Below are 54645 nucleotides of genomic sequence, written 5' to 3'. Positions count from 1 at the left end.
ATGATCGTCTCCCGCGTCAACGACACATTGACAAGGAGTCGCTAATTAACTGTAAATTGTATTACTTTGATCGTTCGCCTTCGGCACAACCCCAAAAATGGTTGAAAGCTTGCATAATCGAGGCAATGGCCCTTTCAGGCCTGCCCGGCAGCCGCGATATCGCCGTCGATCACGCCCAAGGCACGCTCCAGATGTCCGTCGAAAACGAGCCGCTGTTCGTCGAGCACGACCGATATTTCCGGTGCGCCCTGAAGCCGGAGCTGGAGCGACTGGGACACGCCCTCCTCCAACCCGCCGCGCAGCAGATCGAAGTAGCGTGTGCCGGGACCAGTGACATAGATCGGCATCCGCTCGTAAAGACTGAGCATGCGCGAGATGCCGTTGCCGAGTGCCAGGCCGGCCTGGCGAAAGGCGTAGCCGGCCATTCGATGGCCCTGGCGCGCACTCGCCGCAATCTTGTCCATCTCGGCAATCGGCACGAACTTAGCCGGGATCGTGTCGGGCGGCACTTCGAAGGCTGCCCGCAGGATGCCGTAGAACCCGGCCGCCGCCTCGATGCAGCCATAGGCGCCGCATCGGCACAGTCCCGCCGACGGCGCGTGTAGCATGTGCCCGAAATTCGGCGCCGTTACGTCCATTTCGCCAAACCTGCCCTTGCGGGCAACTCCGAGGCCGATGCTGTGGCCGAGCGAGATGGCGGCGAGCGACCGGAAGCCGCCCTCCGGCGCGCGCTCCGCTTGGGCCGCCAGCGCCTGCGCCACCAGCAGCGTCTCATTGTTGAGCATCACCTCCCCCCGCCAGTCCGGCGCAAGCAGCGCGGCAAAGTCGAGTTGCTCGCTGCCGAAGACGGGAGACCAGAGCAGCCGTGCCGCGCCGGTATCCGCGTCGACCAACCCTTTGCTGCTGATGGAGACGGCGAGTACCCGATCGCGCGTCAGGCGCGAGCGTTGCAGCAAGCGCTCCAACGCATCGACGAATGTTTGCGCGAAGGCGGCCGTACCACGCTGGTCGTGATTGCGGCCTTCCTCGAAGCGGTCGAGCAACGTGCCGCCATAGTCTGTCAGCGAATACTGCACCACATCCGAAGAGATGCGCACGACGATGACATAGCCGCAGTCGCGGCGCGGTGTGAACAGCACGCGCGGACGGCCCCGCCCGCCCTGCACGTGCTGCTCGGCCTTGGCGATCACACCCGCCCGCTCGAGCTCGGCGGTGATCGCCGAAACCGTCGCCGACGCCAGCCCGGTGGCGGCGGAAATTTCGGTATGGGAGAGATTGCGGGCGCGCCTCAGCGCGGCAAGAACCAGAGTGCTGTTCTGCTGACGCACGAGCTCAGTGCTGGACTTAGTCAGCATCATACGTCCTTGCCGGTGGCGGATCCTTCGAACACATGCCCTCCCAAAGCATCTGTTGAACGGCGAGGCAAGGCGCGGACGGCCTTGTCGACAGCCTTGCCAATCTCTGCCACTGATTTTCTCGACTGTCGAGAAATAATCCACAGGCCATTTCGGGTGCCGAGGACCGGCGATACCCCTGCTCGGCGTCGGCCGGGAAGGTGGTGACCAGAGGTGAACGGCACGGCAGCCGGTCAAGATCCGTTGAGGCAGCAGGCAAAGCATCCGGCACCCGACCCAGGCTTGGTGACCGTGACCGTTGAAATGACATAACAATCCCCAATCCGACCGTGACAAGGATCGCCGACGCTCTCGTGAATCCCGATTGGAACCACGGGGAAAGGATGTGTCGCGGTGTCGAACGCTGCCGATTTGGCCATGTTGACAGCCCCCGGATTCTCTGACATTCATTTTCTCGACTGTCGAGAAAATAAAGCCGGACGATGTTACGGTGGCATTTCGACAGCGTTGCAAGGCTGGTCGAGGATGGTGCGGGAGGTTCGCACGCTCAGCCGGCCGCCACTCGGGAGGATGAAATGAAATCCGTTTTGAAGCTGATGGCAGGGGCTGCCATCATCGCGTCGATGCATTCCGCCGCCATCGCCAAGGATCTGGTGGTCGGCGTTTCCTGGTCCAACTTCCAGGAAGAGCGTTGGAAAACCGACGAAGCCGCCATCAAGGCAGCACTTGAGGCATCCGGCGACAAGTACATTTCCGCCGACGCCCAGTCTTCCGCTGCCAAGCAGCTGACCGACATCGAGGCGCTGATCGCCCAGGGCGCCAACGCTCTGATCGTGCTTGCTCAGGACAGCGACGCCATCGCCCCGGCCATCGAAAAGGCCGCCGCCGAAGGTATTCCTGTTGTCGGCTACGACCGCCTGATCGAAAATCCGGCCGCCTTCTACATCACCTTCGACAACAAGGAAGTGGGCCGCATGCAGGCTCGCGAAGTGTTCAAGGTCAAGCCGGAAGGCAACTATGTCTTCATCAAGGGCTCGTCCGCCGACCCGAACGCCGACTTCCTCTTCTCCGGACAGATGGAAGTACTGAAGGAAGCCGTCGATGCCGGCAAGATCAAGAACGTCGGGGAAGCCTACACCGACGGCTGGAAGCCGGAAAATGCCCAGAAGAACATGGAGCAGTTCCTGACCGCCAACGACAACAAGGTCGATGCGGTCGTCGCTTCCAACGACGGCACCGCCGGTGGTGCGGTTGCAGCCCTCGACGCCCAGGGGCTGGCCGGTTCTGTTCCGGTCTCCGGCCAGGACGCCGACAAGGCAGCCCTCAACCGCGTTGCACTTGGCACCCAGACCGTTTCGGTCTGGAAGGACTCGCGTGAACTCGGCAAGCGCGCGGCCGAAATCGCCGCCGAACTGGCCAGCGGCAAGAAGATGGAAGAAATCGTCGGCGTGGCGGCCTTCAATGGCGGCCCCAAGGGCGTTGCCATGCAGTCGGTCTTCCTCGCACCGCTTCCGATCACCAAGGATAACCTGAACGTCGTCATCGACGCCGGCTGGATCTCCAAGGACGAAGCCTGCCAGGGCGTCAAGGGCGACGTCGCTGCGTGCAAGTAAGCCGCCCGGACAGGGTTGAGCTCTAACCTTCGACAAGCGCCGCAACGCACTCCGTTGCGGCGCTTGCGCAAGGTGCAACCGGGGCGGACAATGCAAGGACCTTCGGGCACGCATTGGCGCCAACGAGAGAAGCGCTCGACAGCTGTCTTCATCATCAGACTTGTCGCGTCCCATTCCGGCCATTTCGCGCCGGCAGACGCGGTGACATCAACAGAAAGTGGGGGGAAGGCACGTCCATGGCCGACATCACACAGGGCAACCAGACACAGAGCACCCAGGCCAACCGTGCTCGCAATGCGGACGAGAACCCGGTGAAGCGCTTTTTCCGCGCCACCGAGATCGACACCCGCTTGCTCGGCATGGTCGGCGCGCTGGCCATCATCTGGCTCGGCTTCGAGATCATGACAGGCGGCCTGTTTCTGACGCCGCGCAACCTTTGGAACCTGACGGTTCAGACCTCCTCCGTCGCCGTGATGGCGACCGGCATGGTGCTGATCATTGTCACCCGCAACATCGACCTGTCGGTCGGCTCCGTGCTCGGCTTCTGCGGCATGATCATGGCGGTTATGCAGGTCAAGGTCCTGCCGCAATATCTGGGGCTCGAGCATCCCGCCATCTGGATCATCACGCTTGCCTGCGGCATTGCCGTTGGTGCCGCGATCGGCGCACTCCAGGGCTCGATCATCGCCTTCCTCAACGTGCCGGCCTTCATCGTCACGCTCGGCGGCCTGCTCGTCTGGCGGGGTGCCACATGGTTCGTCACCAGCGGACAGACCGTTGCACCGATGAACGCCACCTTCCGCCTGATGGGCGGCGGCACCGAGGGGTCGATCGGGGCGACGGCCAGCTGGATCGTCGGCATCATCGCCTGTATCGCCATCGTCGGGGCCATCCTCAACTCGCGCAAGCAGCGCAAGCGTTTCGGCTTTCCGCTGCGGCCGGTCTGGGCCGAGTATTTCCTCGGCATTCTCGGCTGCATCCTGGTAATGGGCGCGATCGCGATCGCCAACCTTTATTACTGGCCGATCAACATCGCCCGCAAATACGCCGACGCCAACGGCATCGCCTGGCCGGACGGCGGCCTGCTGATCTCGCACGGCATCGCCATTCCCGTGCTGGTGGCCGTCGCCGTCGGCATCGTCATGACCTTCATCGCCACCCGCCTGCGCTTCGGCCGTTACGTCTTTGCGCTCGGGGGCAATCCGGAGGCAGCTGAACTCGCCGGCATCAAGACCCGCTGGGTCACCGTCAAGATCTTCATGCTGATGGGCGTGCTCTGCGCCATTGCAGCCGCGATCTCGACGGCCCGCCTCAATGCCGCGACCAATGCGCAGGGCGAGCTCGACGAGCTCTACACGATCGCGGCCGCGGTCATCGGCGGCACGTCGCTTGCCGGCGGCGTCGGCACGATCGCCGGCGCGATGATCGGCGCACTCGTCATGCAATCGCTGCAGTCGGGCATGGTGCTCTTGGGGATCGACTCGCCGTTCCAGCGCATCGTCGTCGGCGTGGTTCTCGTCGTGGCCGTCTGGCTCGACACCATCTACCGCGCCCGTGCCAAGTAAGAAGGAGTCCGACCAATGAAAGACCAACGCACTCCGCTCGTGGAAATGAAGAACATTTCCATCTCCTTCGGCGGCATCCATGCGGTCGACAACGCCTCCGTCGACCTCTATCCCGGCGAGGTGGTGGCGCTTCTCGGCCATAACGGCGCCGGCAAATCGACGCTGATCAAGATCCTGTCGGGCGCCTACAAGCGCGACGCCGGCGAGATCCTGATTAATGGCGAAGCCGCCGACATCAGCAATCCGCGCGACGCCAAGAAATACGGCATCGAGACGATCTACCAGACGCTGGCCGTCGCCGACAACGTCGATGCCGCCGCCAACCTCTATCTCGGCCGCGAGCTCAGGACCCCCTGGGGCACGCTCGACGACGTGGCGATGGAGGCCAAGGCGCGCGAAGTCATGGGGCGCCTCAACCCCAACTTCCAGCGCTTCAAGGAACCGGTGAAGGCGCTTTCGGGCGGTCAGCGGCAATCGGTGGCGATCGCCCGCGCGATCCTGTTCGACGCCCGCATCCTGATCATGGACGAGCCGACGGCCGCCTTGGGCCCGCAGGAAACCGCCCAGGTCGGCGAACTGATCAAGCAGCTGAAGCGCGAAGGCATCGGCATCTTCCTGATCAGCCACGACATCCACGACGTCTTCGACCTCGCCGACCGCGTCTCGGTGATGAAGAACGGCCAGGTCGTCGGCCAGGCCCGCACCGAGGATGTGACCAAGGATGAAGTGCTCGGCATGATCATCATGGGCAAGGTACCGCCCAAGGCGATCCCCGGCCCCGGCGCCATGCAGACCGCATGATCAACGACAACGCATGGCCCGGCAGTCGCCGGGCCACGCGTTTTTGACGCCTTGGCGCAAGGCCTCGCCTTGGAAGACACGAATTCCAACCGATCCCCGTGCCGCCCCCATACGCGGCACGCACGACAAGCCTTAAGTCGCCCCGCCCGACACCTCCTCAGACATATTCCAAAGGCCCGGCCGCCGGCTGACGTGAGCATCAATTTGCAGCCGCTTGCAAATTCCCCTGCGAACTCCGTCATTTCACCATTGAAGCGACGCGCAAGCTAAGCTATGAACCGCTCACAGCCCGCTTCGGCGGCCTCGCTGCAAACGGATGCACCCGTAGCTCAGCTGGATAGAGTGTTGGATTCCGATTCCAAAGGTCACAGGTTCGAATCCTGTCGGGTGCGCCATTTTTCTTTTTCAACAAGAGAACCAATCGCGTACTGATTGCGCTCCCTTAATCTTCTTCACACCTGTCGTGGGATCATACCGCCGCAAACTCATTTCCATAGTCTGCCGGATGTTGAGCAGGAACGTCCTCAACAGGCCACTCGCGGCCTCGGGCGTCTCGGCTTTCTCACCTATCATTTATTTGAGGCGTTTACGCTCAAGCTTTGCAATCCGCTTGTCGCCATGCGCCGCCCGGACCCGCGCATTTGTATTCGGCAGCTATGCAAGCAATATGATTACCCTCAACCCGGCGATGCTTTGGCGGTTGCGCTTTCGGAACAACAGCAGATACGAATCGCTATATCGTGGGCCGCTTGAATTTCAGAACCTCACAGCGAATTCGGATCAATGAGATGTATGAAGTGAGAAAAACCAAGGACTCTCGAAGTTTTGCATTTCGGCTATTTGTCGGACTACCTTGGGTCGTCCGAGCTTTCTTGAATCTCTTTATCATTTTGCTCGTTGGAGTTCTTGTTTTCAGCACCTTGGGCAAGGTCTACCAGATTCCAGCCTTCGACAAGGTCTCGGAAGAACTTACGAGCTTCCTCAACATCGTCATCGGGGCCATCGTCGGATCGCTTTCTAGCGAGGCTAAGGAATACCTTCAAAGGAAGGAGCCCAATAAGGTCGTTGGTGACGATGGGGCCGAGGTTAGTGAAAATTAATCCCCCGGCCTTGAAATATGCTTGGAGCAGCAAGTCTGGATAACTCATCGTCAACGATGGATATTTTCTGAAATATCGAAAAGAATTTCGAACAAAGAAGCGCATGAAATAGTATAATGAGAGTATGATTGGCGTAAATACTGTTATGTAGCCACTAAAAAAATACAATGTATAGGAGATTGCAATTATGGAGCTGAAAAATTCTATAAAAAATTTAAATCTGAATCTATTAGGGTATTTTCCGTGAATTATATCCAGTCCGGCAATTACAAGCTGGATCTTCGGGGGTAATCGATGACGGGCTTTTGAGCCTGTGTCGATCCTCTTCCGTTGCGCTTCAAGCTCAAGACTAAACTTATGAAGCTCAAAGGGTCCCATTCGGACAATTATTACCCGCGCGCCCTTCGCGACTGCTCGTAAGGAATGCAGCTTACCTCCAGCCAAGGTCATATGACCGACCTTACCATCGCCTCCATAAATTGCGGCGTGATCAACATTTGATGATGCATAGTACATCAAACCCCAAGACCAAAACGAATTTAAGCGCTGTGTGAATATAAAATCGCCAATATTAAGCTGCTCGACTATATTATCGGGCACTGCATCGACGAAGCCAAGAGCCATCTCATTATTCTGACTACTGGAAAATCTTCCCTTGCGCAGGCGATATTTACAGTAATCCAGGACAGCAAGTAACAATTTAATCCCTCTATTGATTTCATCAAACTGAATTTGAGGTATGCTTCACAGAGCTAAATATTCGCAGGTATTAGATCACGGCATGAAGCCTATGCGATTCTTAAAAGGCGAGACGAAAAAACCGTGGGTCTGCGCAAAATTGCCAACTGCATCATGTTCGGCAAACATCGGCGGCATAGCGATATTGACTGTCCACTCAAGTATTTTTTGGTCGGACTGCGTTAGATCAAACCAGACTTTTTCGTCTGACCGCCAGACTACGTTGCTTGGAAGTAGGCGTTTCAAAAAATGGGCGTCCTCCGCCAGCAAACACCAAATCTTTGCACCTGCTGTAAGTGCACCATTGTTGGTTTTTGATAATCGTTCCAAGCGGCCCAACAATGCTGCAAACAAAAACCACGCCAACCGTCGCGAATTGATCTCATCGCCATGCGAAAGCTCCAATTTCTGCGCAACATCCGGGATGAAATTATCTAAAGTAAAGACACCGCCACTCTTTTTGGCTTCGGAATACATAACGGAGACCACTGGCAGCAAATTCTCGTAAGCCAAGAACATGGGCTCGTGTTGCGGAATCCATTTGGATAAAAAGCCGTTCAACGGCCTCAGCATAATTATCGGCGTCGAATTTAAGGATTGCGAGAAATTCGCTCTCTGGTTTTTTCTTCTTGAAAAGACCCCACATCGTTCCCGCCTCATCGATTCAACCACGTTGAATTTATTACATTCACTGGTTGTTTCGGCAAGGTGGCGCTGGCGACTTCCTCTTCCCGACGCTCCACGTTCGCCTTGACCGGATTCCGCATTGTTATGCCGTAGATTACGCAGTTAAGGCTTTCAGCCCGGCGACCGGAATGCGCTCTCTTTGCCGAACCGGAGCGCCGCGAACGTAGCGTATGACAACCCGCTCGCTCGCCAATTCTATAGAACCGGCCTTCGAGGACATCACTGTATCGGACCGACTTTCTCCGGGACAATCGGGCGTGACCTTGTCAGCAGACACCAGCACGGAGCAAACCGACTACCCCACCGCCGCCGCCCGCGCATATCGCCCCGGCGCCTGCCCCACGTGCCGGCTGAAGGCGGTGCTAAACGCACTGGCCGAGCCATACCCGACGCGTTCGGCGACATCGGAAATGTCGGCGTTGTGGCTGCGGAGCAGATCCTTTGCCATCGCCATGCGCCAGGCGAGCAGGTATTCCATCGGCGGCAGGCCGACGTTGCGCGTGAACCTTTCGAAGAAGGCGGAGCGGGAGAGCCCGGCCGCTTTTGCCAGTTCGGCCACTGTCCAGGATCGCGCCGGGTTGCCATGCATCGCCCTTATCGCTTCCGCCAACCGCTGATCGGCGAGCCCGCGCAGCAAGCCCGGCGCGGCGTCCGGCCGCTGGGTCAGCCGCAGCGCCTCGATCAGCAGCACCTCGACAAGACGTGCCAGCACCAGATCGCGACCGGCGCGCTGTTCGGCCGCTTCCTCTGTCAACAGCCGAACCAGGATCGAAAGCCGTTCGGCGCCGCGCACATGCACCTGTGCCGGCAGCAGCGACACCAGCAGCCCGGCATCGTCCGTTTCAAAGACGAAGTAGCCACCGAGCAACCGCACGCTTGGCGGTCCATCGGGATCACCGTGGCGAACTTCGTCTCCGGGAGCAGGCGCTGCCTTCGGATCGATGAATGTCGGCGCAACCGGTTCGAAGCCCGACATTGTGAAGCCGGGCGTTGTCGGCAGGAGGACGAAATCACCGGCCTCGAGCACCAGCGCGTCCTGACCGTCGACGGCCAGACGGCAGGCACCTTCAAGGATGGTGCAGAAGCTGGGATGGCCGAAGTCGGAATAACGCACGCCCCAGCGGCCGGCACCGCTGATGCTTTTCGTAAACACGGCGCGCGGTCGCAGCAGCGTGATGATTTCTGAGAGCGGATCAATCATTTCCGGACTATTGCAAATCAAATTCGGACTTTCAATTATATATCGTCCGGATTTCGTTCGGTAGCATGACACCATTGAAACCAACAAGGAAACCGTCATGAAAACCGTACTGATCACCGGCTGCTCGTCCGGCTACGGCCTCGAAACGGCCCGGCTTTTTCACACCAACGGCTGGAACGTGGTGGCGACCATGCGCACGCCGCGCGAGGATATTCTGCCCCGATCGGAGCGCATGCGCGTCGTGCAACTGGATGTGACCGACCCCGAAAGCATCTCGGCGGCCCTTGAGGTAAGCGGTCCGATCGATGCGCTCGTCAACAACGCCGGCATCGGCGTGGTCGGCGCCTTCGAGGCAACGTCGATGTCGCATGTGCGCAAGATCTTCGAGACCAACACGTTCGGCGTCATGGCGATGACGCAGGCGGTGATCCCGCAGTTGCGCAGCAGACGGTCGGGCGTCGTGGTCAACGTCACCTCCAGCGTGACGCTCGCCGCCATGCCGCTGGCCGCCGCCTATACCGCCAGCAAGACGGCGATCGAAGGGTTCACCGGATCGCTCGCCCACGAGCTTCGCGCCTTCGGCGTGCGCGCCAAATTGGTCGAGCCCGGCTATGCTCCGAGCACGCGGTTTTCGCAGAACACCGGCGTACGCATCGAAGACCTGATCCCTGAGCCCTATGCCGCGTTCGCGCAGCCGGTCTTCGCCGCTTTCGCAAGCCCGGCCCTGATCACTAGGGAGACGGACGTTGCGGAAGCAGTCTGGCACGCAGCCAACGATGTGTCGGAACAGTTGCATTTCCCGGCGGGGGCCGATGCGGTGGCGCTGGCGCGTGCAAGCTGAAAGCCGCTGGCGCCGTCGAGCGCAGCACGCGGTGGCACGGCGCCAAGGTTTTCGACGGATGCGAAACTGCAAAAACCCCGTTTCCCGACGGCAATTGTCAGACCAGCGGCAAGCCTGCGGCGTGCACGCTGTTGACGAGCGTTTCGGTGATCGCCCGATCCTTAAAGAACTCCTGGGTGCGGACGTAGCCGGCCGACAGTTTCGGATCGAGCGCCTGGATCTGCGCCACCAGTTGCCGTGCCCGGTCGACGTCGCCGCGCGCCATTCGCGCGGCGATGCGATAGATCAGCGTGCGCCGGGTCTGATAAGGCAGCGCCCGCGCCACGGCGAAAAGCTCGTCGTGCCGGCCGAGCACATAGAGCGCGGCGACGCGCTCCTCGACGATCCAAACCGGCAGGAACGGATCCAGCATCTCTGCCCGGTCGAGCAGCTCGAGCGCCCGCTCCGCCTCGTTCACATAGGTGTAGAAGGCCGCACAACGGCCGGCGATATAGGCATCGTTGGGCGCAAGCTCTATCGCCCGCTCGTGATGATGGCGCGATGCTACGAAGTCTCCCTCCATGCACTTGATCGCACCCATGATGCGATGGGAGTCCGGGTCGGTTGGATCGAGGTCGAGTGCGTGCGCGACCTGCCGTTCGCCGGCCGAAAGGTCGAAATCCGGCAGGTTGCTCCAGGCGCACACATGCATGGCGACCGGCCGCCCGAAGGTCGGGTCCGCATCCATGGAGCGCTTGAACCAGCGCATAGCTTCGCCGATGTGCCGATCGGCGACGCCGATCAGGCGATGGTGGTCGAGCCCCAGCAGGTAGTACTCGTAGGCCGACATATTTTCCGGCCGCTTCAGCCGCGCGGCGACCAGTTCCGCTTGCTCTATCCGCCCCGCCACCGTCGCGGCGATGCGGGCGGTTACCTCGTCGATGACGGCAAGCAGCTCCTCGAACGGCCTCTCGATCCGGTCGGACCAGACGAGATGCCCGTGGGCGGTCTCGCACAGCGACACGTCGAGGCGCACGAGGCCGCCGAGCTTGCGCACGGAGCCCGAAACGACATAACGCACGCCAAGCGCCCTGCCCACCTCGACGGGATCGCGGATGGAAAGCACCACGGAGGCCGACCGCGAACTGACGAACAGGCCCTTCAGCCGGCCGAGTTCCAATGTGAGGTCATCGGTCAACCCTTCGGTCAGGAACGACTGGTCCTCCTGTCCGGCCGCCAGGGCAACGAAGGGCGTGACGATCACCGAATTCGGCCGCATTGAGGCCGGTGGCGCCTCGCGCGTTGGCGCCGAGAGAAACCGATGCCTGTCGACCGTCGTCCCGACCCGGTAGACACGCATCGGTTCGGTGACACCCTTGAACCGACGCTCGCCGATCTCTTCGAAGGCGCAGGGCGAGACCCTGCCGACCTGTTCGTACAGCGCTTCGGACACCTCGATCTCGCCGGCGGTAGCGCTCGATTGCAGCCGGGCGGCAAGATTGACACCATTTCCCCGGAGGTCGTCGCCGACGGCAAGCACATCGGCGAGATGCAGCCCGAAGCGCATGTCGTTCGGCGTGGCATCGGGGATAGTCGCAAGCGAACTGCGCGCCTCCATGGCCGCGCGAAGAGCGTTGACCGGGCTCGTGAATTCCGCAAGCACCGCATCGCCAGCCGTGTTAAAAACCCGGCCGTCGTGGCGCGCGACCGTGTCGCCTACCGCCCTCAGGCACGCGGAGACGCATTCCACAGCCTCTTCCTCATGAGCTTCCATCGCCGCGGTCGACCCGACGAAATCCGCCACCATGATCGCAACCAGCTTGCGCTGCATCTCCGTCGCCTTCGCCGACACTCGCCCGCCAGGGCGGGAGGATAGCACAATGCAACGGGTCAGACAGCCGCCGCTATTTTAGCTATCGCATTATAGAAGAGCAAACGCCTCGTCGCGCGCCGAGATCTGGGCAACAGGCAACCGCCAGTCGATCGCAACCTTCGGATCGAGCGCATTGAGCCCGCCCTCCGCGTCCGGCGTGTAGGGCTTGTCATGCAGATAGATCAGTTCGCAGCCCTCGGTCAGCGTCTGAAACCCATGCGCAAATCCACCAGGAATCATCATCGATCGGCCGTTCTCCGCGCTCAGCACCTCTCCATGCCATCGCAGATAGGTGGGCGAACCCGGGCGTAGATCGACGGCGACATCGAAAACGGAGCCCACGAGGCAAGACACGAACTTGGTCTCATCATACGGCGCGCGCTGAAAGTGCATTCCCCTGATCGTACCCTTCAGGTGCGTCATCGTGTGGTTGATCTGGGCGATCGCGCCATTGGCGCCGAAATCGGCGAGCTCTTCGCGGCAAAAGAAGCGCGAGAAGAACCCGCGCTCGTCGCCAAAGCGCTGACGCTCTATGACCACAAGATCGGGGATCGGAGTAGCGATACGATTGAAACGCGACATCGGCTTTCTCGTGGAACGGATCGCGGGCTGAATAACGTCGTGTTCCAACCCGCAGATATTGACGACCAACGAATTCTCAGGACATAAGACGGGCGGAAATGCAAGCAGGGACTAGCGCAGCGTGACCATGCAGGGCGCGACTGGCGCAAGCCTCGTCTAGCGAATGGCTTAAACAATGATCGAGGCGCATCTCACGGCGCGAATAAGCGACCTGGCCGACCTGGAAGCCTCGGTGCGCGGTTCGAAGTACGTAATCGGCGAGAACTCGGTCATCGACAGTTTCGTCAAGTTCAAGCCGGCAGGCGGTACTGGCGACATCACGATCGGCCGCAACTGCACGATCAACAGCGGATGCGTTTTCTACAGCGGTCACGGCATTACAATTGGCGACAATGTCCTGATCGCCGCCAATTGTACGCTCGCTCCTGTCAATCACGAGTTTCGCGACAGCAGTCGCCCGATATCTAAGCAGGGCTTCCAGCCGAGCAGAGGCGGAATCGTCATCGAGGACGATGTCTGGCTCGGGGCCAACTGCGTGCTTCTTGACGGCAGCATCCTGCGTAAGGGCTGCGTAATCGCGGCAGGCAGTATCGTGCGCGGCACGGTCGAAGCCTATTCGATCAGCGGCGGAAATCCACTGCGAGTCCTGGGGCACCGCTCTTGAAATTTACCCTCCTTGGCGCCGGCGGATTTGTCGGCCAGCGGCTCCTTGCACATTTGCAGTCCCTGGGTCACGAGGTGTTGGCACCGGCGAGGAATGCTCCGTTAAATGCCGCCTGCCGGAACGCGCACGTCATCTATGCAATTGGCCTCACGGCGGACTTTCGACGCCGGCCCTTCGATACGATTGAGGCCCATGTCAGCCTGGCCTGCCGTTTGCTGCAAGAATGCGAGCTCGCTTCGTTTCTCTATCTCTCGTCGACGAGAGTCTATGCCGGCAACGCCGAAACCTACGAGACGACACCCCTAAGGGTGTCTCCGAGTAACCCCTCTGATCTCTACAATCTTTCCAAGCTCGCCGGCGAAGCGATTTGCCTCTCGTCCGGCAAGCCGAATGTCCGCATTGCACGGCTTTCCAATATCGTCGGGCCCGCAGCCACCACGTCGGAGAGCTTCATCGGCGACCTTTGCAGGGAAGCGATGGCCGGCCAGATCAAACTGCAGACCAGCGCGACATCATCCAAAGACTATATCTGGATCGACGACGCGGTGAAGTTGTTGCATCAGATCGCCGAGAACGGCCAGGAGACGATCTACAACATCGCGAGCGGGCAGCAAACGAGCAATGCCGAATGGGCGGCCCGCCTGTCGGAGCATACCGGTTGCAGCGTTGAGATCATCGCGGATGCACCGACAGTGACCTTTCCCCCCATAAACATTGATCGCATAGGACGTGAGTTTTCATTTAAACCAGAGAGCTTCCTCGACAGAGTTCCGGAGATGCTCTCTGCCGCCTCCGAAAACGAATAAGCGATCCTTTGCCACAACCGAGAGGAATTCGGATGGACCCGATTAAGCAATTTTCAATGGAGCGCCAGGCGGCGATTGTCGGCTATGCGACCGATCAGGAGTTCGAGACGCTGTCTTCGCAATGGCGGCAGATGTCGATGGACAAGCGGTACGTCTATAACTTCGATTGGCTGGGGCGTCCGATCATTCAGTATCCGCAAGATATCCAGGCCGTCCAGGAACTGATCTGGGCTACGCGTCCGGATCTGGTCATCGAAACGGGCATCGCTCACGGGGGCTCGATCATCCTCAGCGCCTCCTTGCTGGCCATGCTCGATATGTGTGACGCGATTGAAGCGGGGGTCACGCTTGACCCCCGGGCCTCTCGTCGCAAGGTGATCGGGATTGATATCGATATACGCAAACACAATAGGGAAGCCATTGAGAAACACCCAATGGCATCGCGGATCGAATTGATTGAAGGTTCTGCGGTTTCCGACGCAGTCGTTGACCAGGTGCGACAAGCGTCCCAAGGGTACCAGCGCGTCATGGTGTGCCTTGATTCGATGCACACTCACGAGCACGTCCTGGCTGAACTTGAAGCATACGCTCCATTGGTAACACCCGGGTGCTATTGTGTCGTCTTTGATACGTTCGTCGAAGACTTGCCCAAGGACTTCTTTGAGAATCGCCCGTGGAACGTCGGCGATAATCCGAAAACTGCGGTTCATCAGTATCTCAAAGACCATCCCGAATTCAGCATTGATAAAACGTTTGATACAAAACTTATGGTTACGGTAGCGCCTGACGGTTTTCTTCTTAGAAAGTAAGAAATTAAAGAGTGGAAAGGTCCATTCATCAGGTTTCGACTATTTTTCGAGAAAACTTCGACAGATATGCGCGAAGCTTGATGAATGCGGCCCTCTTGAGGTTCTTGTAGTAATTCGCAACCCTATTTTCGATGTGCGTATCAAGAGCTGATTTCAATTCGGCCCGTTCGCTTGTCGTGAAGCTCCTGTCGGCCAGAGGCCGATACGAAATCCTCTTGTAATCAGCTCTGATCTTCAGGAGTTTGTCGCGCGGCATGTGGTAGGTTGAGGGCCGCCGTATGCGTTGCACGAACAGGGACTGCCGGCTGAACGCGACGCGATCCTCAAGGATCGGCGAACATCAGCACCAGATGATCCGCGGCCCAGAGATAGGGATACTGGGCACTGACCATGTCCCAAGACCGCACAAGCGGCTCACGTCGCCACAATCCATATATCCAGCTAGGGTGGCAACCCAGAAGTAGCGATCGAATTCTGCCAACTTCAGTTTCATCCGAGAGTGACGGAGGCTCGTACATTTTCCTTTGATAGGTTGGATACTCCGTTATACGCAACACAGGCGAAACCGCCACCGCCGCAGCCGGGCTGCGATCCAAAGCATTGACCATCCTTTCGAGATGTTCGCCATCAGTGAGATCATCGTCGGCCCGCCACATGAAGTATGGCGTATTGGTCAAATCGCGTGCGCTCGTAAAATTCACGGCCGCAGGAACTGTTTCGGCGGACCGAAAATGGTGGAAACGCCTGTCGGGTTTGGCGAACGCGGCGCATACATCACTTGTGCCATCGGTCGAGCCGTTGTCGCTGATAAACACTTCGAAGTCTTCAAAAGATTGCTCTTGTAGGCAGCGAAGGCATTCAGCAATCGTCTCCACGCCGTTATAGGTCGGCACGCCGATGCTCACTCGAGCCATTCAAAACTGCCGTATTGCAAATAGCCCAGAAATGTATGAATGACTGCCGAGATAGACAGGTCGTCAGCCGCTCACAAGGCGAATAGTCCGATGTGCAATGTGCCAACGACATCCCTGCGGCGTTACGCGGTTAGCTCGTGCTATAGGAAGAAAGCATGAAAGTCGTCATCCTTGCCGGTGGTTACGGTACACGCATCTCCGAAGAGAGCCATCTGCGCCCGAAGCCGATGATCGAGATCGGCGGGCGGCCGGTCCTCTGGCACATCATGAAGATCTACAGCCACTTTGGGTTCTCCGATTTCGTCATCTGCCTCGGGTACCGCGGCTACATGATCAAGGAGTACTTCTCCAACTACATCCTCCACTCGTCGGACGTTACCTATGACATGGCGACGGGCGAAACGCTGTTCCATTCGAACAAGGCCGAGCCTTGGCGCGTGACGCTGGTGGATACGGGGACGGATTCGATGACCGGCGGACGGTTGAAGCGCGTCGCCGACCATCTTGGAGACACGTTCTGCCTCACCTATGGCGACGGCGTTGCCAATGTCGATATCAAGGCTTTGACCGATTTTCATCGTCGCCACGGCCGTGAGGCAACGGTCACCAGCGTCGTTCCACCGGGACGCTACGGCGCACTGGCGACCCGGGACGGCGAAGTGCGCAGTTTCACCGAAAAGCCGGCGGGCGACAACGGTCGTATCAACGGTGGCTTCTTTGTGCTGAACCGAAGTGTTCTCGATCGCATCGAGGGAGACAGCACGACCTTCGAGGGAAAGCCGCTGGAAGGTCTCGCCAGAGATGGTCAGCTGATGGCCTTCCCCCATGATGGCTTCTGGCGTCCGATGGATACGTTGCGCGACAAGAACCAGCTCGAAGAACTTTGGCAGCAGGGTTCGGCACCGTGGAAAATCTGGGAATGAGCCGCCTGGCAAACCGGAGCTTCTGGGCAGGCAAGCGCGTCTTTCTAACCGGGCACACCGGGTTCAAGGGAAGCTGGGCGCAGTTGTGGCTCAGGCAAATGGGTGCGGACGTCACCGGCTATGCGCTTCCACCGCTGACCGAACCGTCGTTGCACGCGCTGCTTGGACCAGCGGATACTGCCGCGGAACATCTCGGCGACATCCGCGATGCCGATGCGCTCACCGCTGCTGTGCAAAAGAGCAATCCGGAGATCGTCCTGCACATGGCGGCGCAGCCGCTGGTGCGCGAAAGTTACAAAGCCCCTGCCGAGACATTCGATGTCAATGTCATGGGCACCGTGCGCCTGCTCGAGGCGGCGCGTAGCGCTCCGGCATTGAAGGCAATCGTCGTGGTAACGACCGACAAGGTTTACCGCAACGATGAAAGCGGGCAGCATTTTCCAGAAGACGCGACGCTCGGCGGGCACGATCCCTATTCCGGTTCCAAGGCCGCGTGCGAGCTCGTCGTCTCCACCTGGCGCGATGCATTCCTGCGTGAGCGCGGCATTCGGGTGGCAACTGCGCGCGGCGGCAACGTGCTCGGCGGCGGCGACTTTTCGACGGACCGTCTGGTACCCGACATTGTCCGCGCTGCCCTGTCCGGCGCAACGCTCGATATTCGCAGCCCGATGGCGACAAGGCCCTGGCAGCATGTGCTTGACTGCCTCAACGGCTATTTCGTTTATGCCGAAGCGCTCTATGGCGGCGAGACTTCCGTAGACGCGCTGAACTTCGGCCCCTCGCCGGCCGAGCGCCAGATCCCCGTGCGCGACGTCGCGTCGGCGGTCCAGAAAGCCATGGGCCTGGTGTCGCAATGGCGCGATGCCTCCTCGGTCGACCAACCGCGGGAAATGCAGACGCTCGGGCTCGATCCGGCCCTGGCCACCAAGGCGCTCTCGTGGGCCTCCAGGCTTTCGCAGGACCAAGCGATCGCCTGGACGGCAAACTGGTACGACGGTTGGCGCAAGGGCGACAACGCCCATGTTTTGACGCTCGGCCAGATCGACGCATTCATGAAAGGCTGACGACCAAATGTCCCACAATTGCCGCTTCTGCTCGACCCCACTCAAGACCGTCGTTGCCGATCTGGGATCGACCCCTTGGTCCAATTCCTTTCTGGAACCGACCGAGGAAGCGATCGCGCGTGAACGCGCCTTTCCGCTAAAGGCGATGGTCTGCTCCGAGTGCCTGCTCGTCCAGACCACGGAAACCGTTCCGGCCGATGAAATCTTTACCGACGGCTATGCCTATCTCTCCTCCTTCTCGAGCAGTTGGCTCGATCACGCCCGGCGGTATGCCGATGCCATGACCGAGCGCTTCGAGCTCGATGGAATGTCGCAGGTGGTCGAGATCGCCTCCAATGACGGCTATCTGCTGCAGTATTTCGTCGCCAAGGATATTCCGGTGCTGGGCATCGAGCCCGCGGCCAATGCGGCCAAGATTGCCGAGGGGCGGAATGTTCCGACTAAAGTCGCCTTCTTCGGACGCAAGACGGCAACGGACCTGGCTGCCCGCGGCATCCGCGCGGACCTGACCGCCGCCAACAATGTGCTGGCACACGTGCCCGACATCGCCGATTTCGTCGGCGGCTTTGCCATTCTGCTGAAGCCGGATGGCGTCGCAACGTTCGAGTTCCCGCATCTCCTGCGCCTGATGGAAGGCATCCAGTTCGATACGATCTATCACGAACACTATTCCTATCTCTCGCTGGCGGCCGTCGAACGTATCTTTGCAGCATCCGGCCTGAAGGTCTTCGATGTGGAAGAGTTGCCAACCCACGGCGGCTCCCTGCGGGTCTTTGCCCAGCTCGAAACGGGCGCACGGCCGACGACGGAGCGCCTGGCCTCGATACGTGCGAACGAAGAGGCCGCCGGCCTCACACGGATGGACACATACGCAAAGTTCGATGCACGCATTGCCGCTGTCTGCCAGGAGTTTCGTGACTTCCTCGCTCGCGCCAAGGCCGAAGGTAAGACAGTTGCCGCTTACGGTGCGGCCGCGAAAGGCAACACCTTCCTCAATGTCTGCGGCGTGAGGCCCGGCGAAATCGCCTTCGCGGTCGATCGCAATGATCTCAAGCAGGGCAAGCTTTTGCCCGGCACCCACATCCCGGTGCATGCACCAAGCCACCTGCAAGTGGCTAAGCCGGATTACCTCGTGATCCTTCCATGGAACCTGACCGACGAGATCGTCGCCCAAAATGCAGCGATCCGCGACTGGGGCGGTCGTTTCGTCGTCGCCATACCGTTTGTCCGCATGATCTAAGCTTGTTCTTCATCAAACTCCGCGATAGCGGCGAAGGAAACGGCATCGGGCAGGAGTACAATGTCCAGGATCGACCTTTGCATCGTCGCCACCAGGCGACCGGAGTTGCTTGCGGCAACACTGGACAGCTTCCGTGAGAAAGTCCTCTGCCGTTTGGACCTGGGGATCGCCTATCTCAACCTCGATCCGGTGTTCGGCTCGCCGGAGGACCAGGTTGCCTGTGTCGATATCGTTCGCGAGCGTTTCCCCGACGCGGTGATCTCCCAGCCCGAGCATCCAGGCTTTTGCGCCGCAGTCGCAAGAGTTTGGTCGGCAACGGTGTCAGAGTATGTGTTTCATTTGGAAGACGACTGGATAGCGCTGAGGGAAATGGGCGAGGAATTGCTTCAGCCCTTTGCCGATCCGTCCATCATGCAGGTGTCGTTTCACACCGCCGACCAGAACTGGAATATCGGCAAGAAAGGGCATTTTCATCGGCGAAACGAATATGGGCGCCTGCTTGGAATCAAGATACCGCTCTTCCGCACCTTCCCGAAATTCACGACCTCGCCGTCGATCTGCGCGGCACTTTCGCCCGTCAATGCGCCGCGCTGATGGACCTGTCGCGCGACCCGGAAAAGCAGTTCTATTCCGGCGTCAATCCGGCAATGGAAGCCTACGTCGCGGGCTACCGCAACTACATCTTCTCGCCAGAAAGAAAGCCGGTCATTCGCGACATGGGACGGGAGTGGCGCGAGCAGCGCAACATCCGCAAGGTCATCACCAACGCCACATCCATCTGGGAAAAGGCAAGCTGATCGCATAATTTTCCTCCCGGATCGGAACCGGCTCGGGAGGAAATTTTGCCGCGAGAGCAAGCGCAACCGCGTCGATAAAATGATGCGCGGCGCTGCTCGCCTCAACGACGGGCCGGGCTATTTCAGCTCCATCGACCGCAGTCAGGCCCCGTCGGGCCCAACTGCCCCCCGCAATCAGGCGGCAGCGCCCTTGCGCTGGAAGCCCTTGCTCGCAACCATCAGGTTCCGGGTGTACTCCTCGGCAATGCGTCCCGCGACAAGATCTGCCGAGGATAGCCGTTCGACCACCCGCCCATTCTGCATCACCGCCAGCCGGTCGCACATATGGGTGACGACGCCAAGGTCATGGCTGACCATGATGAAGGTGAGCTTTCGGTCGCGCCGGACCTGTTCGAGCAGGTTCAGAACCTCCGCCTGCACCGACGCATCGAGTGCCGACGTCGGCTCGTCGAGCAGCAGGATCGACGGCTCGAGGATCAGTGCGCGGGCAATCGCGATGCGCTGGCGCTGGCCGCCGGACAGCTGGTGCGGGTAGCGGAAGCGGAAGCCCGAGCCCAGGCCGACTTCATCGAGCGCCTTGAGAATGCGGCGTTCGCCATCGGCAACGCCGTGAATTGCCAGAGGCTCGAGCAGCTGCCGGTCGATCGTCTGGCGCGGATGCAGCGAACCATAAGGGTCCTGGAACACCATCTGCACATCGCGGTAAAAGGCCTTGTCGCGGCGGTTGCCGGTCAGAACCCGGTCATGCACGCGGATGCTGCCTGATGTCACCGGCGCAAGACCGGCGACCGCGCGAAGCAGGGTCGACTTGCCCGAGCCGGACTCGCCGACGAGCCCGAAGGATTCGCCTGATGCGACAACGATGCTGACGTCGTCCAGTGCCTTAAACTCGTCATAGGTAACGACAAGATTTTCGGCGGATACGGTGGCGGTCGTCATAGTGCCCACTCCGGTTTGCGATCAAGAACCGGCAGGGGATGGCGATCGGAGCCGATCGCCGGCATGCAGTTCAACAGGCCCTGGGTGTAGGGATGGCGGGCATTGGCAAGGTCCGAGGCGGCAAGCTCTTCGACGATCTTGCCGGCATACATGACGATGACGCGGTCGCAGAACGACGACACCAGCCGCAGGTCGTGCGAGACGAAGATCAGACCCATGCCGCGGTCGGCCACCAGCTTGTCGAGGATACCAAGCACCTCGAGTTGAACCGTCACATCGAGCGCCGATGTCGGTTCGTCGGCGATCAGAAGCTCCGGGCCCGCCACCAGCATCATCGCGATCATCGCGCGCTGCCCCATGCCGCCCGAAACTTCGTGCGGATAGAGATCGTAGACGCGCCCGGGATCGCGGATCTGCACAGCCTCCAGCATATCAAGCGCCCGCTCGCGCGCTTCCCTACGGCCGACGTTCTCGTGGCGTGTCAACGTTTCGACGATCTGCCGCCCGATGCTCATCACTGGGTTCAGAGAGTACTTCGGGTCCTGCAGGATCATGGCGATCCGCTTGCCCCTCAGATCCCGCCGCACCTTCGGCGCGGCCGAAAGCAGATCGATGCCTTCGAAGGAAAGCGTCTTGGCTGTTACCTGCGCATGCGCCGGCGTCAGCCCCATGATCGCCCGCCCGGTCTGCGACTTGCCGGAACCGCTCTCGCCCACAATACCCAGGCGCTCGCGGCCGAGTGTGAAGGAGACCCCGCGAACGGCTTCGATCACCCCGGTGCGGGTCGGAAACGAGACCTTGAGGTCGTCAACGGTCAAAAGCGGCTTCATTGTCCGCTCTCCCGCGGGTCGAGTGCATCGCGCAGGCCATCACCCAGTAGGTTGAAGCCGAGGCTGACGATCAGGATCGCGACGCCCGGCATGGTGGCGACCCACCACTGATCGAGGATGAAGCGACGGCCGGATGCGATCATCGCACCCCATTCCGGCAGCGGCGGCTGGGCGCCGAGGCCGAGGAAGCCGAGACCGGCCGCCGTCAGGATGATGCCGGCCATGTCAAGCGTGACGCGCACGATCAACGACGACATGCACATTGGCATCACATGCCTGAAGACAATGCGTGTCGGCGATGCCCCCATCAGCTGCACGGCGGCGATATAGTCGGAGTTGCGCACCGTCAGCGTTTCCGCGCGCGCAATGCGTGCATAGGGCGGCCAGGAGGTAATGGCGATGGCGATGACGGCATTCTCGATTCCAGGCCCGAGCGCTGCGACGAATGCGAGCGCCAGAACCAGCTTCGGGAAGGCGAGGAAGATATCGGTGATGCGCATCAGCACCGCATCGACCCATCCGCCGGCATAGCCGGCGACCGCACCGACGATGAGGCCGACGGGTGCCGCGATGATCGCAACCAGCAGCACGACGGCAAGCGTCAGCCGCGAGCCGTGGATCAGCCGCGAGAGGATGTCTCGCCCGAGATCGTCGGTGCCCAGCAGATAGCCTTCGCTGCCGGGCGGCAGCAGGCGGGCATTGGCGAGATCGCCGATATAGGGCGAATGCGGCGCGAGCACGCCGGCAAAGGCGGCCACGAACACCAGCGCCAGCAGGATCAACAGGCCGAGAACGGCCAGTTTGTTGGCGGAAAAGCGCTGCCAGGTCATGTAGGCACGGCCGAGGCGCGCCTGCGTGCGCGATTGCGGCCGGTCGGACAACAGCCATTCTCGGCGTGTCATCGGGCGTGTTTCAGTGACGGTGCTCATCGCTGGCGCGTCCTTGGGTCAAGCGTCCGATAGAGAAGGTCGGACAGGAGATTGATGCCTATGAACACCGAACCGATGACGATGGTGCCACCGAGAACGGCGTTCATGTCGGCATTCTGCAGCGAATTGGTGATGTAGAGGCCAAGGCCCGGCCAGGCGAAGACGGTTTCGGTCAGGACCGAGCCTTCGAGCAGACCGGCGTAGGAAAGCGCAATCACGGTAACGAGCGGCACGGCAGCATTGCGCAGCGCATGGCCCCAGATGATACGCGCTTCCGAAAGCCCCTTGGCGCGGGCGGCAACGATATACTCCTGCTGCAGTTCGTTCAGCATGAAGCTCCGCGTCATGCGGCTGATATAGGCGAGCGAGAAATAGCCGAGCAGCGACGCCGGCAGAATGATGTGGCGGAAGACATCCCAGAGCACGTCCCACTGCCGCTGCCAGAGCGCGTCGAACAGGTAGAAGCCTGTGATCGGCGTGAACGTGTATTCGAAGACGATGTCGATGCGGCCGGGATAGGCGACCCACTTCAGCCGGGCGTAGAAGACCAGCAGCGACAGGAGCGCCAGCCAGAAGATCGGCACGGAATAGCCGACAAGGCCGATGACGCGCACGATCTGGTCGGCGATGCTGCCGCGCTTGACGGCGGCGAGTACGCCGAGCGGCACGCCGAAGACGGCGCCGATCAAGGTACCGAGCGTCGCAAGCTCCATGGTCGCCGGAAAGACGCGACGGATATCTGTCATGACGGGGTTGGTCGTCAGCACCGAAATGCCGAAGTCGCCGGTCAGCGCCTGGCGGACATAGATGAAGAATTGTTGGTAGAGGGGCAGGTTCAGCCCCATCGCCTCGCGCGTCCTTTCAACGATATGCGACGGCGCCCGGTCGCCGAGGACGGCCAGAACCGGGTCGATCGGGATCACCCGGCCGATGAAGAAGGTGACGGCCAAAAGGCCGAGATAGGTGGTGACGACGATCACGAGGAACCGCAATACGGCGCCCATGATCTTCGCCGGACGGGCGCGTCGGCGCCCGCCCATCCGTTCTGTTCCGCTCATGCTCAAGGGAACTATCCTTTCGGGTTATTCCTTCGAGATGCCAGCAACGAAGTTGGTGTCGAAGCTCGGGCCGAGCTTCAGGCCCTTGACGTTGCCGCGGTAGCCGGCGACCTCGGTCTGCTGGAAGATGATCACGAACGGGCTTTCGCCGAGAACGGTCTTCTGCAGTTCCTTGTAGGTTTCAGCGCGCTTGGCGCTGTCACGCTCAAGCAAGGCATCCTTGGTCTTCTTCGTCAGCTCCGGAACGTCCCAGGCGTTGCGCCAGGCAAGCGTCTTGTTCTTGCCCTCGTCGGAGTTGTCAGAGTTGCTGGTGAAGGTTTCGGCATTCGAGTTCGGGTCGAAATAGTCCATGCCCCACTGACCGATATACATGTCGTGGTTACGGGCACGGTACTTCGTCAGCGTCTGCTTGCCGTCGCCGGGGATGATCTCCAGCTTCACGCCGGCCTGGCCGAGCGTCTGCTGGAAGGATTCGGCAATGCCGGTGACCGGCTGGTTGTTGCGCACGTCCATGGTAACGGTGAAGCCATCGGCGAGGCCCGCCTTGGCCAGCAGTTCCTTGGCCTTGGCGACGTCGAACTTGTAGGGGTTCTCGTCAAGTGCACCGAGCACGCCCTTCGGCAGGAAGCTCTGGTGGATCTCGCCGATGCCCTTGATGATCGTCGAGCCGAGCGCATCGTAGTCGACCAGATACTTGAACGCCTCGCGCACCTCAGGCTTGGCGAGGTTGGCGTTCTTCTGGTTGAGGCTGATGTAGTAGACCGTGCCCTTGGGCGCGTTCGTCGTGCCGAGGTCGGCATTCTTCGAAACGGCGTCCAGATCGCCCGGCTCCAGGTTGCGCGCGACGTCGATATCGCCGGCTTCGAGCGCCAGGCGTTGGCCGGAGCTTTCCTTCATGTGGCGATAGATGACGCGGGCGAGCTTGGCCTGTTCGCCATAGTAGTTGTCGTTGCGCTCGAGAACGATGACTTCGTTGGCGCGCCATTCGCGCAGCTTGAACGGACCCGAACCGGCATAGCCGGTCTTCAGCCATTCATTGCCGAAGTCGTTGTCGTACTTGTACTCGTCCGTCGGCGTGACCGGCTTGACGTTGTCGAGCACCAGCTTCTTGTCGAGCACGGCAGCAACGGTCGCCGTCAGGCAGTTCAAGACGAAGCTCGGCGCGTAGGGCTGATCGACGGTGAAAACGAAGGTGGTTTCATCAGCGGCTTTGGCCTTTTCCGTCACGTTATCGCCGTTGAGGCCGAACTGCGTGAGGATGAAGGCGGGGCTCTTGTCGAGCTTGACGGCGCGTTCGAACGACCAGGCGACGTTCTCGGCGGTCACCGGGTTGCCGGAGGCAAACTTCAGGCCGGACTTCAGCTTGAACGTGTAGGTCAGGCCATCGTCGGAAACCGTCCAGCTGTCTGCCAGATCACCGACAATCTTGGTGGTGTCGTTGATGTCGAGGCGCACCAGCATGCTGTAGGTGTTGCCGGTGATCTCGGCAGCGGTCAGCTCGAAGGCTTCGCCCGGATCCATGGTGATGACGTCGTCGATCGCAAAGGCCTCGACCAGCGTGTCCTTCGGCGTTTCGGCAAAGGCCGGTGCGGCCGCAGCCATCACCATGGCCAGCGCTGCCGAAGCCGTCAGAAGACGAAGACGTCCATTGAGCTTGTGCATCATTTTTTGCAGTTCCCTCGTTTGTGCCCTTTTTGGGGCTCTTCTTCATGGATCAGGCGGCCTCGTGCCAAGCCTGCCCCAGAACTCTCAGCCAGTTCTCCCGGCATATCTTTGCCAGTTCGGCGTCACCATATCCAGCGTCCCTAAGTGCGGCAACGAGCTTCTGGCTGCCCGCCGCGTCGGCGATGTCTTCCGGTATCGTCGCACCATCGAAGTCCGAACCGAGCCCGACGCAATCGATCCCCATGCGCTCGACCATGTAGTCGATATGGCGGACCATGTCGGAAAGCGGCGTCGCGGCATTTTCCTGCGCGTCGGCGCGCAGCATCGTCGTTGCGTAGTTCAGGCCGACGAGGCCATTGCTTTCGCTGACGGCATCGAGCTGCTTGTCGGTGAGGTTGCGCGCAACCGCCGTCAGCGCATGGGCGTTCGAATGGCTGACGACCAGCGGCTGGTCACTCGTCCTGGCGACGTCCCAGAAGCCCTTCTCGGTAATATGGGCGAGATCGATGAGAATGCCGAGGCGGTTGCAGGCCTTGACCAGCTCGAAGCCGGCGTCGGTCAGGCCCGGTGCCGTATCCGGCGACATCGGAAAGGCAAAGGGCACGCCATACGCAAACACGTTGTGGCGGCTCCAGACTGGCCCAAGCGAACGCAGACCTGCGGCATAGAAGGTTTCGAGTGCGGACAGATCAGCACCGATGGCTTCGCAGCCCTCCATGTGCAGAACGGATGCAAAAGTGCCCTGCCCGATCGCATCGCGGATCTCTGCCGTCGACCGGCAGAGCTTCCAGGCACCGGCCCGATCGAGACGAACGGCGATATCGGCCATCTCGATGGCGACGCCAAGCGACGGCAAATGCTCGAGCGGTGCCGAGAGCGGCGTGATGTAGTGGCCATTCTCGTCCGGGGCCTTCAGCACCAGATCGCCCGACGGGACGTAAATCGCGCAGAGACCACCGACCAGACCGCCGGTTTTCGAACGCGGCGCATCGATATGCCCCTGATCGGTACCGTCGACGAACTCGCGAACCGGGTCACTTCCCTTGCGCGCGTTCTGCCACAACCGCAGAAGCACGTCATTATGGCCATCGAAAACCGCCTGCATTCCGGATTTCCTTATGATTTCAGGGAGATCGGATGAGACATTCGATGCCGCACCCTCGGAGGGTTGGTCGGATGCTATTGAAAGGCCAAACCCTTTTCAATGAATATCGAGGGGTTTTACCCAGGGCCGGCTGTCGCGAAATGTTGCATGTTTGCCGCACGTGCGACGTCAGAAAGGACGCGAACAGGCCGAAAAGCTATGCCGAGGGCAGAAATTCTGCCATTTCTAGGGCATGAGACTTGCCTGGTCCCTATTATGGATCGGCGCGCCGCATGATGCGGCATTGGGGGTTTTGTTGCTGCGTTTGTTTTCTCTGGCTGGCCGACCGGGCCAAATCAGCCGCGTTGCCACCATGCTGGTCCTGGCATCCGTTCTCGCAGCCTGCGCCGGCCGACCCGTCGGCGTGCTCGTTCCTTCCGGAACGGCTGGCGGCGCTTCGGAAGTCGATCTGTTGGTCGCGACCACCCGCGCGCCCTCTACTGAGCCGGGCGTGCTTTTCAGCGGGGAGCGCGCGGACGAACTCTCTCTCACGGAAATCGTCGTCTCGATCCCGCCCGCCAAGAACCGCGAGGTAGGCCAGGTTCAATGGCCGAAGAAACTGCCGGCCAATCCCGAACGCGAGTTTTCAACGGTCAGCGTGACGCCGTTGAAGGGCAAGGATGATGCGCAGTCGTGGCTGAAGGGCAATCTGCCGAAAAGCCGGCGTGTGCTGATCTTTGTTCACGGTTTCAACAACCGCTATGAAGACGCGGTCTATCGTTATGCCCAGATCGTCCACGATTCAGGAACGGATGTCGCGCCGGTGATCTTCACCTGGCCGTCGCGCGCCAGCATCTTCGACTACAACTACGACAAGGAAAGCACCAACTATTCCCGCGATGCGCTGGAAGATCTGCTGCACCGCGCAACGCGCGACCCGAAGGTCGGCGAAATCACCGTCATGGCCCACTCGATGGGGTCCTGGGTCACCGTCGAAGCGCTGCGGCAGATGGCAATCCGCGACGGCCGCATCGCGCCGAAGATTACCGATGTTATTCTCGCCTCCCCGGACCTCGACGTCGACGTCTTCGGCAAGCAGATCCAGGCCATGGGCAAGGCGCGCCCGAAATTCACGCTGTTCGTGTCGCGCGACGACCGCGCGCTCAACCTCTCGCGCCGGATCTCCGGCAATATCGACCGGCTTGGGCAGATCGACCCAACGGTCGAGCCCTATCGGACCCAGCTGGAAACGGCCGGCATCACCGTTCTCGACCTGACGGCGCTGAAAGGCGGCGACAAGCTGAACCACGGAAAATTCGCCGAAAGCCCTGAGGTCGTGCAATTGCTCGGCAACCGCCTGATCGCCGGGCAGACGGTGACCGATTCCGATGTCGGTCTCGGAGAGCGCGTCGGCGCGGTGGCGCTCGGCACCGCTCAGACCGTCGGCAGTGCTGCGAGCATCGCGGTATCCACCCCGATCATGATCTTCGACCCGCGCACCCGCGCCAACTATGACAATCAGGTTCGCCGCCTCGGACGATCGGTGGAAAACACCGTCGGCTCGGCAGTCGCCCCCTGACACCACACCTTGTTGCGCGGGCAAAGCCCCGTAGGCTATGATCTCCAGGGGTCAGGACTGGCCCTGGGGCAACGGGAAAATGAAATGAATCTCAAGGAGTTCGCAGGCCGGTTGGGGCTGTCTCAAACGACGGTCAGCCGCGCGCTCAGCGGCTATCCGGAAGTCAAGAAGGCGACGCGCGAACGGGTGCTGAAGGCGGCGGCCGAGCTTGGCTACCGACCGAACACCAGCGCGCTCGGGCTTGCGACCGGACGGGTCGGCACCATCGGCATCGTCTTTCGCGGCGGCGGCGATTTCGGTCCGCACACCAGCGAATTCATGGGCGGGCTCGGTAACCGGCTGCAACAGGCAGACGTCGATATCCTGCTTTCGACCGTCGACACTCGGGAAGCGGAGCTCGCGACCTATCGCCGGCTTGCGGCCAGCAAGCGCGTCGATGCGGTGATCCTGCATTCGCCCGCGGTCGACGATCCTCGCATCCCCCTGCTGACGGACTTGCGGCTGCCCTTCGTGCTGCATGGCCGCACCGAGACGGTTGGCGATTTCGCCTTTCTCGACATCGACAATTTCGGCGCGATCCGCCAGGCGACCGATCTGCTGACGGCGCTCGGCCATCGCCGCATCGCGCTGGTCAACGGTCATCGCGGCTATACCTTTACCGAACATCGGCATGATGGCTACGCGGCGGCGCTTGGATCGCGCGGCATCGACATCGATCCCAACCTGCTCGGCAATGGCGATTTCACCGATGAGATGGGCTTCCGCCTGATGCAAGGTTTTTTAGGCCAGGAAAGCCGGCCGACGGCGGTGCTGGCCGGCTCGATGATGTCGGCGCTCGGCGCCATGCGGGCAATCCGTAGTGCCGGCCTGACGGTCGGCGAGCACATTTCGCTGATCGCCCACGACGACGTCTTTCCCTACCTGAGCCCCGAGAACCTGATCCCGACGCTCACCACCACACGCTCATCGATCCGCGCTGCGGGAACGCGGATCGCCGAGATGGTTCTGGAACTTCTTCAGGGCACGCCGCCTGCCGAGCTCAGCGAGGTCTGGCCGGTGGAACTGGTCATGCGCAACTCCACCGCACCGCCTTCCGGCTGAGACTTTCCATCAGACCGAGAGTTCGCGCCTTTCGGCCTCGCTCTCCATCGCCAGATCGAGCACCTTCTGCAAGTTTGCGGCATGGCGGAAGCCGGGCTCGACCGTCTTGCCCTCGCTGACGGCGGCCGCAAACCGCTGGTAGTTGGTCAGCACCGTGCCGGCATCGACATCGCGCCAGGTTGCCGTTTCGACGTCGCCGCCGAGGCAGGCACGAAGCGTCGAGCCGTCAGGCGTATGCACCACCTCCAGTGCCCCCTTGTCGCCATGAAGCCGCAGCCGCAACTCGTTGAGATGGCCGGTCGCCCAGCGGCTCGCATGGATCACGCCCATGGCGCCGTTCCCGAACTCGGCGGTCATGACGAAACTGTCATTGGCGTCGAGGTCATATTCGCCGATGCGGTTTCCCGGCGCCTTGTCGAAGGTCTTCAGCCGCGCGAAGATCCGCTCGGCATCGGTGCCGGCCCCATAGCCCGCAAAGTCGAGAATATGAATGCCGACATCGCCCAGAACGCCGTTCGAGCCGTGTTTGGTCGACAGCCGCCAGAGCCACTGCGATTCCGTTGCCCAGTCGCCCCACGCCTTGGAGACGAGCCAGCTCTGCAGGTAGGAAGCCTCGAGGTGACGCAGCTTGCCGACGTCGCCGGCCAGCACCATCGCCCTCGCCTTCTGCAGCGGCGCGACGTTGCGATAGGTCAGGTTGACCATGGTCACCAGCCCGGATCGCTCCGCGGCATCGGCCATTTCCGCAGCCTTGGCATAGTTTTCCGCAAGCGGCTTTTCGCACAGCACATGCTTGCCGGCGGCAAGCAGCGCCAGCGTCGTCGGGTGATGCGCCTTGTCGGGCGTCACGTTCGTCGCCGCATCGAACTTGCCCCAGGCAATCGCCTCGTCGAGCGAGGTGAATGTATTGGCAATGCCGTGTTTCTCGGCAAAGCCGCTGGCGCGCTTGGGGTCGACGTCGACCGCCCCGACCATTTCCACAGCTTCGATCTGAGCGAAGGCTTCGGCATGGCTGTTGGCCATGCCACCGGTTCCAACTACGAGAAGACGCATGGCGCTCACCTGTAACCCGCTTCGCCGGCCTGGTGCAGCTTCGGCCCACGCTCGACGATCGGCTCCAGCGCATGTTCGACCGGCACGTTCGGGGCATCATGGATCGCCGTGTAGCGATTGTCGGCGTTGTAGGCCCACTTTACCGAATTGCGCAGGACCTTCTGGACATTGGCGTCATGATAGGTCGGATAGGTCTCGTGGCCCGGTCGGAAATAGAAGATGTTGCCGGCACCACGGCGCCAGGTCAGGCCCGAACGAAACACTTCGCCACCGGCAAACCAGGAGATGAACACTGTCTCCAGCGGTTCCGGCACGGAGAACTGCTCGCCATACATCTCCTCGTTTTCGAGCACGAAGTTCTCGCCGATGCCGTCGGCGATCGGATGGCGGGGATTGATCGCCCAGAGACGCTCGCGCTCGCCGGCCTCGCGCCACTTGAGTGCACAGGGCGTGCCCATCAGCCGCTTGAAGATTTTGGAGAAGTGGCCGGAATGCAAAACGATCAGGCCCATGCCTTCCCAGACGCGTTTTGCCACGCGCTCGACCACCTCGTCGCTGACGGCACCGTGATCCTTGTGCCCCCACCACAGAAGCACGTCGGTATTGGCCAGCCGCTCCTCGGTCAGGCCATGCTCCGGCTCCTGCAGCGTGGCCGTCGTCGCTTCGATCGAAACGTCGGTGTTCAGCGCCGCCGCGATCGTGTTGTGCATACCATTGGGATAAATGCTCCTGACGACCTCGTTGGTCTGCTCATGGATGTTCTCACCCCATACGACTGTGCGGATTGGCATCGGCAAACTCCCGTTTATGCGCAGCTGTTAAAATTGAAAGCGGTTTCAATTTATAGAACTAATGAGGCAGCTGCGCCTTTGCAAGAGCTTTTTGCCCTCTCGTGCCGTCAGTGGCCAGGCATCAATGGAACGTGGATTTCGAGAAGACGTTGAGGACGACGACGCCGGCAATGATGAGCCCGAGCCCGAGCATGGCGGCGAGATCCAGCTTCTGGCCGAAGGCGAAGTATCCGACGAACGAAATCAAAACAATGCCGAGGCCACTCCAGACTGCGTAAGCAATGCCGACCGGAATGTAGCGCAGCGTATAGGACAGAAAGAAGAAGGCGACGGCATAGCAGATGACCATCGTTGCGGTCGGCACCAGCCGGGTAAAATGCTGTGCCGCCTGCATCGCCGAGGTGCCAAGCACCTCGAAGACGATCGCGACGACCAGGACGGCATAGAGCATGGTGGGGTTCATCTTGATCTCCATCCGTCCTATCGCGCCGAAAGCGCTTTGAGATTGTCAGCCAGGGCAACGCGCGCCTCGGCATCGAGTTCATGGCTCTGCATCAGGTCGGCGAGCCACAGGCCGTCGGCGGCAAAACGGGCGAGCACGCAGTTGGGCGACCCGTCGGTTTCCGCGAACTCCTTAGCCCGGCGATTGACCCATTCGCGCCAACGGATCTTCAGGTTCGGCTCGGCAATCAGCGCGATCGTCAGCATGCGCCAGCCCGGAACGTCGGCCTCAGGGTCGAGCTTCGAGCAGACATCGACATAGGCGCGGGTAAAGCGCCCCTGCGCCACCGGATCGTCAGCCATCGCCGCCTCGATCGCCGCATCGAAACGCGCGACCAGATCGTCGAACAATCCATCGAGCAGCGCTGACTTATTGGGGAAGTGATGCAGCAACCCGCCCTTGCTGACGCCTGCCGCGTGCGACACCGCGTCGAGCGTGATGCCGGCCACGCCCTGCTCGTGCGAAAGGCGTGCGGCCACCTCCAGCAATTGCTGGCGGACCTGCTCGGGTTGCTTCTTGCGGCGATGGGCTTCTGTCATACCTCTATAAAGATACCGTCTGGACGGTTTGTCAAGATCGATGTGCCGAACCGCGCCGAAACGCCGCAAATTCGATTGGGGAAAGCCGTTGTCCGCCACGTCTTGGCGGGCTAGAGCATTTCCAGGAAAAGTGCGAAGCGGTTTTCCGTCCGGAAATGCGCAAGAACACCGAGCCGGAGCGTTTCCTTGACACCATCTAAAGCGGAAACGCTCTGGGACAGCGGAACGAAGGAAGCGGCGATGGCAGAGCGGGAAACGACGACACTCTACGAAGCGATCGGCGGCGACCCGACGGTGCGTGCGCTCACCCATCGCTTTTACGAACTGATGGATACGCTGCCCGAGGCGGCGCGCTGTCGTGCGGTTCATCCACCGGATCTCTCCGGCAGCGAGGAAAAATTCTACGAGTACCTGACCGGTTGGCTCGGCGGTCCGCCGATCTACCTGGAAAAACGCGGCCATCCCATGCTGCGGCGCCGGCATTTCGTCGCCGAAATCGGCCCGGAGGAGCGCGACGAATGGCTGCTCTGCTTCACCCGCGCGCTGGAAGAAACCGTTGCCCACCTGAAACTGCGGCAGATCATTCTCGATCCGATCACCCGCCTCGCCTTGCACATGCAGAACAAGGAATGACCTGACCATGCCGACCAGTGGATTGCGCGCAACGACGCTCTTTGTCGCCGGATTGATGGGGATTGCCGGGGTGGTCAGTGCTGCGGCCGCCTCGCACGGCACCGACCCCAGGCTGCTCGCCGGGATCTCGGCGATGTGCCTGGCACATGCGCCGGCGCTGGTCGCGCTTTATGCGGCCTGGCCGAGCTTCCGCACCGCTCCGATCGCAGCCTTGCTGATCGCCTTTGGAACGGCGTTGTTTTCCGCCGATCTGGCGATGCGTCACGCCACGGGACAAGGCCTTTTCCCGATGTCGGCGCCGCTCGGGGGCACCACGATCATGGCCGGCTGGCTTGCCGTTTCTATCGGCGCCTTCCTTCCACGAAAGGCGCCGTGACGCTCAGCGCGCCAGTTTAAAGCACCTGAGATCAGGCGCCTTCGACGACGGAAAAACCTTCGAACTTCGGCGGACCGAGATACATCGAACGATTGTCGCCGGCATTCTTGTGTGCGGCCCGGAAATTCTCGGACTTCGTCCAGGCCGAGAAAGCGTCCTTGTCCTTCCAGGTCGAGTTCGAAACGAAGAGCGTATAGCCCTCTTCCGGCACGCTTTCGCCCCGCAGAAGGTGGAACGAGACAAAACCCGGCATGTCCGCAAGGCTCGAATCCCGCCCTCTCCAGACGGCTTCGAAAGCCTCTTCCTGGCCGATGGCGATACGAAAACGGTTCATTGCGAAGAACATGGCCTGCCCCTTATGCGCTGTCTTTCTTGCGAGCCGCGTCATTCGCCGCCCTCGGGAAAGCAACAATAGTGCCCTCCTGCGGCTCCGCAAGCCCGAAAGGATCCCGACCGGGCCGGCGCGTTTCCCAGGACGGAAACTCGGTGACGTTGGGGTTTTCCTCGAGCATGCGGGAGCGCCGCGTCAACAATTCGTAGAGCTCGGGCACGAGCCCGTCGCCATTCTGCGCTGCCAATTTATGCAGGCCTATCATCATGCACTTTTCCGGGCGGTCTTCATTCATCTCGAAAAAATCTCCATGCGCGCGGGTGGACGCTCGCCATCTCCGCGCGTCATATCTCGGCGAAACCTAGTCGTTGCGGCTGTTGGTGAGGTCCTGCAGCGCCCGCTCAAGGCTCGACTTCGAGCCGTTGCGCAAAGGCACGAAGGCCTTGCCCCACTTCTTGCAGCCGGTCTTCACGCGAAGACACGCATCGTGGCTGATGCAATCGATCGGGCAGAAGACACAGTCGACGGAGGGAAGAACGCGGTCGATGCGCGACACCGCCTCGCGAAGGCCGCCATCGTGGTGGAGCAGCTCGGCGCCGAAGGAACTGGCGATTTCGCGCAGATGCGCAACCTGGCAATCGCGCCCGCCGACATAGAGGAAACTGCGGCCTTCGAGTGTCGTCTTGGCGACCTCTTCGCCGACCTCGGCCCGCTCGGAGCCGGAACGACCCTTGCCGTTCTTGGCCGCATTATGGTGACGCTTGCCGCGCATGCAATCTTCTCCGCCTCATTGCTGCGTCGACGGCCCTCATGGCAACCGATCGCATCGGGATATGATCTCGACACACACCGTTCGGTTGCGTCACGGCGGCAACTTATTAAACTTGATTATCAGAGTAAAGTATAAACATGAGTTTTATAATCATATTTTCCCCATAAAATTTGAAGGGCGACCCATCAACGGCCCCGGAACGGCCGAAACCGCCGCTCGGCTAACGTATGTTTGCGGCGATCGGGATTGTGAACGGCAACGCGCGTTGGCCGGCGCCCTCCGGAATGGGAGGGAACGGCGCCGCGCGACGCACGGCCTCGAGCGCTGCAGTGTCGAGGACGGACGAACCCGAGCTGCCAGCAACGCTCACGCGCGACAGACCACCATCGGCCGTCACCGTGAAACTCACCGTCGTCGTGCCCGAAATGCCCTGGCGGCGCGCTTCGGAAGGAAGTTTGTACCGGCGATTTATCTTCGCGCGAACCTTGCCGTTGTAATTCGACATGTCGGCGTTGCCGACCGCGGAGGCACGGCTCTTGCCGGTCGCGGATGTGGACGTCCCCGTTTCGTCGCCATCCAGCTTGCCCTTGATCTGGCTCTGCGCCTGCTCGCCCTTGTCGCCGGTCTTCTTGCGGGTGACCTTCTTCTTCTTGACCGGGTCCTTCTTCGGTTCAGGCTTCTCAACCTTCTCCTTCTTCGGCTCCTGGATCTCCGGCTTTTCCACCGGCACGACGGTCTCGATCGGCGCGACGCTGGCAGTGACCACAGCTTCGGCGACCTGCAGGGTGGGAACCTGCTCGGCAGGCAGGATGACGTCGGCTTCGGTGGCGATCAAATCATGCGGCTGCTCGGCAGTGATCTCCGGCGTCGTCGACGTGACGTCTTCAACCGGGGTGATGTCCTCCGGCTTGACTTCGTCTGGAAGGTCTTCAGTCGGCTCGACGACTTCCGTCGGATCGCCGGACTGCAACGTCTGTTCGAAGGCATCACCGAGGATCGCAACTTCGACTTCGGCCCCGCCGGCGATCAGGTCCTGCGGCTGGTCCGGCGTCGAGGAGGTAAGATACATGGCAACACTGGCATGCGCCACGAGGGAGAACGCGATCGCGCCGATCCATTTGATGGTGTGCTTCATCCTAGCCTAACCTCCGCCGCGAGCCGCGACGCAAACGCAGTACCCAACGCGAAAACCGATCTCAGCCCTTGAGTTCGACCGCGGACTTCGAGCCGGTCTTGAGGCCCTTCATGCAGGCATCGCCCTCAACGCCGTCGCCGACGCAGGCGGGCGCGTCATTGATCAGCAGGCTTTTCACCGCCTCGCAATTCGTGCCGGGAAGATCGAATTGCCGGACCTTGGTCTTGCCTGCGGGCAGATCGCGGAAGTCGAGCACCGCCATGCGCTCGACCAGTCCCTTCTGGTCGAAGATCACGAACTCGAAGGAAACTTTGCTCAACGACTGAGCGAATTCGTTTCCGGCGACGAATGTCAGCTTGCAGCCCTTCTGCGACGGCGCGACCTCGTTGAGCTCGATGTTGAGCGCGCCGGCGGGCGCAGCGTCCTGAGCGCCGACACCGCTTGCTGCAAGCGCAAATGCGAAGGCCACGGGAACAACCATGCGGGAAAGGTGCATCATTCTAATACCACTCACGATCGGCGCTCCGAAGCTCGAAGCGTTGAAGTCGTCGCCATCTATCCACAAGCGCGGAGCATCTTAAGTTGAGTGTGGCGATCCGGTATTGCGTCCATAAAGAAATATGAGTAATGAAGTCAAGATAGCAAACGAATTGCACGGCAGGAAATGCGGGAAAAACACCGCCTCCCGCCATCTAGAGACGACCGAACAGTGGCAGCCGACGACACCAATCATGCGCGACTTTCGCAACCTGCGGCCTTAGCGCAGCGTGTCCAGCGGATCGTCGAGAGCCGCGACCTGTTTCGCGGCGAAAGCGAGATCCTCATTTCCCACGACGGGGCGATCTACCGCATGAAGATCACCCGCCAAGGCAAACTGATCCTGAACAAATAGGCAAATGACAATGACCGAGAGCCTCCGCCCCACCCCGTCCGCAATCCGTGTCTACCGCGCTGAAAACCCGAAAATGCGCGAGCGCGACATCGCGGCTCAGCTCGGCGTTTCGGAAGCAGCCCTCGTGGCGGCAGAATGTGGTTTGACCGCGGTGCGTATCGACGCGGATGCCAACCGCTTCCTGCTGCGCGCCGAGGAGCTGGGTGAGGTCATGGCGCTGACCCGCAATGAGAGCGCCGTTCACGAAAAGATCGGCGTCTACGAAAAGATCACGACCGGCGAGATGGCCAGCATCGTGCTCGGCGAGCAGATCGACCTTCGCGTCTTCCCGAGCGCCTGGGCGCATGCCTTTGCCGTGACCAAGACCGACGACAGCGGCGAAGCACGCAAGAGCCTGCAGTTCTTCGACAAATGGGGCAATGCCGTGCACAAGCTGCACCTGCGCCCGACGTCGAACGTCGCCGCCTACGACAAGATCGTCGAAGACTTCCGTCTCGACGACCAGTCGCAGACCTTTGTCGCGGACGCCAGCACACCGGCGGCCGACGACAAGCAGGAGAGCGTCGTCGACGTCACCGAGTTGCGTGACCGCTGGACCAAGATGACCGACACGCACCAGTTCCACGGCCTGTTACGCAAGCTGAAGATCGGCCGCCGCCAGGCGCTGCAGCATGTCGGCGACGACTTCGCCTGGCGCCTCGAGCCGTCGAGCGTCGAGACGATGATGCGCGCCAGCGCCGAAATCGAACTGCCGATCATGTGCTTCGTCGGCAACCGCGGCATGATCCAGATCCATTCCGGCCCGATCGCCAAGATCGCTCCGATGGGCCCTTGGCTCAACGTCATGGACCCGACCTTCCATCTTCACCTGCGCACTGATCACATTGCCGAGCTTTGGGCCGTGCGCAAGCCGACTGCCGATGGTCACGTCACCTCGATCGAGGCGCTCGATGCCAAGGGCGAGATGATCATCCAGTTCTTCGGCAAGCGTAAGGAAGGTTTTGCCGAACGTCCCGAATGGCGCGATATCGCCGAGGGCCTGGCGCGCCTCAACACCACCGTCGCAGCTTGAGGACAGTGTGATGATCAACGGTCTCGACTTCCGCCGCCTTCGCCGCTGGGAGCTGGCCCTGGCCGCATTTGCGGTTTCGGCTCCTTTCCTGCTGCCCGCCCTAGCGCCGGGGGCGCCGTCGTTCATCCGTCCGGCCATGGCGCAGAGCATAGAGCAGCCGGACTCGCGCGTCGTTTCGGTCGGCGGCGCGATTACCGAGATCATCTACGCACTCGGCGAGGAAGGCCGGCTGGTCGGCCGCGACTCGACGAGCACCTATCCGGAAGCCGCAACCAAGCTGCCGGATGTCGGCTACATGCGCCAGCTCGCTCCGGAAGGCATCATCGCGGTCAATCCGAGCGCCATCGTCGCCGTCGAAGGCAGCGGCCCACCGGAGGCGCTTGCCGTCCTGAAGGATGCCAACATCGCCTTTACCAGCGTGCCGGAAACCTTCGACAAGGACAGCATTCCGGCCAAGATCCGCTCGGTCGGCGCCTTCCTCAATGTGCCCGACAAGGCCGAAGCGCTGGCAAAGTCGGTGGAAGCCGACCTTGCCGCGGCCATCGCCGATGGCGCCAAGCGTCCGGAAAGCGAACGCAAACGCGTTCTTTTCGTGCTCAGCACCCAGGGCGGCAAGATCATGGCTTCGGGCACCGGCACCGCCGCCAACGGCATCATCGAGCTTTCCGGCGCGATCAACGCCGCCGGAAAGTTTCCGGGCTACAAGGCTCTGACCGACGAGGCGATCATCGAAGCCAAGCCCGACGTCATCCTGATGATGGATCGCGGCGGCGAGCACAGCGCCAAGGCGGACGAACTTTTCGCCCTGCCGTCGCTGAGCCTGACGCCTGCCGCCAAGACCAAGGCACTGATCCGCATGGACGGCCTGCACCTGCTCGGCTTCGGCCCGCGCACGGCAAGCGCCATCCGCGAACTCAATGCGGCAATCTACGGAAAGAAGGCCAATGCCTCGCAGTGAGGCCTTGGACCGGGGCATGCGCCTGACGGCCCTCGCCGCCGATATCCGGGCCGAATGGCGGTCCGGTAATCGTGCGCGGCTGGCGCGCGTCGTCATTGCGCTGCTCGTCGTTTTTGCGGCAGCCACCTTCGTCGGTTCGATCATGACGGGTGCAGCCGATGCTTCGCTGTCCAACGTCGTGCGCTGGCTCCTGGGCGCTAACGACGCCGACCAGGTCCTGAGCGTTCGTGATCGCATCATCATTCTCGACATCCGGCTGCCACGCGCCGTGCTCGGAATGCTCGTTGGCGCATCGCTTGCCGTCTCCGGCGTCGTCATGCAGGGGCTGTTCCGCAATCCGCTGGCCGATCCCGGCCTTGTCGGCGTTTCCTCCGGCGCAAGCCTCGGCGCCGTTCTGCTGATCGTGCTTGGCTCTGCGGTGTTCGGACCGCTGTTTGCGCTCTTCGGATTTTATGCCTTGCCGGTTGCGGCCTTCATCGGCGGCCTCATCACCACGCTTCTGCTCTACCGGATCGCCACGCGCGGCGGCCAGACGTCGGTTGCGACGCTGCTTCTCGCGGGCATTGCGCTCGGTGCACTGACCGGCGCATTCACCGGTGTGCTGATCTTCATGGCCGACGACAAGCAGCTGCGCGACGTCACCTTCTGGGGCCTCGGCTCGCTTGCCGGCGCCAATTGGACGAAGATCGCCGCGGCAGCACCGATCATCCTTCTGTCGCTCGCCGTCACGCCCTTCCTGTCACGCGGTCTCAACGCCATCACGCTCGGCGAAGCGGCGGCGTTCCACATGGGCATTCCGGTGCAGCGCATGAAGAACATCGCCATCGTCAGCGTCGCCGCGGCAACCGGCGCGTCGGTTGCCGTCAGCGGCGGCATCGGTTTCGTCGGCATCGTCGTGCCGCATTTGCTGCGCCTCGTCATCGGCCCGGATCACCGCTACCTCGTGCCGGCCTCGGCGCTGCTCGGTGGAACCTTGCTGATCCTGGCCGATATGATCGCCCGCACCATTGCCTCGCCGGCAGAGCTGCCGATCGGCATCGTCACCGCCTTCATCGGTGCGCCGTTCTTCCTCTGGATCCTGCTGCGCGGCCGCACGAACATGGGACTGTGAGACGAGACCATGATCAAGGTATCCAACCTCTCCGTCCGGCTTGGCGGGCGTCAGGTCATCCATGGCATCTCGCTTGAGGCAGCGCCGGGCGCGCTGACCGCGATCGTCGGGCCGAACGGCTGCGGCAAGACCACGACGTTGAAGGCGATTTCCGGCGAGCTGACTCCAGAAGGCGGTTCGGTCAGCATCAACGGCCGCAATCTCATGGGCCTGAAACCCTGGGAGCTCGCGCTGAAACGCGGGGTGCTGCCGCAATCGACGGTGATTTCGTTTCCCTTCACGGTGCGCGAAGTGGTGCGGCTCGGCCTGACCGCAGGCGCGACATCAGATGCCAAGGCCGATGACCGAGTTGCCGCCGATGCGCTCGAGGCCGTCGATCTCGGCGGCTTTGCCGGGCGTTTCTATCAGGAGCTTTCGGGCGGGGAACAGCAGCGCGTCCAACTTGCTCGCGTCCTCTGCCAGATTTCCGACCCGGTCGCCGATGGCGAACCACGTTACCTGCTACTCGACGAGCCAGTCTCAAGCCTCGATATCCGCCATCAGCTGACGATCATGCAGCTTGCGCGCCGATTCTGCGAGCGGGGCGGCGGCGTCATCGCCGTCATGCATGACCTCAACCTGACGGCGATGTTTGCCGACCGGATGATCATGATGAAAGCCGGCAAGATCCGAGCAAGCGGCGCTCCGCGCGATGTGCTCACCGACGAGACGATGGAAGCGGTGTTCGGCTGCCGTATGCAGGTCAGCGCCATGCCGGCCGCCGGTGTGCCTTTCGTGTTGCCGCAGACGGCGACGCTCTAGCGGCGACGGCGGCAAATCGCGCCAACTTCAAGATTTATCGAAACAATTTGCGCACTCATGCGTTGTTCTCCCTGAAGTGCCGGCCGTGGCGATGAGCTTGCCATGCCGGTTCGAACAGATCACGCCGGTCGCCCTTGGCCGGCGTTGCAGCGAAAGGGAGACCAATCATGGCTTCAGGCCTCTTCTCAGGTTCCAGTTCACGGTCGAGCAAGCGCAACGGCGCGCTCAAGGACCATTCGATCGAAGACCAGCTCAGCGAACTGCGCAGCGACATGGCGGCGCTCGTCGCCTTGCTTGCCGACCGCAGTGCCGACGCGTCGAAACAGGCACGCAGCAAGGCACAAGATGCGCGCGACCAGGCGGAAGCGGGCCTTCAGGACCTGCTCGCAAGTGGCGAGGAACTGCTAGGCGACCTGCGCGACCGTTACGCAGGTACCGAAAAGCAGCTTCGCAACGCGGTGCGCGAACACCCATTCGCAACGCTTGGCACGGCGGTTCTCATCGGCCTGATCGCCGCCGCACTGCTGCGGCGCTAGCGCACTTCCAGAAAAAGTGCGTAGCGCTTTTCCGTCAGGAGATGCGTAAAAACAAAGAAACAGAGCGTTTCGGCGACGTCGTTCAAAGCGGAAACGCTCTAGATGAAGTGCAGATCTTGGAACGGGGTGGGAACGCCAGATGCGTCCCACCCGTTTTGACGTGTTACCAGGAGTAAAAGCGCATGGGACCACTCGGGGCTGCCCTGTCCGCCTTGCTGGCCGCCGACATCGGCGCCACCGCATCACGTTTCAAACGAAACGCAGCCTTGTGCGCCGTCGTCGCCGTGCTGCTTGTCACCGCCTACATCTTCGCACTGATCGCCATCGCGCTTTATCTCAGCGCCGCCTATTCGCCGGTCGTCGCAGCCGCGTCGATAGCCGCAGCCCTCATCCTGACAGCCCTGGTGCTGATCATCGTGATGATCGCCCTGCAAGGGCGGGATAGGCGGCTCGCCGAAGAGCGGCGTCGGCGGTCGATGATGCAAACCAATCTGACGATGCTGGCCGCGGCCAGCATTCTGCGCAAACAGCCGCTGCTCGCGGTCGGTACTGCGCTGGCCATCGGCGCCTTGCTCGGCACAGGCAGGAAACGCAGGCCGCGCCGAGAACCTTAAACGAGAAACCCTAAAGCGGCAGGCGGATCAGGGCGGTCACCCCGGCCGCCATGTATTCGACCTTCACCGAACTGCCGAGAACCTTGTCGAGGCTGCGCTCGATCAGGATGGAGCCGAAGCCGCGACGCTTCGGTTCGCGCACCGGCGGCCCGCCAACCTCAGTCCAGGTCAGATGCAACACCGCCTCGCCTTCCTCGACGACGTTGCGTGCCGTCAGCACCACCTTGCCGTTCAGTACCGACAACGAGCCGTATTTCACGGCATTGGTCGCAAGTTCGTGCAGCACGAGCCCCAGGCCGACGGCCTGGTCGGGGCCGAGCAGCACTTCGTCCTTGTGCAGTTCGATCTGGTCCGCATAGACGCTGACATGCGGCATCAGTTGCTTGGAGATCAGGTCCGCAAGCCGGATCGTGCCCCACTCGTGGTCGGAAAGCAGACCATGCGCCTCCGAGATTGCCTGAAGTCTTCCGGCAAAAGCGGTCATGAATTCGGCGGGATCGCTGGTCTGGCGCAGGGTCTGGCGGGCGAGAGACTGCAGCATCGCCAACGTATTCTTGACCCGGTGATTGAGCTCCTTGAGCAACAGCCGCGTCCGCTGAACCGATGCCTGCTGATCGGTGACGTCGATGGTGACACCGATGAAGGTCAGCGGATTTCCTTTGCTGTCCCGATCATGCACTCGCCCGCGACCGAGCAGCCAGCGGCCGGTGTCGCCGACCCGGAACATGCCGTCATACTCCTCATCCGCCTTCATTGCCTGGCGTAGCTTGGCAAAGGTTGCGCCACGGTCGTCGGAATGAATGGCGCCGAACACTTCCCTGGCGCCGAACGGCCGGCCCGCGGGCAATCCGAACATGCGCATCATGGCGCTGTTGCCGGCGATCATGCCGGAGCGGACGTCCCAGAGCCAGCTGCCGATATTGGCCGCTTCCAGCGCCATCGCGTGGCGCTGCTCCTCGCGAGAAAGCGCCGCCTCCTTGATCGCACGGCGGCGGGCCTCGTCCTTCAACTTGAAAAGCGTGGCGGCCAGATCGGCCAGCCGGCGCAATTGTTCCATCAGATACGGCGCGATCCCCGTGCGCGGCACGACATCCAGCACGCACACCGTGCCGATCGGCTGGCCATCGAGAACGATCGACGCGCCGGCGTAAAAGCGCAGGAATGGCGCACCGGCGGCCCGCGGCCGATTGCGAAAGCGCAGATCGGCGGAGGCGTCGAGAACGACAAGGCCGACGCTGTCAGCGTCGGCTGCGGCGTGTATGCAGAACGAATTTTCCGACGACGCCCGCGTCTCCGTTGTGCCAACGGCAGCCTTGAACCATTGCCACTCGCGATCGAGAAGGCTCACGAGCGCGATCGGCGCGTCGAAAAGGCCTGCGGCGATTTCGGCAATGCCGTCGAAGTCCGCGTCGGGCACCGCCATGTCGGGCACCGTCGCGTGCAGCACACTCAGGCGCTCAGGGGCGTCGAGCAACGACGTGGCCGGCGGGGCGGTTTTTTCTTCTCTTTTTTCGCGCATCCCGCCTCAACTCCAATCTGCCGCATCCTTCAGCCCGCGCCGATTGCCATTTGCGCACGGCGCTTGTCTGCGGAGGCGTTCAGGCCGCCAGTGAAAGCAGGGCTGCTCTCGATTTGCAACGCCCTGGCGGCCAAAAACGCTTTCGGATCAGGAAACGAATGCCCGTGACGTAATGGGGGCGGACGTCTCGTCCGGACCGTAGTCGTTCTCGCCCTGCACCTGGAGGATATCCTGAAGGCGCTGGCGGGCACGGTTCACGCGGCTCTTGATCGTACCGAGGGCGCAGCCGCAGATCGTCGCCGCCTCCTCATAGGAAAAGCCCGACGCACCGACGAGAATGATCGCCTCGCGCTGATCCGGCGGCAGCATCTCCAGCGCCCGCCGAAAATCCTGCAGATCGAGCGAACCATATTGCTCCGGATGGTGGGCAAGCGATTCGGTGAAATGGCCGTCGCTGTCCTGTACCTCCCGTCCGCGCTTGCGCATCTGGCTGTAAAGCTCGTTGCGCAGGATCGTGAACAGCCAAGCCTTCATGTTGGTGCCCATCTGGAAATGGTCCTGCTTGGCCCAGGCTTTCATGATCGTGTCCTGGACAAGATCGTCGGCCCGGTCATGGCGACCGATGAGGGACATGGCAAAGGCGCGAAGGCTCGGCAGAGCGGCGAGCATCTCTCGCTTGAAATCATTCTTTTCCGACGACATTCCGGCGTTCACTCCCTACCCTGCAGAACCGCCTGCTGCTCGGCTGCGTCGAGTTTCTCCAGAAGATCGAGAAAACGTGAGGGGATCGCTTCTTCCTGGACGGACTGGTAGAGCGCCTTCAGCTTGGCCGCGATCTGCGCGTTCGGGTCTTCGGTCCATGAGGTCGTACCGGAAGTGCGCCCCGCCCCTGTTTTATATTTCATTGTCAATCTGTCGCCTTGTGGTGTTCATTACCGCCTTAACGCGTCTGAAAAATGAAATGTTCCCTCCCGGAACTTTTTTTTGCGTGAAACGTTTTGGGGGCGTCACTGCAAGAAATATACTCGAGGGAGTTCCCAATGACATTGTCCACACGGATCGCGCCGCTGCTGCCTTATCTGCGCCGCTACTCGCGCGCATTGACTGGCTCGCAGACATCCGGCGACGCCTATGTGGCCGCCGTACTTGAGGCCCTGATTGCCGACACCTCCATTTTCCCGGAGGCCAGCAATGACCGAGTCTCGCTGTTCCGCCTCTATACGTCGCTCTTCGGCTCCTCTTCAGTGCTGGTTCCCGAACCAGTTTCGCCCTTTGCCTGGGAGCAGCGCGCCTCGGTCAACCTGGCAAGCGTGTCTCCGCTTGCCCGCCAAGCTTTCCTTCTCGTCTCGGTCGAAGGTTTCCGGCCCGAGGAAGCCAGCGAAATCCTTGACGTCAGCGACGACAAGGTCGGCGCCCTTCTCGACCGCGCCTCGCAGGAAATCTCGCGACAGGTCGCAACCGATATCATGATCATCGAGGACGAACCGCTGATTGCCATCGATATCGAAAACATGGTCGAGAGCCTCGGCCATCGGGTGACAGGCATCGCCCGCACCCGCGATGAGGCGATCGCCCTCTACAAGAAGACCCGGCCGAGCATGGTGCTTGCAGATATCCAGCTTGCCGACGGCAGCTCCGGCATCGACGCGGTCAACGACATTCTGAAGACCAGCGCCATCCCGGTGATCTTCATCACCGCATTCCCCGAGAGGTTGCTGACCGGCGAACGTCCTGAGCCGACCTTCCTGGTCACCAAGCCCTTCAACCCTGACATGGTCAAGGCGCTGATCAGCCAGGCACTGTTCTTCAACGAGTCGACGAAGGCCGCAGCCTGATCATCGACACAGCCTATATCGCCGGTGGCTTCGGTCGCCGGCTTTCGTTTGTCCGCTTGCCGCCGTCTTCCGGCGCCCGCCTGTCGTCACGGTTGTCTCAACCTTCAGATCCATTGATGGAAAGTGCTCGAAACAAAAACAGCCAGTGCCGAGGGAAGGCACTGGCTGACATTGTTCAACTCACAGGGGGAGTGTGAGTTGCAGACCGGCGGATTACCTCCGGCGCCACATTGGGGGCGATGCGCGCCACCGTCCGGTCTTCAATAAAATGCGTGACGCAGGCAAAGGTTCCCGACAGCGTGCGTTGCGTTCAATTTTTTATTGGAGTGCGTCGAGCTCGTCCCGATGACGATAAAGTGCAAGGAAGCGGCGGTAGTCACGGTCGTAGATTTCGCGCATGGCGGCGTTCGGCAACTGCTCTCGCCCGCCGGACGCCATGGCCGCGCCGGCCGCACCGAGATCGAGGTGAACCCGACCGGCAACCGCTGCCGCCATCGCCGTGCCAAGCAGCACTGCGTCAGGCGCATCGGGCGCAACGACCCGGCACCCCGTGACATCGCAATAAAGCTCCATCAGAAGCGCATTGCGAACGTGGCCGCCGGTGACGTGAAGCGTGTCGAGTTCGTAGCCGACCTCACGCATCGTCTCGAGGATATGGCGGATACCGAGCGCGATCGCCACGCAGGTGCGCCAATAGAGCCGGCACAGCGCATCGAACGACGAATCGAGCGGCAGACCGCTGATGACGCCGAGCCCATGCGGATCGGCAAGCGGCGAACGATTGCCATGGAAATCCGGCAACACATGCAGCCGCTCGGCAAATTGCGCTCCGTGCAGGGCGCGCAGTTCCTGGACACGTGCAATGATCCGGCCGTGGGTCTCGGCCGTCGGCTCCAATCCGCCGCCATGGACCCGCACGATGTGATCGAGCAAGGCGCCGGTTGCCGATTGACCTCCCTCGATCAGCCAGGCCCCGGGCAGCACCGCTTCGAAATACGGCCCCCACATACCGAAGCCGGGCTTCATGTCCTTGGAGAAGGCGACGATGCAGCTGGAGGTTCCGGCGATCAGCGCGAGTTGCCGCTCGAGCTTTTCCGGTTTTCCGGCAAAGCCGCCGAGCACGCCGAGCGCGCCGGCATAGGCATCGATCAATCCCGGCGCCACCTGGCAACCGGTATCGAGGCCGAGCTCCGCGGCAGCCTTCGCCGACAGGCCGCCGACCGAGCTTCCGACCGGCAGCGTTTCTTCCGGCAATCCGCCCCGTGTCAGCAGATCCTCAAGGCCAATGCGCGCGAGATAGTCCGCCTGCCAGCCGCGCTGTTCATGAGCGAGATAATTCCATTTCGCGGTCAGCGTGCAGCGCGAGCGCGCCGCACTTCCCGTCGCCCGCCAGGAGAGATAGTCGGCAAGATCGAAGAAAAAGCCCGCCTTCTCCCACTGCGCCGGCAGGTTCCGCTTCAGCCACATCAGCTTCGGCATCTCCATCTCCGGCGACATGACGCGGCCGGAGAAGTCGAGAACCGGGTGTTCGGTGGCGGTGCAGAAATCGGCTTCCGCCAGCGCCCGATGATCGAGCCAGACGATCGTGTCCCAGCGCGCCTCGCCCTTTCGGTTGACGGAAAGCTGCGCACCGTCCTGGTCGCGAACCACGAGCGAACACGTTGCGTCGAAGCCGATGGCAGCGACGTCTTCCGGTGAGATGCCGGCCTTGTCTCTTGCGGCCTTCACCGAGCCGCAGACAGCCCTCCAGATATCTTCCGAATCGTGTTCGGCATGATTTTCCTCCGGCCGGTTCATGGCGATCGGCAGGTCGGCGCGCGCCAGCAGCCTGCCATTCCGATCGAAGATACCGGCGCGGGCACTGCCGGTACCGACATCGACCGCAACGACGAATTCACGCATCAATGGAGGTCCCCGTGCCTGTTATTGGCGGACAAACTGTAACAATTCGCCCATGTCGTCAAACAGCACATCGGGGCCGAGCTCGGCCAGTGTCTGTCGATGACGGTCGCTACGCGCATGTCCGCCTCCGGCGAAAGCAAAAGCCCGCATGCCGGCGGCATGCGCCGCCTCGATGCCGGCCGGACTGTCTTCGACGACGATACAGTCCTTGGGCGCGTAGCCCATCTCCCGGCTCGCCAGCAGAAACAGGTCGGGTGCCGGCTTGCCATGTTTGACCATCGTTGCAGAGAAGATATTCGGCTCGAAAAGATCGATCAGGCCGGTGACCGTCAAAGACAGGCGGATGCGTTCCAGCTGGCTGGACGAGGCGACGCAACGGGCGACACCAAGCCCTTCGACCGCCCGGCGGATGCCGGCAATCGGCTGCAGCTCGGTGCGGAAGCGCTGGTAGAGCCGCGTGCGCATATCTTCGAGAAAGGCGTCGTCAGTCGCCAGGCCATATTCGTCGTGAAGAATGGCAGACATGCTTTTCAGGCTGCGGCCGAGGAAGCGTTCGGTCGCCTCCTCCGTGGTCATCGACACGCCGGCTGCAGCCAGCACGTCCACCAGCACTTCCAGCGAGATCGGTTCGCTGTCGACCAGCACGCCGTCGCAATCGAAGATCACCAGCCTGGACGCGCCGTCCGCCATCACACCCTACCCCTTACGCGCCGCGCGTCTTTTAAGACGCGCCAAGGTCGCTGTAACACTTTGAATTGCTGCATAATTTCGTCCTTAAATCGACTTCGCTCTAAGGAATTATGCAGTAAGCTTGCCGTCCAGATAAAGCTGGAGCGTAGCGCGCGTACCCTTTTCCCAAAGGGTTTTCAATGCGTGGCTGAAACGCCGGCGGAAGAGATCGGACTGCACGACATCGCCGAAGATATCGGTAAGCGCCAGAAAGGCCATCGGGTCGTCCTTGGCGGCGAGCGCCGCCTTGTTCAGCCGATCGGCGTTGTGGTCGTTGAAGGCGATCTGCCTGCCGCCGTCGGTGGTGCCGGCGAAGTAGCGGCACCAGAGCGCCGAGACCAGCGCCAGGCCGATTACGTCTTCGCCGCGCGCCAGGCGGTCGGCTGTCGAGGGCAGGATGAATTTCGGCTGCCGGTTGGAGCCGTCCTGCGCCAGCCGCGGGATCGTATCGCCGATCTTGGGGTTGGAAAAACGCGTCTCGATCAGCTTGTAATAATCGCCGAGATCGGTGTCCGGCACCGGCGGAATGACGGGAATGATCTCGTCATGTTCAAGTTTGGCGAGGAAGGCACGGATCAGCGGCTCCTCCATCGCCTCGTGGACGAAATGGATGTCGAGCAAGGCGGCGGGATAGGCGATCGCCGCATGGCCGCCATTGAGGATACGGATCTTCATGTGCTCGTAGGGCGCGACATCGGGCACGAACTGCACGCCGACCTTCTCGAGCGCCGGGCGTCCTTGCGGAAAATGATCCTCCAGCACCCATTGTTTGAATTCTTCGCAGAACACCGGCCAGGCGTCCTCGATCTCGTAGTCCGCAGCCACGATGCCGATTTCGCGTGCGCCTGTGGCCGGCGTTATGCGATCCACCATGCCGTTGGGGAAGGCGACATTGGCATCGATCCAGTCGGCGAAATCAGGGTCGAAGAGCCGCGCAAGGCCGGACACTGCCGCGTGCGTCACCTCGCCATTGCCCGGAATGTTGTCGCAGGACATCACGGTGAACGGCGGGACCTGGCTGTCGCGACGCGCCTTCAGCCCGGCGACGATCAGGCCGAAAACCGTCTTCGGCGAAGCCGGATCTTGGGCGTCGTCGACGATGGCTGGGTGGGTCGGATTGAAGACGCCGGAGGCCGGGTCGATGAAATAGCCACCCTCGGTGATCGTCAGCGAAACGATGCGGATCGCCGGGTCGGCCAGCTTCGCGACGATGCCAGCGACATCCCCGGGCTTCAGGTAATCGATCATCGCGCCGGTCACATGCGCACCGGTGCGGTTGTTGTCCTGCTCGACCACCGTCGTCAGGAAATCCTGTGCCTCAAGCTTTGCCCGCATCTGTTCGTCGGAGGGCAGAACACCTGCGCCGATGATCGCCCAGTCGTGGTCGTGTCCGGAGTTGAAGAGATCGTCGAGATAGACGGCCTGATGGGCGCGGTGAAAATTGCCGACACCGAAATGCACGATACCGGCTTTGAGCCCGGCGCGGTGGTAGCTCGGCACGCCGGCCCTGGCCTTCACTGCGTCGAGCGCCGCAAGAGAGAGTTTGGTCGTCATGGTCCCGTTTCCTTATCGAGGCACCGTCCGAAGACTGGCCTCAGCTCATCCAGTTGCCGCCATCGACGTTGTAGGTCTGCGAAACGACGTAATCGCTCTCGGCCGAGGCGAGGAAGATCGCCATGCCTGTGAGATCCTCGGCCGTTCCCATGCGCCCATAGGGCACTTCCGCACCTGCGAGCTTTTTCTTCTCGCCGCGCGGACGGTTCTCGTATTTGGCAAACAGTGCATCGACGCCGTCCCAGTGCTCGCCGTCGACCACGCCAGGCGCGATGGCGTTGACGTTGATGCGGTGCTTGATCAGGTTCAGCCCGGCCGACTGGGTCAGGCTGATGACTGCCGCCTTGGTGGCGCAATAGACGGCGACCAGCGCCTCGCCGCGTCGGCCTGCCTGACTTGCCATATTGATGATCTTGCCGCCCCGGCCCTGCGCGATCATCTGCCTGGCCGCAGCCTGCATCGTGAACAGCGTTCCCGAAACATTGATTGCAAACAGCCGGTCATAGCTTTCGCGGGTGATATCGACGATCGGTGCGAGATCGAACAGCGCCGCATTGTTGACGAGAATATCAAGCCCCCCAGCCTCGGCGACGACCGATGCGATCGCCGCATCGATCGAGCCTTGCTGCGTCACGTCCATCTCGACGGCATAGGCGCTCGGGCCGATTTCCGATGCGGTCTCACGCGCCCGCGTCACATTGATGTCGGCAATTGCCACCCTGGCGCCTTCACGCACATAGGCTTCGGCGAAGGCGCGACCGATACCCCGCGCGGATCCGGTGATCAGCGCGCTTTTCCCTTGAAGACGTTTCATCGAATTGCCAGTCCCTTGTCGTCAAACCGGTGCACACGCTGGGCGTCGGGCGTCAGGAACACCCGGTCGCCATGGGTGACGGCGAAATCGCCGCTGACGCGCGCCGTCATCGTTCCAATGTCATCGACGTTGACATGCAGGAAGGTGTCGGAGCCGAGGTGCTCGGCAACGCCGACCGTGCCGCTCCAGGTGCCGCTTTCCTTCGACAGCACCAGATGCTCCGGCCGGATGCCCATCGTGTGTGCTTTGTAGGGGGTGGCGGACGAGCCTGAAACGAAGTTCATGCGTGGCGAACCAATGAAGCCTGCGACGAAGAGATTGTCCGGCTTGTGATAAAGGTCGAGCGGCGAGCCGACCTGCTCGATGCGCCCTCGGTTCAGCACCACGATCTTGTCGGCCATGGTCATGGCCTCCACCTGGTCGTGGGTGACGTAGACCATCGTCGTCTTCAGATCCTGATGCAGCTGGCTGATTTCCAGCCGCATGTTGACACGCAGGGCCGCGTCGAGATTCGACAACGGCTCGTCGAACAGGAACGCCTTCGGCTGGCGAACGATCGCGCGGCCGATGGCGACGCGCTGACGCTGGCCGCCGGAAAGCTGCCGCGGCTTGCGATCGAGATAGTCGGTAAGATTGAGCACGCGCGCGGCATCGGCCACCTTCTTGTCGATGACCGCCTTGTCCTCGTTCGCCATCTTCAACGGGAAGCCGATGTTCGAACGCACGCTCATATGCGGATAGAGCGCATAGGACTGGAACACCATCGACAGGCCGCGTTGCGCCGGCGGCAGTTCGGTGGCGTTCTTGCCGTCGATGACGATCTCACCATCGCTGACATCCTCAAGCCCGGCGATCAGTCGCAGCAGCGTCGATTTTCCGCAGCCCGACGGGCCGACGAAGACGACGAACTCGCCATCGTTGATGTTGAGGTCGATCGACGGGATGACGGCATGGGCGCCGAAGACCTTCGAGACGTTTCTAAGTGTAATGTTTCCCATTGTCGTATCCCTTATTTGACCGCGCCGAAGGTGAGGCCGCGCACGAGCTGTTTCTGCGAGAACCAGCCGAGTATGAGGATGGGGGCGATGGCCATGGTCGAGGCCGCCGAAAGCTTGGCGTAGAACAGGCCCTCGGGGCTCGAATAAGAGGCGATGAAGGCGGTCAGCGGCGCTGCCTTCGCGGCGCTGAGGTTCAGTGTCCAGAACGCCTCGTTCCAGGCAAGGATGATGTTGAGCAGCAGCGTCGAGGCGATGCCGGGGATCGCCATCGGCGTCAGCACGTAGATGATCTCCTTGGTCAGCGACGCGCCGTCCATGCGTGCCGCCTCCAGGATCTCGCCAGGGATCTCCTTGAAGTAGGTGTAGAGCATCCAGATGATGATCGGCAGGTTGATCAGCGTCAGCACGATCACCAGCCCGGTGCGGGTATCGAGCAGCCCGGTGTTGCGGAACAACAGGTACATCGGCACCAGCACGCCGACCGACGGCATCATCTTGGTGGAGAGCATCCACATCAGCACGTCCTTGGTGCGCTTGGTCGGTGAGAACGCCATAGCCCAGGCGGACGGAATGGCGATGATCAGACCGATCAGGGTCGAACCGAAGGAGACGACGACCGAGTTCATGAAGTGCAGGAAGTAGTTCGATCGGCTCTGCACCTCATGGTAGTTCTCTGTCGTCCAATCGAAGAAGAACAGGGACGGCGGCGAGGCGATCGCCTCGGCCTCGGTCTTGAAGCTCGTCAGGAACGTCCAGAGGATCGGAAAGAAGATCAGGATGCCGATCGTCCAGGCGACGACGGTGACCACGATCTTTCTTTGGGTGGAGACATTGCGTGCCATGGGTATCAAGCCTCCAGCGTCTTGCCGATCATGCGCATCAGGAAGAATGCGACGATGTTGGCGAGGATGACGGCGATGATGCCGCCGGCGGATGCACCGCCCACGTCGAACTGCAGCAAAGCCTGCGCATAGACGAGGAAGGTCAGGTTGGTGCTCTGCGTGCCCGGCCCGCCATTGGTCGTCACCAGGATTTCCGCAAAGACCGAGAGCAGGAAGATCGTCTGGATCAGGATGACCACGGTGATGGCCCGGGAAAGATGCGGCAGCACGAGATAGATGAAGCGGCTCCAGGCGCTGGCGCCATCCATCTGGGCTGCCTCCTTCTGTTCTTCGTCGAGCGATTGCAGCGCCGTCAAAAGGATCAGTGTCGCAAAGGGCAGCCACTGCCAGGCGACGATGAGGATCACCGACATCAAGGGCGCATTGGCGAGAAAGTCGAAAGGCTGCAGCCCGAAGAGCTTGGCCACCCAGGCGAACAGCCCGTTGACCGGGTTCATGAACATGTTCTTCCACACCAGCGCGGCAACCGTCGGCATGATCAGGAACGGCGCGATCACCAGGATGCGCACGATCCCCTGCCCGAACATCGGCTGGTCGAGAAGAAGCGCCAGCGCGATGCCGCCGACGACGGTGATGAACAGCACTCCGAGCACGATGGCGAGCGTGTTGAAGATCGCCTGGAAGAAGGCGGGATCGGTGAGGAAGTAGCTGTAGTTCGAAAAGCCCGCGAACTCTTCCATCCCCGGCATCAGCAGATTGTAGCGCAGGAACGAGAAGTAGATTGTCATGGCCAGCGGAACGATCATCCAGGCCAGAAGCAGAAGCACCGAGGGCGCGATCATCAGACGCGCGGCGGAGCGGGTGTGCAAGGTCGCCATGGCGTCCCCCCAAATGACGGAATTCAACGCTGTTTCGAGATCGGGTGGGCCGGCGCGTTTTTCCGCGCGGGCCCCTTGGCTGCCCCATGGGAATTACCGGGGCACCAGCCATTTGCGGCCGGCACCCCGGGCCCTTGGGAGCGCTATTTGATGTAGCCGGCCTTGGTCATTTCGCGTTCGGTCAGCTTCTGGGCGCTGGCAAGCGCATCGTCGACGCTCATCTGACCGGCAAGGGCCGCCGAGAATTGCTGTCCGACCGCCGTGCCGAGACCCTGGAATTCAGGGATCGCCACGAACTGCACGCCGACATAAGGCACCGGCTTGACGGCCGGGTTCTTCGGATCGGCAGCGTTGATCGAGTCGAGCGTCATCTTCGCAAACGGCGCTGCCTTCTGGTACTCGGGGTTGGCGTAGAGCGAGGTGCGCGTGCCCGGAGGAACGTTGGCCCAGCCTTCCTTGTCGGCAACGAGCTTCAGATAGTCCTTGCCGGTTGCCCAGGCGATGAACTTCTCGGCCGCGGCCACCTTCTGCGAACCGGCGGGGATGGCGAGGTTCCAGGCCCAGAGCCAGTTACCGCGCTTGCCGAGGCCGGTATCGGGCGCAAGCGCGAAACCCACCTTGTCGGCAACGGTCGATTCCTTCGGGTTGGTCACGAACGAGGCCGCGACCGTGGCGTCGATCCACATGCCGCACTTGCCGGTCTGGAACAGCGACAGGTTTTCGTTGAAGCCGTTCGAGGACGCACCGGGCGGTCCGGCGTCGTTCATCAGCTTGACGTAGAAGTCGAGCGCATTCTTCCATTCCGGCTGGTCGAACTGCGGCTTCCAGTTCTCGTCGAACCAGCGCGCGCCGAAGGCGTTCGCAGTCGCTGTCAGGAAGGCCATGTTCTCGCCCCAGCCCGCCTTACCACGCAGGCAGATGCCGTAGACTTCGTTGCCCTTGTCGGTGATCTTGCGCGCCGCGTCGGCGATGAAGTCCCAGGTCGGCGCGTCGGGCATCGTCAGCCCCGCCTTCTCGAACAGGTCCTTGCGGTACATCACCATCGAGCTTTCGCCGTAGAATGGTGCGGCATAGAGCTTGTCGTCGATGGTCAGGCCCGAGCGGATCGCCGGCAGCAGGTCGTCGACGTCGTAGTCGGCGCCGAGATTGTCGAGCGGCAGCAGCCAGCCCTGCTTGGCCCAGATCGGCACTTCATAGGTGCCGATGGTCATGATGTCGTACTGGCCGCCCTTGGTGGCGATATCCGTCGTCACGCGTTGGCGCAGCACGTTTTCCTCGAGCGTTACCCACTCGAGCGTAATGTCCGGATTCTTGGACGTGAAATCATCCGTCAGCTTCTGCATCCGGATCATGTCGCCGTTGTTCACGGTCGCAATGGTCAGCGTTTCTGCTTGGGCCAGACCTGCCAGAGCGACTGCCGAGCATGTGCCCAGCAGGAAAGTTCTCAAATTCATCGACTTCCTCCCAGAAGAAATTGAGCATTTGCTTTGCTCATGGGCAATTACTCACTTATCGCGAAAGAATGTCAAGCCGCTTTCGTTGCTGCGTTGCAACCAGAGACGTTACGAAGCTGTTTTGATTGTCGATTTTTTATCAGCAAGCAGTCATATGAACGCCAAAAGGCCGGCGCATGGCCGGCCTCTTCAAACGGATTCGCTGCGATCAGGCGTTGAGCAGATAGGCGGCAGTCGCCTCGTCGGTGATAAGGCCGTTGATGATCCGGCCCTTGACCGCGGCCCTCAGCGCCTCGTATTTGCGCCGTCCCTTGGCAAGCCCGATCACCGACGCGTTGTCGCGCGACGGCAGCGGAACCGAGGCGACGCGGTCGTTGAAGCTACCCGCCAGCAAGGCGCCGTCGTGATCGAACATCCAGCCGCAGATTTCCCCGGCGGCGCCCGACTTCGTCAGTTCCCCCATTTCGTCCTGTGACAGAAATCCATCCTGGCAAAGCGGCGCTTCGGCGCCGAGTTCGCCGACACCGACAAAGGCGACATTGGCTTCCGCGCCGAGCTTCAGCGCCACCTGGACGAGGCTCTGGCTGTGCAGCACCGCGCGTTCTTCCGGCGACGAGGCAAGCACCGGCAACGGCATCGGAAAATGCCGTGCCTTGACGGCGTCGGCCATGCTGAAGATGACGTTGTAATAGGCGGCCGAGCCGTCGAGCCTGATATTGCCGGTCAGTGACACGATGCGGTGCTGCGGACATTCCATCGCCGGCAATTGGTCGATCGCCGCCTTCAGGGTACGACCCGTGCCGATCGCCAGGACCTGCGGCTCCGGTGACTTGAGCCAGCGCTCGATCTCGGCGGCGCCTGCCTCTGCAATGCCGACCGTCGTCGAGGTCGATCCAGGATCGCTCGGAACAACGTCCACATGCCTGAGGTCATATTTCTCGCGAAGCCTTTCGGCAGCCTCCAGGCATGCCGCGATCGGATGATCGAGCCTGACCTTGATCAGGCGTTCCGCCATGGCGAGCGAAACCAGCCGCTGGGCCGATTGGCGCGAGATGCCCATGACCGTAGCGATCTCGTCCTGGGTGCGGCCGGCGACATAGTAGAGCCAGCCCGCGCGGGCAGCATCGTCCAACCTGTTGTTCGCCTCAGCCCTGCGCGCCATGCCTATTCTCCATTCCCCCCGCGATCACGATGTTTTTGGGTCGAATCAACCCAAAAACATCGTGATCGCTTCCCCTAAGTTAGAGCGGGATGCGGGCGGAAAACC

The 54645-nt window shown here is 61.5% G+C and carries 59 protein-coding genes and 1 tRNA gene (1 of these 60 running past the window's edge); 25 read left to right on the top strand and 35 right to left on the bottom strand.

What is annotated here, in order from left to right; all coding sequences use genetic code 11:
* Positions 1–2 carry a 2-nt sliver of an EAL domain-containing protein gene (locus AC244_RS07385; protein ID WP_053248125.1) on the bottom strand. The gene continues 2365 nt to the left of window position 1, outside the view, so just 2 of its 2367 coding nucleotides fall inside the window; only part of the start codon is in view: it crosses the left edge, with 2 bases visible at positions 1–2; its stop codon lies beyond the left edge, outside the window.
* A 132-nt stretch (positions 3–134) separates the two neighbouring features.
* Positions 135–1355: an ROK family transcriptional regulator gene (locus tag AC244_RS07380; RefSeq protein WP_053248418.1), complete on the bottom strand. Its 1221-nt coding sequence runs from the start codon at positions 1353–1355 to the stop codon at positions 135–137.
* A 575-nt stretch (positions 1356–1930) separates the two neighbouring features.
* Between AC244_RS07380 and xylF the strand changes: the two genes are divergently transcribed.
* From xylF to AC244_RS07360, 4 genes are all read left to right on the top strand, one after another.
* The gene (xylF, locus tag AC244_RS07375) at positions 1931–2968 is read left to right on the top strand and encodes a D-xylose ABC transporter substrate-binding protein (protein ID WP_053248124.1); all 1038 of its coding nucleotides are present in this window, start codon (positions 1931–1933) and stop codon (positions 2966–2968) included.
* Between the two features lie 236 nt (positions 2969–3204).
* Positions 3205–4533 (top strand): sugar ABC transporter permease, encoded by a 1329-nt coding sequence (locus AC244_RS07370; protein WP_053248123.1) that lies wholly within the window; start codon positions 3205–3207, stop codon positions 4531–4533.
* Between the two features lie 15 nt (positions 4534–4548).
* Positions 4549–5334 (top strand): ATP-binding cassette domain-containing protein, encoded by a 786-nt coding sequence (locus tag AC244_RS07365; protein ID WP_053248122.1) that lies wholly within the window; start codon positions 4549–4551, stop codon positions 5332–5334.
* A 318-nt stretch (positions 5335–5652) separates the two neighbouring features.
* Positions 5653–5729 (top strand) — tRNA-Arg (locus AC244_RS07360).
* 453 nt (positions 5730–6182) lie between these two features.
* Here AC244_RS07360 and AC244_RS07355 read toward each other — a convergent pair.
* From AC244_RS07355 to AC244_RS07345, 3 genes are all read right to left on the bottom strand, one after another.
* Positions 6183–7058, bottom strand: a complete 876-nt coding sequence (locus tag AC244_RS07355) for a hypothetical protein (protein WP_053248121.1) — start codon at positions 7056–7058, stop codon at positions 6183–6185.
* A gap of 150 nt (positions 7059–7208) precedes the next feature.
* Positions 7209–7685, bottom strand: coding sequence for a hypothetical protein (locus AC244_RS07350; RefSeq protein WP_152975873.1), 477 nt, complete (start codon positions 7683–7685; stop codon positions 7209–7211).
* Positions 7686–8154: 469 nt separating this feature from the next.
* Entirely contained in the window at positions 8155–9060 is a 906-nt protein-coding gene (locus AC244_RS07345) for an AraC family transcriptional regulator (RefSeq protein ID WP_053248119.1), read from the bottom strand.
* A gap of 97 nt (positions 9061–9157) precedes the next feature.
* Between AC244_RS07345 and AC244_RS07340 the strand changes: the two genes are divergently transcribed.
* Positions 9158–9901, top strand: a complete 744-nt coding sequence (locus AC244_RS07340) for an SDR family oxidoreductase (RefSeq protein WP_053248118.1) — start codon at positions 9158–9160, stop codon at positions 9899–9901.
* A 97-nt stretch (positions 9902–9998) separates the two neighbouring features.
* Here the strand turns inward: AC244_RS07340 and AC244_RS07335 are convergent, their stop codons facing one another.
* Both AC244_RS07335 and rfbC read right to left on the bottom strand, forming a co-directional pair.
* Positions 9999–11711 carry an adenylate/guanylate cyclase domain-containing protein gene (locus tag AC244_RS07335; protein ID WP_053248117.1) on the bottom strand — a complete coding sequence of 571 codons (1713 nt, stop codon included), beginning with the start codon at positions 11709–11711 and terminating at the stop codon, positions 9999–10001.
* Positions 11712–11801: 90 nt separating this feature from the next.
* Complete coding sequence (gene rfbC / locus AC244_RS07330; RefSeq protein WP_053248417.1) at positions 11802–12335, bottom strand: dTDP-4-dehydrorhamnose 3,5-epimerase; 534 nt, start codon at positions 12333–12335, stop codon at positions 11802–11804.
* Between the two features lie 175 nt (positions 12336–12510).
* Between rfbC and AC244_RS07325 the strand changes: the two genes are divergently transcribed.
* Genes AC244_RS07325 through AC244_RS07315 form a run of 3 tightly spaced genes read left to right on the top strand, consistent with a single transcriptional unit; the run spans position 12511 to position 14614 of the window.
* Positions 12511–12999 carry an acyltransferase gene (locus AC244_RS07325; protein ID WP_053248116.1) on the top strand — a complete coding sequence of 163 codons (489 nt, stop codon included), beginning with the start codon at positions 12511–12513 and terminating at the stop codon, positions 12997–12999.
* Positions 12996–13805, top strand: a complete 810-nt coding sequence (locus AC244_RS07320) for an NAD-dependent epimerase/dehydratase family protein (RefSeq protein WP_053248115.1) — start codon at positions 12996–12998, stop codon at positions 13803–13805. Before AC244_RS07325 ends, AC244_RS07320 begins: the two co-directional genes overlap by 4 nt.
* 32 nt (positions 13806–13837) lie before the next feature.
* The gene (locus AC244_RS07315; protein ID WP_053248114.1) at positions 13838–14614 is read left to right on the top strand and encodes a cephalosporin hydroxylase family protein; all 777 of its coding nucleotides are present in this window, start codon (positions 13838–13840) and stop codon (positions 14612–14614) included.
* A gap of 323 nt (positions 14615–14937) precedes the next feature.
* Here AC244_RS07315 and AC244_RS07305 read toward each other — a convergent pair whose 3' ends face one another.
* Positions 14938–15519 (bottom strand): glycosyltransferase family 2 protein, encoded by a 582-nt coding sequence (locus AC244_RS07305; protein WP_161807845.1) that lies wholly within the window; start codon positions 15517–15519, stop codon positions 14938–14940.
* Between the two features lie 164 nt (positions 15520–15683).
* On the opposite strand from AC244_RS07305, the gene rfbF reads away from it, so the two are divergent.
* The 5 genes from rfbF to AC244_RS37950 are packed head-to-tail and all read left to right on the top strand — an operon-like array spanning position 15684 to position 19552.
* Positions 15684–16451, top strand: a complete 768-nt coding sequence (gene rfbF / locus AC244_RS07300; protein WP_053248111.1) for a glucose-1-phosphate cytidylyltransferase — start codon at positions 15684–15686, stop codon at positions 16449–16451.
* A complete protein-coding gene (rfbG, locus tag AC244_RS07295) occupies positions 16448–17515 on the top strand; it encodes a CDP-glucose 4,6-dehydratase (protein ID WP_053248110.1) in 1068 nt (355 codons plus the stop codon). Before rfbF ends, rfbG begins: the two co-directional genes overlap by 4 nt.
* Before the next feature lie 7 nt (positions 17516–17522).
* A complete protein-coding gene (locus tag AC244_RS07290; protein WP_053248109.1) occupies positions 17523–18755 on the top strand; it encodes a class I SAM-dependent methyltransferase in 1233 nt (410 codons plus the stop codon).
* Between the two features lie 60 nt (positions 18756–18815).
* On the top strand, positions 18816–19349 hold the full coding sequence (locus AC244_RS37955) for a glycosyltransferase family 2 protein (RefSeq protein WP_053248108.1): 534 nt from the start codon (positions 18816–18818) through the stop codon (positions 19347–19349).
* A complete protein-coding gene (locus AC244_RS37950; protein WP_053248107.1) occupies positions 19349–19552 on the top strand; it encodes a hypothetical protein in 204 nt (67 codons plus the stop codon). Before AC244_RS37955 ends, AC244_RS37950 begins: the two co-directional genes overlap by 1 nt.
* 174 nt (positions 19553–19726) lie before the next feature.
* Here the strand turns inward: AC244_RS37950 and AC244_RS07275 are convergent, their stop codons facing one another.
* The 6 genes from AC244_RS07275 to AC244_RS07250 are packed head-to-tail and all read right to left on the bottom strand — an operon-like array spanning position 19727 to position 26078.
* Positions 19727–20491: an ABC transporter ATP-binding protein gene (locus tag AC244_RS07275; RefSeq protein WP_053248106.1), complete on the bottom strand. Its 765-nt coding sequence runs from the start codon at positions 20489–20491 to the stop codon at positions 19727–19729.
* Positions 20488–21321, bottom strand: a complete 834-nt coding sequence (locus AC244_RS07270) for an ABC transporter ATP-binding protein (RefSeq protein ID WP_053248105.1) — start codon at positions 21319–21321, stop codon at positions 20488–20490. Before AC244_RS07270 ends, AC244_RS07275 begins: the two co-directional genes overlap by 4 nt.
* Positions 21318–22250: a nickel transporter permease gene (nikC, locus tag AC244_RS07265; protein WP_053248104.1), complete on the bottom strand. Its 933-nt coding sequence runs from the start codon at positions 22248–22250 to the stop codon at positions 21318–21320. Before nikC ends, AC244_RS07270 begins: the two co-directional genes overlap by 4 nt.
* The gene (locus tag AC244_RS07260; RefSeq protein WP_053248103.1) at positions 22247–23290 is read right to left on the bottom strand and encodes an ABC transporter permease; all 1044 of its coding nucleotides are present in this window, start codon (positions 23288–23290) and stop codon (positions 22247–22249) included. The genes nikC and AC244_RS07260 overlap by 4 nt, the downstream gene beginning before the upstream one ends.
* Positions 23291–23332: 42 nt before the next feature.
* Positions 23333–24973, bottom strand: a complete 1641-nt coding sequence (locus AC244_RS07255; protein WP_053248102.1) for an ABC transporter substrate-binding protein — start codon at positions 24971–24973, stop codon at positions 23333–23335.
* Positions 24974–25022: 49 nt separating this feature from the next.
* A complete protein-coding gene (locus AC244_RS07250; protein ID WP_053248101.1) occupies positions 25023–26078 on the bottom strand; it encodes a dipeptidase in 1056 nt (351 codons plus the stop codon).
* A 352-nt stretch (positions 26079–26430) separates the two neighbouring features.
* Between AC244_RS07250 and AC244_RS07245 the strand changes: the two genes are divergently transcribed.
* Both AC244_RS07245 and AC244_RS07240 read left to right on the top strand, forming a co-directional pair.
* A complete protein-coding gene (locus tag AC244_RS07245; protein WP_053248416.1) occupies positions 26431–27636 on the top strand; it encodes an alpha/beta hydrolase in 1206 nt (401 codons plus the stop codon).
* An 84-nt stretch (positions 27637–27720) separates the two neighbouring features.
* Positions 27721–28737 carry a substrate-binding domain-containing protein gene (locus AC244_RS07240; protein ID WP_053248100.1) on the top strand — a complete coding sequence of 339 codons (1017 nt, stop codon included), beginning with the start codon at positions 27721–27723 and terminating at the stop codon, positions 28735–28737.
* A 9-nt stretch (positions 28738–28746) separates the two neighbouring features.
* Here the strand turns inward: AC244_RS07240 and AC244_RS07235 are convergent, their stop codons facing one another.
* The 4 genes from AC244_RS07235 to AC244_RS07220 form a co-directional block, all read right to left on the bottom strand.
* Entirely contained in the window at positions 28747–29790 is a 1044-nt protein-coding gene (locus AC244_RS07235) for a Gfo/Idh/MocA family protein (protein ID WP_053248099.1), read from the bottom strand.
* Between the two features lie 5 nt (positions 29791–29795).
* On the bottom strand, positions 29796–30581 hold the full coding sequence (locus tag AC244_RS07230; RefSeq protein ID WP_053248098.1) for a ThuA domain-containing protein: 786 nt from the start codon (positions 30579–30581) through the stop codon (positions 29796–29798).
* A 121-nt stretch (positions 30582–30702) separates the two neighbouring features.
* Positions 30703–31044, bottom strand: a complete 342-nt coding sequence (locus AC244_RS07225) for a DMT family transporter (protein WP_053248415.1) — start codon at positions 31042–31044, stop codon at positions 30703–30705.
* Between the two features lie 17 nt (positions 31045–31061).
* The gene (locus AC244_RS07220; protein WP_053248097.1) at positions 31062–31622 is read right to left on the bottom strand and encodes a TetR/AcrR family transcriptional regulator; all 561 of its coding nucleotides are present in this window, start codon (positions 31620–31622) and stop codon (positions 31062–31064) included.
* Positions 31623–31862: 240 nt separating this feature from the next.
* Here AC244_RS07220 and AC244_RS07215 point away from each other — a divergent pair, with 240 nt between their 5' ends.
* Together AC244_RS07215 and AC244_RS07210 are read left to right on the top strand one after the other, a co-directional pair.
* A complete protein-coding gene (locus AC244_RS07215; RefSeq protein ID WP_053248096.1) occupies positions 31863–32255 on the top strand; it encodes a group II truncated hemoglobin in 393 nt (130 codons plus the stop codon).
* A 7-nt stretch (positions 32256–32262) separates the two neighbouring features.
* Entirely contained in the window at positions 32263–32631 is a 369-nt protein-coding gene (locus tag AC244_RS07210; protein WP_053248095.1) for a DUF423 domain-containing protein, read from the top strand.
* Between the two features lie 31 nt (positions 32632–32662).
* On the opposite strand, the gene AC244_RS07205 is transcribed toward AC244_RS07210, so the two are convergent.
* The 5 genes from AC244_RS07205 to AC244_RS07185 form a co-directional block, all read right to left on the bottom strand.
* Entirely contained in the window at positions 32663–32977 is a 315-nt protein-coding gene (locus tag AC244_RS07205) for an antibiotic biosynthesis monooxygenase family protein (RefSeq protein ID WP_053248094.1), read from the bottom strand.
* 10 nt (positions 32978–32987) lie between these two features.
* Positions 32988–33257 carry a hypothetical protein gene (locus AC244_RS07200; RefSeq protein WP_053248093.1) on the bottom strand — a complete coding sequence of 90 codons (270 nt, stop codon included), beginning with the start codon at positions 33255–33257 and terminating at the stop codon, positions 32988–32990.
* A 66-nt stretch (positions 33258–33323) separates the two neighbouring features.
* A complete protein-coding gene (locus AC244_RS07195; protein ID WP_053248092.1) occupies positions 33324–33734 on the bottom strand; it encodes a DUF2325 domain-containing protein in 411 nt (136 codons plus the stop codon).
* 220 nt (positions 33735–33954) lie between these two features.
* Positions 33955–34869 carry an energy transducer TonB gene (locus tag AC244_RS07190; RefSeq protein WP_053248091.1) on the bottom strand — a complete coding sequence of 305 codons (915 nt, stop codon included), beginning with the start codon at positions 34867–34869 and terminating at the stop codon, positions 33955–33957.
* 61 nt (positions 34870–34930) lie between these two features.
* Positions 34931–35365: a hypothetical protein gene (locus AC244_RS07185; RefSeq protein ID WP_414735889.1), complete on the bottom strand. Its 435-nt coding sequence runs from the start codon at positions 35363–35365 to the stop codon at positions 34931–34933.
* A 168-nt stretch (positions 35366–35533) separates the two neighbouring features.
* On the opposite strand from AC244_RS07185, the gene hemP reads away from it, so the two are divergent.
* The 7 genes from hemP (at position 35534) to AC244_RS07150 (ending at position 40853) form a co-directional block, all read left to right on the top strand.
* On the top strand, positions 35534–35761 hold the full coding sequence (gene hemP, locus AC244_RS38750; RefSeq protein WP_053248090.1) for a hemin uptake protein HemP: 228 nt from the start codon (positions 35534–35536) through the stop codon (positions 35759–35761).
* A 10-nt stretch (positions 35762–35771) separates the two neighbouring features.
* Positions 35772–36833, top strand: coding sequence for a hemin-degrading factor (locus AC244_RS07175; RefSeq protein ID WP_053248089.1), 1062 nt, complete (start codon positions 35772–35774; stop codon positions 36831–36833).
* Between the two features lie 10 nt (positions 36834–36843).
* On the top strand, positions 36844–37791 hold the full coding sequence (locus tag AC244_RS07170) for a heme/hemin ABC transporter substrate-binding protein (RefSeq protein ID WP_053248088.1): 948 nt from the start codon (positions 36844–36846) through the stop codon (positions 37789–37791).
* Positions 37778–38902 (top strand): FecCD family ABC transporter permease, encoded by a 1125-nt coding sequence (locus AC244_RS07165; protein WP_053248087.1) that lies wholly within the window; start codon positions 37778–37780, stop codon positions 38900–38902. Before AC244_RS07170 ends, AC244_RS07165 begins: the two co-directional genes overlap by 14 nt.
* Before the next feature lie 9 nt (positions 38903–38911).
* Entirely contained in the window at positions 38912–39703 is a 792-nt protein-coding gene (locus AC244_RS07160) for a heme ABC transporter ATP-binding protein (RefSeq protein WP_053248086.1), read from the top strand.
* A 167-nt stretch (positions 39704–39870) separates the two neighbouring features.
* Positions 39871–40239, top strand: coding sequence for a DUF883 family protein (locus tag AC244_RS07155; RefSeq protein WP_053248085.1), 369 nt, complete (start codon positions 39871–39873; stop codon positions 40237–40239).
* Positions 40240–40421: 182 nt separating this feature from the next.
* Positions 40422–40853: a hypothetical protein gene (locus tag AC244_RS07150; RefSeq protein ID WP_053248084.1), complete on the top strand. Its 432-nt coding sequence runs from the start codon at positions 40422–40424 to the stop codon at positions 40851–40853.
* Between the two features lie 10 nt (positions 40854–40863).
* On the opposite strand, the gene AC244_RS07145 is transcribed toward AC244_RS07150, so the two are convergent.
* The 3 genes from AC244_RS07145 to AC244_RS07135 all read right to left on the bottom strand — a co-directional run bounded on the left by AC244_RS07145 (position 40864) and on the right by AC244_RS07135 (position 43277).
* Positions 40864–42372, bottom strand: coding sequence for a sensor histidine kinase (locus tag AC244_RS07145; RefSeq protein ID WP_053248083.1), 1509 nt, complete (start codon positions 42370–42372; stop codon positions 40864–40866).
* A 147-nt stretch (positions 42373–42519) separates the two neighbouring features.
* Entirely contained in the window at positions 42520–43074 is a 555-nt protein-coding gene (locus AC244_RS07140) for an RNA polymerase sigma factor (RefSeq protein ID WP_053248082.1), read from the bottom strand.
* 8 nt (positions 43075–43082) lie between these two features.
* Positions 43083–43277, bottom strand: a complete 195-nt coding sequence (locus tag AC244_RS07135; RefSeq protein ID WP_053248081.1) for a NepR family anti-sigma factor — start codon at positions 43275–43277, stop codon at positions 43083–43085.
* A 135-nt stretch (positions 43278–43412) separates the two neighbouring features.
* Between AC244_RS07135 and AC244_RS07130 the strand changes: the two genes are divergently transcribed.
* Positions 43413–44207 carry a response regulator gene (locus AC244_RS07130; protein ID WP_053248080.1) on the top strand — a complete coding sequence of 265 codons (795 nt, stop codon included), beginning with the start codon at positions 43413–43415 and terminating at the stop codon, positions 44205–44207.
* A gap of 318 nt (positions 44208–44525) precedes the next feature.
* Here the strand turns inward: AC244_RS07130 and AC244_RS07125 are convergent, their stop codons facing one another.
* The 9 genes from AC244_RS07125 to AC244_RS07085 form a co-directional block, all read right to left on the bottom strand.
* Positions 44526–46109: an FGGY-family carbohydrate kinase gene (locus tag AC244_RS07125; RefSeq protein ID WP_053248079.1), complete on the bottom strand. Its 1584-nt coding sequence runs from the start codon at positions 46107–46109 to the stop codon at positions 44526–44528.
* Between the two features lie 21 nt (positions 46110–46130).
* Positions 46131–46799 carry an HAD family hydrolase gene (locus AC244_RS07120; RefSeq protein WP_053248078.1) on the bottom strand — a complete coding sequence of 223 codons (669 nt, stop codon included), beginning with the start codon at positions 46797–46799 and terminating at the stop codon, positions 46131–46133.
* Positions 46800–46907: 108 nt separating this feature from the next.
* Positions 46908–48392, bottom strand: a complete 1485-nt coding sequence (locus tag AC244_RS07115; protein ID WP_053248077.1) for a mannitol dehydrogenase family protein — start codon at positions 48390–48392, stop codon at positions 46908–46910.
* A 40-nt stretch (positions 48393–48432) separates the two neighbouring features.
* Complete coding sequence (locus AC244_RS07110) at positions 48433–49206, bottom strand: L-iditol 2-dehydrogenase (RefSeq protein ID WP_053248076.1); 774 nt, start codon at positions 49204–49206, stop codon at positions 48433–48435.
* Positions 49203–50204 carry an ABC transporter ATP-binding protein gene (locus AC244_RS07105; RefSeq protein ID WP_053248075.1) on the bottom strand — a complete coding sequence of 334 codons (1002 nt, stop codon included), beginning with the start codon at positions 50202–50204 and terminating at the stop codon, positions 49203–49205. Before AC244_RS07105 ends, AC244_RS07110 begins: the two co-directional genes overlap by 4 nt.
* 11 nt (positions 50205–50215) lie before the next feature.
* Complete coding sequence (locus AC244_RS07100) at positions 50216–51046, bottom strand: carbohydrate ABC transporter permease (RefSeq protein ID WP_053248074.1); 831 nt, start codon at positions 51044–51046, stop codon at positions 50216–50218.
* Positions 51047–51051: 5 nt separating this feature from the next.
* Positions 51052–51924: a carbohydrate ABC transporter permease gene (locus AC244_RS07095; RefSeq protein ID WP_053248413.1), complete on the bottom strand. Its 873-nt coding sequence runs from the start codon at positions 51922–51924 to the stop codon at positions 51052–51054.
* 143 nt (positions 51925–52067) lie between these two features.
* Positions 52068–53378: an ABC transporter substrate-binding protein gene (locus AC244_RS07090; protein ID WP_053248073.1), complete on the bottom strand. Its 1311-nt coding sequence runs from the start codon at positions 53376–53378 to the stop codon at positions 52068–52070.
* Between the two features lie 208 nt (positions 53379–53586).
* On the bottom strand, positions 53587–54540 hold the full coding sequence (locus tag AC244_RS07085) for a sugar-binding transcriptional regulator (RefSeq protein WP_053248072.1): 954 nt from the start codon (positions 54538–54540) through the stop codon (positions 53587–53589).
* Positions 54541–54645 lie beyond the last annotated feature (105 nt).

It is taken from the genome of Ensifer adhaerens, assembly GCF_001270265.1.
In the GTDB taxonomy this organism is placed as follows: domain Bacteria; phylum Pseudomonadota; class Alphaproteobacteria; order Rhizobiales; family Rhizobiaceae; genus Ensifer; species Ensifer adhaerens_B.
The sequence above is the reverse complement of the archived record's forward strand: the minus strand, read 5'-3'. Positions and strand labels throughout refer to the sequence as shown.

Bases quoted from the DNA above. Each gene is read 5' to 3' on its own strand.
- AC244_RS07370 (WP_053248123.1), top strand. From the start codon at position 3,205: ATGGCCGACATCACACAGGGCAACCAGACACAGAGCACCCAGGCCAAC.
- AC244_RS07135 (WP_053248081.1), bottom strand. From the start codon at position 43,277: ATGAAATATAAAACAGGGGCGGGGCGCACTTCCGGTACGACCTCATGG.
- AC244_RS37955 (WP_053248108.1), top strand. From the start codon at position 18,816: ATGTCCAGGATCGACCTTTGCATCGTCGCCACCAGGCGACCGGAGTTG.
- AC244_RS07090 (WP_053248073.1), bottom strand. From the start codon at position 53,378: ATGAATTTGAGAACTTTCCTGCTGGGCACATGCTCGGCAGTCGCTCTG.
- AC244_RS07380 (WP_053248418.1), bottom strand. From the start codon at position 1,355: ATGCTGACTAAGTCCAGCACTGAGCTCGTGCGTCAGCAGAACAGCACT.
- rfbG (WP_053248110.1), top strand. From the start codon at position 16,448: ATGAGCCGCCTGGCAAACCGGAGCTTCTGGGCAGGCAAGCGCGTCTTT.
- AC244_RS07260 (WP_053248103.1), bottom strand. From the start codon at position 23,290: ATGGGCGGGCGCCGACGCGCCCGTCCGGCGAAGATCATGGGCGCCGTA.
- AC244_RS07100 (WP_053248074.1), bottom strand. From the start codon at position 51,046: ATGGCACGCAATGTCTCCACCCAAAGAAAGATCGTGGTCACCGTCGTC.
- AC244_RS07225 (WP_053248415.1), bottom strand. From the start codon at position 31,044: ATGAACCCCACCATGCTCTATGCCGTCCTGGTCGTCGCGATCGTCTTC.
- nikC (WP_053248104.1), bottom strand. From the start codon at position 22,250: ATGAGCACCGTCACTGAAACACGCCCGATGACACGCCGAGAATGGCTG.
- AC244_RS07325 (WP_053248116.1), top strand. From the start codon at position 12,511: ATGATCGAGGCGCATCTCACGGCGCGAATAAGCGACCTGGCCGACCTG.
- AC244_RS07240 (WP_053248100.1), top strand. From the start codon at position 27,721: ATGAATCTCAAGGAGTTCGCAGGCCGGTTGGGGCTGTCTCAAACGACG.
- AC244_RS07095 (WP_053248413.1), bottom strand. From the start codon at position 51,924: ATGGCGACCTTGCACACCCGCTCCGCCGCGCGTCTGATGATCGCGCCC.
- AC244_RS07275 (WP_053248106.1), bottom strand. From the start codon at position 20,491: ATGACGACCGCCACCGTATCCGCCGAAAATCTTGTCGTTACCTATGAC.
- AC244_RS07335 (WP_053248117.1), bottom strand. From the start codon at position 11,711: ATGCAGCGCAAGCTGGTTGCGATCATGGTGGCGGATTTCGTCGGGTCG.
- AC244_RS07170 (WP_053248088.1), top strand. From the start codon at position 36,844: ATGATCAACGGTCTCGACTTCCGCCGCCTTCGCCGCTGGGAGCTGGCC.
- AC244_RS07205 (WP_053248094.1), bottom strand. From the start codon at position 32,977: ATGTTCTTCGCAATGAACCGTTTTCGTATCGCCATCGGCCAGGAAGAG.
- AC244_RS07185 (WP_414735889.1), bottom strand. From the start codon at position 35,365: ATGCACCTTTCCCGCATGGTTGTTCCCGTGGCCTTCGCATTTGCGCTT.
- AC244_RS07270 (WP_053248105.1), bottom strand. From the start codon at position 21,321: ATGAAGCCGCTTTTGACCGTTGACGACCTCAAGGTCTCGTTTCCGACC.
- AC244_RS07340 (WP_053248118.1), top strand. From the start codon at position 9,158: ATGAAAACCGTACTGATCACCGGCTGCTCGTCCGGCTACGGCCTCGAA.
- AC244_RS07105 (WP_053248075.1), bottom strand. From the start codon at position 50,204: ATGGGAAACATTACACTTAGAAACGTCTCGAAGGTCTTCGGCGCCCAT.
- rfbF (WP_053248111.1), top strand. From the start codon at position 15,684: ATGAAAGTCGTCATCCTTGCCGGTGGTTACGGTACACGCATCTCCGAA.
- AC244_RS07230 (WP_053248098.1), bottom strand. From the start codon at position 30,581: ATGCCAATCCGCACAGTCGTATGGGGTGAGAACATCCATGAGCAGACC.
- AC244_RS07250 (WP_053248101.1), bottom strand. From the start codon at position 26,078: ATGCAGGCGGTTTTCGATGGCCATAATGACGTGCTTCTGCGGTTGTGG.
- AC244_RS07165 (WP_053248087.1), top strand. From the start codon at position 37,778: ATGCCTCGCAGTGAGGCCTTGGACCGGGGCATGCGCCTGACGGCCCTC.
- AC244_RS07155 (WP_053248085.1), top strand. From the start codon at position 39,871: ATGGCTTCAGGCCTCTTCTCAGGTTCCAGTTCACGGTCGAGCAAGCGC.
- AC244_RS07200 (WP_053248093.1), bottom strand. From the start codon at position 33,257: ATGAATGAAGACCGCCCGGAAAAGTGCATGATGATAGGCCTGCATAAA.
- AC244_RS07290 (WP_053248109.1), top strand. From the start codon at position 17,523: ATGTCCCACAATTGCCGCTTCTGCTCGACCCCACTCAAGACCGTCGTT.
- AC244_RS07195 (WP_053248092.1), bottom strand. From the start codon at position 33,734: ATGCGCGGCAAGCGTCACCATAATGCGGCCAAGAACGGCAAGGGTCGT.
- AC244_RS07175 (WP_053248089.1), top strand. From the start codon at position 35,772: ATGACCGAGAGCCTCCGCCCCACCCCGTCCGCAATCCGTGTCTACCGC.
- AC244_RS07085 (WP_053248072.1), bottom strand. From the start codon at position 54,540: ATGGCGCGCAGGGCTGAGGCGAACAACAGGTTGGACGATGCTGCCCGC.
- AC244_RS07125 (WP_053248079.1), bottom strand. From the start codon at position 46,109: ATGCGTGAATTCGTCGTTGCGGTCGATGTCGGTACCGGCAGTGCCCGC.
- AC244_RS07215 (WP_053248096.1), top strand. From the start codon at position 31,863: ATGGCAGAGCGGGAAACGACGACACTCTACGAAGCGATCGGCGGCGAC.
- AC244_RS07115 (WP_053248077.1), bottom strand. From the start codon at position 48,392: ATGACGACCAAACTCTCTCTTGCGGCGCTCGACGCAGTGAAGGCCAGG.
- AC244_RS07235 (WP_053248099.1), bottom strand. From the start codon at position 29,790: ATGCGTCTTCTCGTAGTTGGAACCGGTGGCATGGCCAACAGCCATGCC.
- AC244_RS07190 (WP_053248091.1), bottom strand. From the start codon at position 34,869: ATGAAGCACACCATCAAATGGATCGGCGCGATCGCGTTCTCCCTCGTG.
- AC244_RS07140 (WP_053248082.1), bottom strand. From the start codon at position 43,074: ATGTCGTCGGAAAAGAATGATTTCAAGCGAGAGATGCTCGCCGCTCTG.
- AC244_RS07150 (WP_053248084.1), top strand. From the start codon at position 40,422: ATGGGACCACTCGGGGCTGCCCTGTCCGCCTTGCTGGCCGCCGACATC.
- AC244_RS37950 (WP_053248107.1), top strand. From the start codon at position 19,349: ATGGACCTGTCGCGCGACCCGGAAAAGCAGTTCTATTCCGGCGTCAAT.
- rfbC (WP_053248417.1), bottom strand. From the start codon at position 12,335: ATGTCGCGTTTCAATCGTATCGCTACTCCGATCCCCGATCTTGTGGTC.
- AC244_RS07220 (WP_053248097.1), bottom strand. From the start codon at position 31,622: ATGACAGAAGCCCATCGCCGCAAGAAGCAACCCGAGCAGGTCCGCCAG.
- xylF (WP_053248124.1), top strand. From the start codon at position 1,931: ATGAAATCCGTTTTGAAGCTGATGGCAGGGGCTGCCATCATCGCGTCG.
- AC244_RS07160 (WP_053248086.1), top strand. From the start codon at position 38,912: ATGATCAAGGTATCCAACCTCTCCGTCCGGCTTGGCGGGCGTCAGGTC.
- AC244_RS07255 (WP_053248102.1), bottom strand. From the start codon at position 24,973: ATGATGCACAAGCTCAATGGACGTCTTCGTCTTCTGACGGCTTCGGCA.
- AC244_RS07145 (WP_053248083.1), bottom strand. From the start codon at position 42,372: ATGCGCGAAAAAAGAGAAGAAAAAACCGCCCCGCCGGCCACGTCGTTG.
- AC244_RS07210 (WP_053248095.1), top strand. From the start codon at position 32,263: ATGCCGACCAGTGGATTGCGCGCAACGACGCTCTTTGTCGCCGGATTG.
- AC244_RS07355 (WP_053248121.1), bottom strand. From the start codon at position 7,058: ATGGCTCTTGGCTTCGTCGATGCAGTGCCCGATAATATAGTCGAGCAG.
- AC244_RS07245 (WP_053248416.1), top strand. From the start codon at position 26,431: ATGCTGGTCCTGGCATCCGTTCTCGCAGCCTGCGCCGGCCGACCCGTC.
- hemP (WP_053248090.1), top strand. From the start codon at position 35,534: ATGCGGGAAAAACACCGCCTCCCGCCATCTAGAGACGACCGAACAGTG.
- AC244_RS07315 (WP_053248114.1), top strand. From the start codon at position 13,838: ATGGACCCGATTAAGCAATTTTCAATGGAGCGCCAGGCGGCGATTGTC.
- AC244_RS07130 (WP_053248080.1), top strand. From the start codon at position 43,413: ATGACATTGTCCACACGGATCGCGCCGCTGCTGCCTTATCTGCGCCGC.
- AC244_RS07345 (WP_053248119.1), bottom strand. From the start codon at position 9,060: ATGATTGATCCGCTCTCAGAAATCATCACGCTGCTGCGACCGCGCGCC.
- AC244_RS07365 (WP_053248122.1), top strand. From the start codon at position 4,549: ATGAAAGACCAACGCACTCCGCTCGTGGAAATGAAGAACATTTCCATC.
- AC244_RS07110 (WP_053248076.1), bottom strand. From the start codon at position 49,206: ATGAAACGTCTTCAAGGGAAAAGCGCGCTGATCACCGGATCCGCGCGG.
- AC244_RS07120 (WP_053248078.1), bottom strand. From the start codon at position 46,799: ATGGCGGACGGCGCGTCCAGGCTGGTGATCTTCGATTGCGACGGCGTG.